Source organism: Paenibacillus koleovorans NBRC 103111 (assembly GCF_004000845.1).
GTDB lineage: Bacteria > Bacillota > Bacilli > Paenibacillales > NBRC-103111 > Paenibacillus_AA > Paenibacillus_AA koleovorans.
Genome location: NZ_BIMA01000003.1, coordinates 1 through 57671 on the forward strand (window position 1 = coordinate 1; position 57671 = coordinate 57671).

The 57671-nt window shown below is 58.4% G+C and carries 49 protein-coding genes, 2 pseudogenes and 1 riboswitch (1 of these 52 running past the window's edge); of the genes and pseudogenes, 15 read left to right on the forward strand and 36 right to left on the reverse strand.

Going from position 1 to position 57671, the window contains the following annotated elements; translation table 11 throughout:
* The 5 genes from PKO02S_RS01725 to PKO02S_RS01745 form a co-directional block, all read right to left on the reverse strand.
* The coding region (locus PKO02S_RS01725) for a response regulator (RefSeq protein WP_127579363.1) at positions 1–548 on the reverse strand (548 nt) is incomplete at its 3' end.
* A 7-nt stretch (positions 549–555) separates the two neighbouring features.
* Positions 556–1371 carry a CheR family methyltransferase gene (locus PKO02S_RS01730; RefSeq protein WP_127579364.1) on the reverse strand — a complete coding sequence of 272 codons (816 nt, stop codon included), beginning with the start codon at positions 1369–1371 and terminating at the stop codon, positions 556–558.
* A 74-nt stretch (positions 1372–1445) separates the two neighbouring features.
* Complete coding sequence (locus PKO02S_RS01735; protein ID WP_174819867.1) at positions 1446–3593, reverse strand: methyl-accepting chemotaxis protein; 2148 nt, start codon at positions 3591–3593, stop codon at positions 1446–1448.
* A gap of 18 nt (positions 3594–3611) precedes the next feature.
* Positions 3612–4151 carry a chemotaxis protein CheW gene (locus PKO02S_RS01740; protein ID WP_127579365.1) on the reverse strand — a complete coding sequence of 180 codons (540 nt, stop codon included), beginning with the start codon at positions 4149–4151 and terminating at the stop codon, positions 3612–3614.
* Positions 4152–4167: 16 nt separating this feature from the next.
* Entirely contained in the window at positions 4168–6369 is a 2202-nt protein-coding gene (locus PKO02S_RS01745) for a chemotaxis protein CheA (protein WP_164821241.1), read from the reverse strand.
* A gap of 432 nt (positions 6370–6801) precedes the next feature.
* Here PKO02S_RS01745 and PKO02S_RS01750 point away from each other — a divergent pair, with 432 nt between their 5' ends.
* From PKO02S_RS01750 to PKO02S_RS01760, 3 genes are all read left to right on the forward strand, one after another.
* The gene (locus tag PKO02S_RS01750; RefSeq protein WP_127579367.1) at positions 6802–7827 is read left to right on the forward strand and encodes a Gfo/Idh/MocA family protein; all 1026 of its coding nucleotides are present in this window, start codon (positions 6802–6804) and stop codon (positions 7825–7827) included.
* Positions 7827–8765, forward strand: a complete 939-nt coding sequence (locus PKO02S_RS01755) for a phosphotransferase family protein (protein ID WP_164821242.1) — start codon at positions 7827–7829, stop codon at positions 8763–8765. The genes PKO02S_RS01750 and PKO02S_RS01755 overlap by 1 nt, the downstream gene beginning before the upstream one ends.
* A 213-nt stretch (positions 8766–8978) precedes the next feature.
* Positions 8979–9491 carry a C40 family peptidase gene (locus PKO02S_RS01760; RefSeq protein ID WP_127579369.1) on the forward strand — a complete coding sequence of 171 codons (513 nt, stop codon included), beginning with the start codon at positions 8979–8981 and terminating at the stop codon, positions 9489–9491.
* A gap of 152 nt (positions 9492–9643) precedes the next feature.
* Here the strand turns inward: PKO02S_RS01760 and PKO02S_RS01765 are convergent, their stop codons facing one another.
* The gene (locus PKO02S_RS01765) at positions 9644–10189 is read right to left on the reverse strand and encodes a GDYXXLXY domain-containing protein (protein ID WP_246066788.1); all 546 of its coding nucleotides are present in this window, start codon (positions 10187–10189) and stop codon (positions 9644–9646) included.
* Positions 10190–10192: 3 nt separating this feature from the next.
* On the reverse strand, positions 10193–11410 hold the full coding sequence (locus tag PKO02S_RS01770; RefSeq protein WP_127579370.1) for a DUF2157 domain-containing protein: 1218 nt from the start codon (positions 11408–11410) through the stop codon (positions 10193–10195).
* 197 nt (positions 11411–11607) lie between these two features.
* Between PKO02S_RS01770 and PKO02S_RS01775 the strand changes: the two genes are divergently transcribed.
* The 4 genes from PKO02S_RS01775 (at position 11608) to rocF (ending at position 16404) form a co-directional block, all read left to right on the forward strand.
* Positions 11608–13092 carry a spore germination protein gene (locus tag PKO02S_RS01775; RefSeq protein ID WP_127579371.1) on the forward strand — a complete coding sequence of 495 codons (1485 nt, stop codon included), beginning with the start codon at positions 11608–11610 and terminating at the stop codon, positions 13090–13092.
* 19 nt (positions 13093–13111) lie between these two features.
* On the forward strand, positions 13112–14248 hold the full coding sequence (locus PKO02S_RS01780) for a GerAB/ArcD/ProY family transporter (protein WP_127579372.1): 1137 nt from the start codon (positions 13112–13114) through the stop codon (positions 14246–14248).
* Positions 14238–15407 carry a Ger(x)C family spore germination protein gene (locus PKO02S_RS01785; RefSeq protein WP_127579373.1) on the forward strand — a complete coding sequence of 390 codons (1170 nt, stop codon included), beginning with the start codon at positions 14238–14240 and terminating at the stop codon, positions 15405–15407. The genes PKO02S_RS01780 and PKO02S_RS01785 overlap by 11 nt, the downstream gene beginning before the upstream one ends.
* A 76-nt stretch (positions 15408–15483) precedes the next feature.
* The gene (rocF, locus tag PKO02S_RS01790; protein ID WP_127579374.1) at positions 15484–16404 is read left to right on the forward strand and encodes an arginase; all 921 of its coding nucleotides are present in this window, start codon (positions 15484–15486) and stop codon (positions 16402–16404) included.
* Position 16405: 1 nt separating this feature from the next.
* Here rocF and PKO02S_RS01795 read toward each other — a convergent pair whose 3' ends face one another.
* The 4 genes from PKO02S_RS01795 to PKO02S_RS01810 form a co-directional block, all read right to left on the reverse strand.
* Positions 16406–17320: a VOC family protein gene (locus tag PKO02S_RS01795; RefSeq protein ID WP_127579375.1), complete on the reverse strand. Its 915-nt coding sequence runs from the start codon at positions 17318–17320 to the stop codon at positions 16406–16408.
* Between the two features lie 44 nt (positions 17321–17364).
* A complete protein-coding gene (gene trxA, locus PKO02S_RS01800; protein WP_127579376.1) occupies positions 17365–17691 on the reverse strand; it encodes a thioredoxin in 327 nt (108 codons plus the stop codon).
* A 32-nt stretch (positions 17692–17723) separates the two neighbouring features.
* Positions 17724–18113 carry a hypothetical protein gene (locus PKO02S_RS01805; RefSeq protein WP_127579377.1) on the reverse strand — a complete coding sequence of 130 codons (390 nt, stop codon included), beginning with the start codon at positions 18111–18113 and terminating at the stop codon, positions 17724–17726.
* 79 nt (positions 18114–18192) lie between these two features.
* Positions 18193–18630 carry an RrF2 family transcriptional regulator gene (locus PKO02S_RS01810; protein WP_127579378.1) on the reverse strand — a complete coding sequence of 146 codons (438 nt, stop codon included), beginning with the start codon at positions 18628–18630 and terminating at the stop codon, positions 18193–18195.
* 137 nt (positions 18631–18767) lie between these two features.
* On the opposite strand from PKO02S_RS01810, the gene msrA reads away from it, so the two are divergent.
* The 3 genes from msrA (at position 18768) to PKO02S_RS01825 (ending at position 21341) form a co-directional block, all read left to right on the forward strand.
* Positions 18768–19739, forward strand: coding sequence for a peptide-methionine (S)-S-oxide reductase MsrA (gene msrA, locus PKO02S_RS01815; RefSeq protein WP_127579455.1), 972 nt, complete (start codon positions 18768–18770; stop codon positions 19737–19739).
* Between the two features lie 195 nt (positions 19740–19934).
* The gene (locus PKO02S_RS01820; protein WP_127579379.1) at positions 19935–20270 is read left to right on the forward strand and encodes a PadR family transcriptional regulator; all 336 of its coding nucleotides are present in this window, start codon (positions 19935–19937) and stop codon (positions 20268–20270) included.
* A 66-nt stretch (positions 20271–20336) separates the two neighbouring features.
* Positions 20337–21341, forward strand: a complete 1005-nt coding sequence (locus PKO02S_RS01825) for an HAAS signaling domain-containing protein (protein WP_127579380.1) — start codon at positions 20337–20339, stop codon at positions 21339–21341.
* A gap of 8 nt (positions 21342–21349) precedes the next feature.
* On the opposite strand, the gene PKO02S_RS01830 is transcribed toward PKO02S_RS01825, so the two are convergent.
* The 6 genes from PKO02S_RS01830 to PKO02S_RS01855 form a co-directional block, all read right to left on the reverse strand.
* On the reverse strand, positions 21350–22801 hold the full coding sequence (locus tag PKO02S_RS01830; protein ID WP_127579381.1) for a nicotinate phosphoribosyltransferase: 1452 nt from the start codon (positions 22799–22801) through the stop codon (positions 21350–21352).
* Between the two features lie 8 nt (positions 22802–22809).
* A complete protein-coding gene (locus PKO02S_RS01835; RefSeq protein WP_127579382.1) occupies positions 22810–23355 on the reverse strand; it encodes a cysteine hydrolase family protein in 546 nt (181 codons plus the stop codon).
* A 239-nt stretch (positions 23356–23594) separates the two neighbouring features.
* Complete coding sequence (locus PKO02S_RS01840) at positions 23595–25205, reverse strand: bifunctional diguanylate cyclase/phosphohydrolase (protein WP_127579383.1); 1611 nt, start codon at positions 25203–25205, stop codon at positions 23595–23597.
* Positions 25206–25240: 35 nt separating this feature from the next.
* On the reverse strand, positions 25241–27127 hold the full coding sequence (locus tag PKO02S_RS01845; RefSeq protein ID WP_127579384.1) for a SpoIIE family protein phosphatase: 1887 nt from the start codon (positions 27125–27127) through the stop codon (positions 25241–25243).
* A complete protein-coding gene (locus PKO02S_RS01850) occupies positions 27124–27516 on the reverse strand; it encodes a DUF1987 domain-containing protein (RefSeq protein ID WP_127579385.1) in 393 nt (130 codons plus the stop codon). The genes PKO02S_RS01845 and PKO02S_RS01850 overlap by 4 nt, the downstream gene beginning before the upstream one ends.
* Before the next feature lie 11 nt (positions 27517–27527).
* The gene (locus PKO02S_RS01855; RefSeq protein ID WP_127579386.1) at positions 27528–28073 is read right to left on the reverse strand and encodes a SiaB family protein kinase; all 546 of its coding nucleotides are present in this window, start codon (positions 28071–28073) and stop codon (positions 27528–27530) included.
* A gap of 306 nt (positions 28074–28379) precedes the next feature.
* Between PKO02S_RS01855 and PKO02S_RS01860 the strand changes: the two genes are divergently transcribed.
* From PKO02S_RS01860 to PKO02S_RS01870, 3 genes are read left to right on the forward strand one after another with little or no spacing between them, the layout of a single operon-like run.
* Positions 28380–28778: a hypothetical protein gene (locus tag PKO02S_RS01860; protein ID WP_127579387.1), complete on the forward strand. Its 399-nt coding sequence runs from the start codon at positions 28380–28382 to the stop codon at positions 28776–28778.
* Positions 28779–28831: 53 nt separating this feature from the next.
* Positions 28832–30349 carry a sensor histidine kinase gene (locus PKO02S_RS01865; RefSeq protein ID WP_164821243.1) on the forward strand — a complete coding sequence of 506 codons (1518 nt, stop codon included), beginning with the start codon at positions 28832–28834 and terminating at the stop codon, positions 30347–30349.
* 6 nt (positions 30350–30355) lie between these two features.
* Positions 30356–31918, forward strand: coding sequence for a DUF3369 domain-containing protein (locus PKO02S_RS01870; RefSeq protein ID WP_127579389.1), 1563 nt, complete (start codon positions 30356–30358; stop codon positions 31916–31918).
* 165 nt (positions 31919–32083) lie between these two features.
* On the opposite strand, the gene PKO02S_RS01875 is transcribed toward PKO02S_RS01870, so the two are convergent.
* The 6 genes from PKO02S_RS01875 to PKO02S_RS01900 all read right to left on the reverse strand — a co-directional run bounded on the left by PKO02S_RS01875 (position 32084) and on the right by PKO02S_RS01900 (position 41114).
* Positions 32084–33337 (reverse strand): VWA domain-containing protein, encoded by a 1254-nt coding sequence (locus tag PKO02S_RS01875; protein WP_127579390.1) that lies wholly within the window; start codon positions 33335–33337, stop codon positions 32084–32086.
* 2 nt (positions 33338–33339) lie between these two features.
* A complete protein-coding gene (locus tag PKO02S_RS01880; protein ID WP_246066789.1) occupies positions 33340–35754 on the reverse strand; it encodes a DUF5682 family protein in 2415 nt (804 codons plus the stop codon).
* Positions 35712–36809 (reverse strand): ATP-binding protein, encoded by a 1098-nt coding sequence (locus PKO02S_RS01885; protein ID WP_127579391.1) that lies wholly within the window; start codon positions 36807–36809, stop codon positions 35712–35714. Before PKO02S_RS01885 ends, PKO02S_RS01880 begins: the two co-directional genes overlap by 43 nt.
* Positions 36779–38620, reverse strand: a complete 1842-nt coding sequence (locus PKO02S_RS01890; protein ID WP_127579392.1) for a HEAT repeat domain-containing protein — start codon at positions 38618–38620, stop codon at positions 36779–36781. The genes PKO02S_RS01885 and PKO02S_RS01890 overlap by 31 nt, the downstream gene beginning before the upstream one ends.
* Positions 38621–38644: 24 nt before the next feature.
* A complete protein-coding gene (locus PKO02S_RS01895) occupies positions 38645–40102 on the reverse strand; it encodes an SWIM zinc finger family protein (protein WP_127579393.1) in 1458 nt (485 codons plus the stop codon).
* A 136-nt stretch (positions 40103–40238) separates the two neighbouring features.
* On the reverse strand, positions 40239–41114 hold the full coding sequence (locus PKO02S_RS01900; protein WP_127579394.1) for a radical SAM/SPASM domain-containing protein: 876 nt from the start codon (positions 41112–41114) through the stop codon (positions 40239–40241).
* Positions 41115–41319: 205 nt separating this feature from the next.
* Between PKO02S_RS01900 and PKO02S_RS01905 the strand changes: the two genes are divergently transcribed.
* Positions 41320–42306 carry a GNAT family N-acetyltransferase gene (locus PKO02S_RS01905; RefSeq protein WP_127579395.1) on the forward strand — a complete coding sequence of 329 codons (987 nt, stop codon included), beginning with the start codon at positions 41320–41322 and terminating at the stop codon, positions 42304–42306.
* Between the two features lie 396 nt (positions 42307–42702).
* Here the strand turns inward: PKO02S_RS01905 and PKO02S_RS01910 are convergent, their stop codons facing one another.
* From PKO02S_RS01910 to PKO02S_RS01970, 13 genes and pseudogenes are all read right to left on the reverse strand, one after another.
* The gene (locus tag PKO02S_RS01910; RefSeq protein WP_127579396.1) at positions 42703–43170 is read right to left on the reverse strand and encodes a RidA family protein; all 468 of its coding nucleotides are present in this window, start codon (positions 43168–43170) and stop codon (positions 42703–42705) included.
* A gap of 21 nt (positions 43171–43191) precedes the next feature.
* On the reverse strand, positions 43192–44820 hold the full coding sequence (locus PKO02S_RS01915; RefSeq protein ID WP_127579397.1) for an N-acyl-D-amino-acid deacylase family protein: 1629 nt from the start codon (positions 44818–44820) through the stop codon (positions 43192–43194).
* Between the two features lie 15 nt (positions 44821–44835).
* Positions 44836–45516 carry a helix-turn-helix transcriptional regulator gene (locus PKO02S_RS01920; protein WP_127579398.1) on the reverse strand — a complete coding sequence of 227 codons (681 nt, stop codon included), beginning with the start codon at positions 45514–45516 and terminating at the stop codon, positions 44836–44838.
* Between the two features lie 253 nt (positions 45517–45769).
* Positions 45770–46312, reverse strand: a complete 543-nt coding sequence (locus PKO02S_RS01925; RefSeq protein WP_127579399.1) for a VUT family protein — start codon at positions 46310–46312, stop codon at positions 45770–45772.
* Between the two features lie 29 nt (positions 46313–46341).
* Entirely contained in the window at positions 46342–46872 is a 531-nt protein-coding gene (queF, locus tag PKO02S_RS01930) for a preQ(1) synthase (protein ID WP_127579400.1), read from the reverse strand.
* Positions 46873–47022: 150 nt separating this feature from the next.
* A riboswitch (PreQ1 riboswitch) is annotated at positions 47023–47066 on the reverse strand.
* 466 nt (positions 47067–47532) lie between these two features.
* Complete coding sequence (gene htpG, locus PKO02S_RS01935) at positions 47533–49416, reverse strand: molecular chaperone HtpG (RefSeq protein ID WP_127579401.1); 1884 nt, start codon at positions 49414–49416, stop codon at positions 47533–47535.
* A gap of 166 nt (positions 49417–49582) precedes the next feature.
* The gene (locus PKO02S_RS01940; RefSeq protein WP_127579402.1) at positions 49583–50413 is read right to left on the reverse strand and encodes a metallophosphoesterase family protein; all 831 of its coding nucleotides are present in this window, start codon (positions 50411–50413) and stop codon (positions 49583–49585) included.
* A gap of 219 nt (positions 50414–50632) precedes the next feature.
* On the reverse strand, positions 50633–51079 hold the full coding sequence (locus PKO02S_RS01945; protein ID WP_127579403.1) for a YdeI/OmpD-associated family protein: 447 nt from the start codon (positions 51077–51079) through the stop codon (positions 50633–50635).
* 384 nt (positions 51080–51463) lie between these two features.
* Positions 51464–52921: an amidohydrolase gene (locus PKO02S_RS01950; protein ID WP_127579404.1), complete on the reverse strand. Its 1458-nt coding sequence runs from the start codon at positions 52919–52921 to the stop codon at positions 51464–51466.
* 5 nt (positions 52922–52926) lie between these two features.
* Complete coding sequence (locus tag PKO02S_RS01955) at positions 52927–53553, reverse strand: RraA family protein (RefSeq protein WP_127579405.1); 627 nt, start codon at positions 53551–53553, stop codon at positions 52927–52929.
* Positions 53554–53593: 40 nt separating this feature from the next.
* The gene (locus PKO02S_RS01960) at positions 53594–54214 is read right to left on the reverse strand and encodes an RraA family protein (RefSeq protein WP_127579406.1); all 621 of its coding nucleotides are present in this window, start codon (positions 54212–54214) and stop codon (positions 53594–53596) included.
* Between the two features lie 959 nt (positions 54215–55173).
* Positions 55174–56326, reverse strand: a pseudogene (locus PKO02S_RS01965) (DEAD/DEAH box helicase); the annotation flags it as partial.
* A 121-nt stretch (positions 56327–56447) separates the two neighbouring features.
* Positions 56448–57065 (reverse strand): annotated as a pseudogene (locus PKO02S_RS01970) (DUF7986 domain-containing protein); the annotation flags it as partial.
* A 143-nt stretch (positions 57066–57208) separates the two neighbouring features.
* On the opposite strand from PKO02S_RS01970, the gene PKO02S_RS01975 reads away from it, so the two are divergent.
* On the forward strand, positions 57209–57671 hold the beginning of the coding sequence (locus PKO02S_RS01975; protein WP_127579409.1) for an SWIM zinc finger family protein. Its footprint extends 1124 nt past the window's final position; the window shows 463 of its 1587 coding nt (coding positions 1–463); the start codon lies at positions 57209–57211; its stop codon lies off the right edge, out of view.

Sequence of the window (57671 nt, forward strand, 5' to 3'; positions counted from 1 at the left end):
GCTCCGGGTCCCTGCCTCGCTGACCCCGTCCCCTCCTGGGCGCCCGAAGTCCCCTGTGCACCCGATCTCCCCACCCCGCCTCCCGCGCCTTCCATGGCTCGGCCATCCACGACACCGCCGGCATCACCCCCCTGCCGTTCGAATCCGACTCGGGCGTGCACCGCCATTTTCACCTTGGCCGCCACCTCCGCCTGGAACTGCTCAAGCTGCCGCTGCCGCCCGGGAGCCGGCTTCACGACGTACTCCACCGCCCCCGCGTTCAGCGCATCCAGCACCGCCCGGTTCACCGCGCTCACGACGATGACCGGAATCGGATATTGCGGCAGCAGCCGGCGTATGAATTCGATCCCGTTCATGCGGGGCATCTCGATGTCACAGGTCATCACATCCGGCGCGAGCTCCAGCAGCTTGTCTCGGGCATCGAACGGATCCACCGCCGTCCCTACCACCTCAATCGCCGGGTCCGCTTCCAGCCCTCTCGCCAGAAACTCCCGGTACAGCGCCGAATCGTCCACGACCAGCACTCTGATTTTCCCCCGTCTTCCCATCGCTCCCTCACCCCTTCCTGTAGATGGCCGGCTGCACGTACTTGAACGGCGATTCTTCCCGGTGAATGGACTCCGAATGGCCGATGAATAGGTAGCCCCCCTCCTCCAGCGCATCATAAAACTTGAGAATCAACTCCCTTTTCGTAACCGAATCGAAGTAGATCATGACATTGCGGCAAAAAACAAGATGGAATTTGCGTTTGAACGGAAATACGGGATCCACCAGATTCAGCATGCGGAAAATGCAGTCCCGTCGAATTTTGTCCACGACCACCGAATGCTCCTCGTCCCACGACTGGAAGTAGCGCATTCGCCACGGCGTCGGCAGCGCCTTCAGGCTCTCGTTCGGGTACACTCCACGCTCCGCCGTCTCCAGCACCTTCCGCGAAATGTCCGTCGCCAGCACCTGCGAATCCCAGCCCCCTTTCTCCAGCGCAAAAAAATCGTGCAATATCATCGCGATCGTATACGGCTCCTCGCCTGTCGAACAGCCCGCGCTCCAGATGCGCAAATCGCGGTCCCGGATCTGCGACTTCCAGTAGGGCAGCGCCGTCTCCCGCATGAAATGAAAATGAGGCTGCTCCCGCATAAAAAACGTGTGATTGGTCGTGATTTTCTCAAGCAGCGTATAGGCGGGCTCTCCTGTCCGGTCCTGCTGGAGGTATTGCAAGTACGCCTTGAAGGAGGGCAGACCGAGCTCATGCAGCACAGGAGACAGCCGTCCGGCTACCAGCCCTTGTTTGTCTCCCTTCAGCAGAATGCCATAATGTTTGTGTATATGAGCCGCCAGTTGGGTAAATTCGCTGTCCGTAATCGGAATCAAAACCGCTGCTCCTTCCCGCCGTTTGCATGCGAAGAGGGACCCCACCTGATCGCAGACTCCCTCCGCATAACCGCTTAGTATTTGCCAAAATCACGCTCGCCGAGCGAAATGCGCTTCTTGTTGCCCAGCGTGCCCGACGGTCCTGCCGAGCCTGATCCCGATGAACCCGGGTACTTCGACTCCGCTCTCCCTGACGGTTCAGCAGCCCCAGGCCTGCCGAGCCCGCCCGGCGCGCCTGACATCCCCGACATCCCTGACATGCCATGCATGCCCGATATCACGGACCCGCCGCCGGTCGGAGCACCGCCCGTATGCTTGAGCCGGAAGCGGCCGACCATCTCCTTCAGCATCTCCGCCTGGCCGGACAGCTCCTCGCTCGCCGCCGCGCTCTCCTCCGACGTCGCCGAGTTCGTCTGCGTCACGTCGGAGATAATGCCGATGCCCTGGTTGATCTGCACGATGCCGGTCGCCTGCTCGCTGGACGCGGTGGCGATCTCGCCGACAAGGTCGGCGGCCTTCGCCACGTCCTCGACGATCTTGTTCAGCGCGCCGGCCGTCTCGTTGGCGATGCGCGTGCCGCCTTCGACTTTGCGGATCGAGCCTTCGATCAGCGCCGCCGTCTCCTTGGCCGCATTCGCCGACCGGGCGGCGAGATTGCGCACTTCTTCGGCCACGACGGCAAAGCCTTTGCCGTGCTGGCCGGCTCGAGCCGCTTCCACAGCCGCGTTCAGCGCAAGAATATTCGTCTGGAACGCGATTTCATCAATGACCTTAATAATCTTGGAAATATTGCCGGACGACTCGTTGATGTCGTCCATGGCCTTCAGCATTTGCTGCATCTGCTCGTTGCCCTGCACGGCGTTCATCTTCGCTTTTCCCGCCAGCCCGCTCGCTTCAACAGCGCTCTGTGCATTCTGCTTCGTCTGCGCGCCGATCTGCTCGAGCGAGGCGGTCAGCTGCTGGACCGAGCTTGCCTGCTCGGTCGCGCCCTGCGAGAGCAGCTGCGCCGAGCTCGACACTTGCATCGCGCCGGCAGCAACCTGATGCGCCGCATTGTTAATGTCGTTAAGCAGCTCGTTGAACGACTGGAGCACATGGCTGAGCGAGCTCTTGATCGGGGCAAAATCGCCCTGATAGCTGCTGCGGAGTTCGACGTCCATATTGCCGCGCGCCATTTCGCCCATAACCTCGGTTATCTCTTGCACATAAGTGGACAAGGTGCCGATCGTGTTGTTCAAAGCATGTTTGATTTTCGCATGATCGCCCTTGTAATCGCCCTTCACCGTCATCTGCAGGCTGCCGCTCGCCATTTCCTCCAGCACGCCGGCCGCTTCCTGGATCGGCTCGAGAATCGCGTCGACCAGGCCGTTCAGCCCGCCGATCAAACTCGCCCAATCGCCCGTAAACCGGTGCACATCGCCGCGCTCCTGCAGCCTGCCTTCCTGCGACGCTCGAATCAGCTTGTTGATCTCCAGGTTGATCTCCTTCAGGTTGGAGCGCAACTGCTCGACGTTGTCGTTAATGAATGCCTTCTTGCCCGGAAACTTTTCCAGCGGCGCCTCGAAGTTGCCCCGCGCGAATTCGGCTACAGCCGCCATCGCTTTCTTTTTCACCGCAATATGGCCCTTCACCATGTCGTTCACACCTTGCGCCACAACGCGGTAAGCCCCCTCGAACTTGTCGGTCCGGAGGAAGACGTCGATGTCGCCGGCATCATGCTCGTCGGACATCCGATTCATCTCGGCTAGCAGCTCGCGGATCGTATCGAGGATCTGCTTCAGCCCGAGCGCCAGCTCGTCTTTCTCCGACTTCACGGTCACTTGAACGGTCATGTCCCCCTTAGCGATGCGGGACGCCTCCGCCGCCTGCTGCCGCATGCTCCCCGCAATCTCCTCGATCGCAGCCGCCAGTTGGACCACTTCCCCGCCGCCCCGTCTGTCATGGCCATTGGCTCCCAGCCCCAGCTCGACGTCCAGGTTACCGGTCGCCAGCGCCCCAGCCAGCGCCTGAATGCGTCTAAGCGGCGTCGTTATCGTGCGGGTCACCCCCCAACCGAGCAAAACTGCCAGCACCAGCCCCCCGGCCAGCACCTCCGCCGCCCCCAGCAACCCTTCGCCCGACTTCCCGCTCCAGTACCCCATCGCAAACCCAAGCGCCACCAGGAGGAAAAATCCGCCCAGCAGCTTCACGCCCACTTTCATCCCATACAGCCGCTTCCACATCCCGCCAAACCTCCCGCCTTAATTAGTCGTCCAATCCTCCAGCTCGTTCTCGTTCACGATTTGCTCGCAGTCGAGCAGCAGCTTCACTTCCCCCGCCACCTTGCCTACGCCTTTGAAAAACTTGTTCTTCCCTTTGTTTACCGCCGGCGGAGGAACGATCTCGAGGTCCGAAATCGAGAGCACCTCCGAGACGCTGTCCACGATCAACCCGATGGACAAGTCGGACACGTCGATGACGATGATGCAGGTACGGTCGTTGTAGGCCTTGTACGCCTTGGCGAACCGCAGACGCACGTCCATCACGGGGATGATTTGGCCCCGCAAATTGATAATGCCTTTGATATAGTCCGGCAGCTCCGGCACTTCCGTAATCGGCTGCAAGCCTATAATTTCGGTGACGAAACGGATCTCGATACCGTACGCCTCCTTGCCCAGAGCGAATGTCAAATATTTGCCTTTCTGGGTATCCTCCTCTAGCTCTGCGACCAATCGATCCCGGTCTCGCTCGCGGTTGCGATCGCGATCGCGATCTCGCTCACGCTCGCTGCTGTTGCTCATTCGTCCGTCCCCTCCTTTAGCGTTCATCAGCCGCTGCACCGATGGCTTGAATTAACCCGGCCACATCGAGAATGAGGCTGATAGGACCGTCTCCGATCAGCGTGCAGCCCGCCAGTCCGCGGATTTTCCTGCGCCGTTTGATGTAGTCGGGCAGCGCCTTCACGACCACCTGACGCTCCCCAAGCAGCTCGTCGGCGAACAGGCACAGCAGCTGCTCCTTGTCCTCCACCATGACGACGATCCCTTCGTCCAGCGTCTTGGCGGCCTTCTTCCCTTGGAAATACGCGTCGAGCCTCAAGATCGGGCAGCACTGTCCGCGCACCATGACCATCTCGTTGCCGTCCGGGTCGTGGATCCGGTCCTTCTCCGACGGGCGAAAAGACTGCTTGATGACCGCTGTCGGGATCGTATACCACGCCTCCCCGACTCGGATGATCATTCCGTCGATGATCGCCAGCGTCAGCGGGATTCTGATCGTAACCGCCGTCCCTTCGCCTTCCCGGCTGTCCACAGCTACCGAGCCGCCGATCATCTCGATGTTCTTCGTGACGACGTCCATGCCGACGCCTCTTCCCGAAAATTCGGAGACGTTATCCTTCGTCGAGAACCCGGGGTGGAAAATCAAATGGTGAATTTCCCTCTCCGTCATTTCCTCCGCGGGTTTGCGAAGGATGCGGTTTTCCTCCGCCTTGCGGAGCAGCTTCGCCTTATTCAACCCCCGACCGTCGTCGCGGACGATAATCAGCACGTCGCTGCCGGCATGGTTGGCTTCCAGCGTGACGGTGCCTGCTGCGGGTTTGCCGGCGGCCAGTCGTTCGGCGGGCGGCTCGATGCCATGATCGATCGAGTTGCGCACGAGATGCATGATCGGATCGGAGATACGCTCCATGATCGTTTTGTCGACCTCGGTTGCTTCACCGAACATCTCGAGGCGGATGTCTTTGTCCAGCTTCTTGCCCATGTCCCGTACGATGCGCTGCATCTTGTGAAACGTCGCCGTAAGCGGCACCATCCGTACAGACATGACAATGTCCTGCACTTCCTTCGTAATTTTGCGCAGGTGGCGCGCCGCCTTGTGAAACTGTTCCAGCTCAAGCCCGTCCAGCTCGTTGTTCTGCGTCACCATCGCCTCTGCGATGACCATCTCGCCGACGAGGTCCATCAGCTTGTCGAGTTTGCCGACGTTTACGCTGATGATGCTGGGGGAGGCGGTTGCGGTTGGTTGTGTCGTTTGCTGTAGCGCCATGGGTTCGGGTGTAGATGGTGTAGGTGTGGATGGTGTAGGTGTAGAAGATGTAGGTGTAGATGCGTCGGGCGTAGGGGATGTTTGGCGAGTATTTGAAGCTTCCAGTGAATCGATTGGGTCTGTTGAGGTGTCATGGAGAACTGCGATTGCGGTGGTCTGCATAGCGGCGACGGGGCTTGGCTGCGACTGTTGCGGCTGCAACGGCTGCTCGGGAAGCTCCGTCAGCACCAGGCGGCTCAGGAACAGCGTCTCCATGAAATGCGTCTGTACTTCCTCATAGCTTTTGTCCGTCTGCAGCTCGACCTGGAACCCCTGCTCCTGAATCTCCATTGCGGCATTTTCATTTTCTAATATATCGTCCGGGGTATACGTAAAATCTTGCGTCAAGCTCTGCAGCCGATGCACGACGTTGTAGGCGCGGATGTTCTCCATCTGGCAATCCTCTTCGAAAAATACGACGGCTTTGTACTGCTTGTTCTTCTGTATCTGCATCGGTTGCTGCTTCTGCTGCTCAGGCTGGTGCTGGTGCCCGGTTCCCGGCGGATCGGCGGTCAAATCAACCTCATTTTTCAGCGCCGCCAGAAATTTCCTTAGCCTCTGCAGCGCCAGCGTCGTGTCGCCGTCCGCCTTCTGCCCGTCTCTGAGCTTATCCAGCTCCGCTTTCATATAGTCGACACAGTCCAGCACCAGATCCGATAGCTTCGAAGCATCGAGTCGTCCGGGCTGCTCCGCGCGCAAATAGCCGAAAATGTCCTCCATCGAATGCGCCAGCCCCGCGATCGCCGAGAAGCCCATCATCGCCGACGACCCTTTGATCGTATGCATGATGCGGAAAATCTCATGGACCGCTGCAGCCGTGAACCGCTTCGATTTCTCGCCGGCCATGACCAACTGCTCGAGCTGCTCGGTCAGCTGCCCCATCTCGAAAACGTACATCTCCATATACGAATCTTGCATCGATTGGCCCGACATGTCACTTTCACCTTCTCCCATTCTACGAACCTATCGTCCTAGCTGTTACTTCCTATCATATGAGAAAAGTCTCCCTTCACTTGTATCTTTTGCCTGCATCGTTCGCCTATTTCCGGCCCTCAGGCAATCTGCAGCGAAAATACCGCCCATCGTATAGCCGTACAATGGATCGACGAGCGCGGGGAGGTGCTATGGGTCAACCGGCTATCCGGCATGGCTCTGGTCGGCTTCCCCTGTATGGGGCTGGCGCACTTTGGTTTTGAGGGGGCGCTGCAGGATGGCGAATGGTAAGTTGGGCGAGCTAAAAATAAATGAAGTCCGTTTTACCGACTAACTCGACTCTTCCCCCTCGCGCCAAAGGCTATACGAGTTCTCTTCGCCCATGTAAAATGGAAACAGAACCCAATCCATCGGAGGAGTGTGGACAAACAGATGCACCGATTCCAGATTGTTATCGTAGGCTGCGGCCAAATGGCGAACGCTTGGGTGAACTATGCAATTGCGCGGCCTGATGCAGCCATTGTGGCGCTGGTCGATATACGCAGAGAGAGCGCGCAAGCGATGGCGGACAAACACGGCTTGAGTTGCGGGATCTATACCGACCTCGCCAGCGCCTTGCAAGAAACCACGGCGAACCTCGTCTTCGACATCACGATCCCCGCCGTTCATCGTGAGGTCGTGCTGACCGCGCTGTCGCATAGCTGCGATGTGCTCGGCGAGAAGCCAATGGCCCCCTCCATGGAAGAAGCGAAGCTCATGGTAGACGCGGCGGTCCGTTCGGGACGGATGTACGCGGTCATGCAAAACCGCCGATTCCTCCAGCCGATTCGCGCCTACAAGCATATTCTCGAATCGGGAACGATCGGGAAGCTCGGTTTTCTTACCGCGCAGTTCTTCGTCGGTCCCCGGTTTGGCGGATTCCGCGACGCTATGGACAGCCCGCTCCTGCTCGACATGGCGATCCACACCTTCGACCAAGCCCGCTTCCTGATCGGAGCGGATCCGGTGTCAGTCTACTGCCACGAGTTCAATCCGGCAGGCTCCTGGTATCAAGGCCGGGCAGCGGCCGCTTGCATTTTCGAGTTCGGCGACGGAATCGTATTCACGTTCAACGGAAGCTGGGCCGCGCAAGGTGTGCCCACTTCATGGGATGCCGAATGGCGGGCGATCGGAAGTCACGGCACCGCGATCTGGGATGGGAACCACGCGCCTTATGCCGAAGTCGTCGTCCCCGAGACCGATGCGGCGAAAAGCTTTATCGCTCCGACCAAACGTACCGAAGCGGAATTCCAGTGGGGCGACCGGCAAGAACGACATGACGGCTGTCTGGACGAGATGTTCGCCGCTCTAATCGAAGGCCGAGACGCGGAGACGGTATGCACCGACAACATCAAGAGCATGGCGATGGTCTATGGAGCACTGGAAAGCGCCCGCATCGGGCAAAAAGTGCAGCTCTGATGCATACGACAGCAGCCCTGATTTTGAACGAGCTGAAATCCCGAATCCCCTCCCTCTCCGACACCGATCATATCGAACAAGTAACCAAAGGCTTCTCGTTCGACGCGAAATATTTTCTCAGCAAACCCGGCTCCAGCATTCCAACCTATGTGCTAAGGACGGCCCCGATCGAGCAAGCGGAAAAGAAGCGACATGAATTCGAGCTCGTAGGCCGTGTCTACGAGCTCGGCGTCGCCACATCCAAGCCCGTCTCATGCGGTAAGATCGACACTCTGCAAATTTGCTATATGCTGCTCGGCTATGTGCAAGGAGAGGATGCTTCCGATGTACTGCCCGACCTCACAGAGGACGAGCAGTACCAAGTAGGCTGGCAAGCAGGGTGCGAGCTGAAGCGCATGCATGAATTGCCGGCACCTCCCAGGCTCGACAATTGGCACGACCGCAGGCTGGCCAAACATCGCCGCCAATTCGAAGCCTACCGCCAGTGCGGGGTCAAGCTGCCCGAGGAGGAGGCCATCGTCGCCTTCATTGAGGCCAACAGCGAGGCGATGCAAGGCCGACCGGACCGGTTCCAGCACGACGATTTCCATCCCGCCAACTTGCTCGTTCAACATCGAGCCTACTCGGGGGTGATTGATTTTAACCGCTATGATTGGGGCGATCCATATCACGATTTTCTTAAAATCGCTTATTTCAGCCGGGAAGCCAGTATTCCGTTCTGCATAGGCCAAATCCAAGGCTACTTTGACGGAGAACCGTCGGAGGAGTTTTGGCGGCTCTACACGCTATATTCCGCTCTCATCATGTTCGGCACCGTCACTTGGACCCTCCAGGTCATCCCTGACCACTTAGACTCCATGCTCGAACGGATCCGGACCGTACTGAGCGATCATCGCGGATTGGAATCCCTCATTCCTACATGGTACAAGCCTAGATAAACCTAAAGAAACCAGCCGTCTCCCGCGGGATTCGGTTGGTTTTTCGTTTGTCAAGCTGAAGCCGCTGGATAATTCTCATGATTTTCTCATAAAAGCAGCTCATCCCAAGCGGGCAAACGAATCCGGCGATCCCAGGTACATGCTGGAAATATTATTTGTGCTATGGTAGTTATGGGCACAGCGCCCACCATCATACACAACCGGGAGGACATCATGAATCTTACAACTACCAAGAAGAGCCGCCTCGGCAAAGTGCTAGTGGGACTGACACTCAGTCTATCCATCGCCTTTTCCGGAGCTACCTTGATTGCTCCGCGAGCCGCACAAGCCGAGACGATCTCCACTTCGTCGGTCGCAAGCAACGTCATTGCAACCGGCAAACGATATATGGGCGTCCGCTACCAATTCGGAGCCAAGTCCGGCATCACCAGTGCCTTCGACTGCTCCTCGTTTACGCAGTACGTATTCAAGCGCAACGGCATCAGCCTGCCCCGCTCCTCGCGCGACCAGGCCAAGGTGGGCCGTTATGTACCGAAGAGCCAGCTGCAGCCGGGCGACCTCGTTTTCTCCGACACGAACCGTGACGGCAAAATCAACCACGTGTCGATCTACATCGGCAACGGGAAGCTCCTGCACACGTATCGCAAAGGCATCGGCGTCACGATCTCCAACTTCAAAGGCAGCACATGGGACAAAACTTATGTTACCGCACGCCGCGTGATCTAATACGACAGCATAAACAACAGGCTGCCGGGACCCTTCGGTCCTGGCAGCCTGTTGTCGAATTACTTTACCGTTTTGATATTGCGGATGGTCGCCCAACCAACTCCCATCCCTTGCTATATCTCCATTATAGACGAAAAACGATACGATATCTATCACTCCAGCCCGACTATCCGCGATTGCCCCCAGGAAGCGACTTTCACCTGCACGATCAGATCGCCGGCGCGCTGTTCGAGCTCCTTGCCCGTGCCTTCCGGAATGTAGTACCGCTCCAGCCCGTACTTCACGACGATCGCCTCGTTCCAGCTGTAATCGACGCGGCCCTTCAGCACCGCTTCGCCTTCGCCGACACTCGGCTTATCTCCATAAATCCCTGCGGCGCTATGCACACCATTCCCGCCTGGCTTCACAACCACATAGACGACGTCGCCCTGCTCCGGCTGCTCGCCGCCGCCCTTCCACAGCTCCGGCTTCAACCGGCTGATCTCATACTGCAACGTCACGTAGTCGCCGTACAACAAATCCCGAGGGTCTACCGGCACGGTCTGCAGCCGAATTTCTTTGCCCCACCAGCCGACCGCATAGTAGGAGCCGGCCAGACCGAGCAGGAACAGCATCTGCGCAAGAACCAGCGCCAACAGCAATCCGGGCCGCCGATTCCGCTTCTTGCCGGTTGGAATTTCTTTGTCCGCCATCGCCATCGCTTATCCCTCCTCCGTTTCATCGAGAAAGCGCCGTCTCCGCCGGTTGAGCAGCCAACTGAGCATGAGCAGCAGCACCCCGCCGAGGATGAAAAAGAGCGATTTGTCCATAAACGCCCAAGTCAGCTTGCCGTAGGCAATCATCGTAGAGAACAGGAACAGCACCGTGCCGAAATTGATCTTGAACCGCCATTCTTCGGCATACCCGCGCCACAAGACATACAGCGAGAACAGGAACAGCAGCACCAGGGCGACGACATCCGCCCCGCTCGAGAAGTAGGCCACCGGCAAAAACAGCAGCCACTCCAAAGCGCTGATCTCCCGTCTATCCTTCCATTTGCCGTACACAGAGATGGCGAACAACACGAGCACTACCGGAATGTAGTACATCGCATTCGCGCGCACATGCTCCTCCAGATAGCTGCTTTCCCGCTCGTTCACGAAAAGCACCAGGAACACGCCGATCAAATAGGCAGCGACCAGCGCAGGCGTCTGCAGCGAGGCTAGCCGTTCCCGGCGCTGCAGCCAGTCGCCCGCGGCGTACAACGCCATGGCGGGGACGAGCACCCACATCAGAGCCCATTCCTTCAACGCGACCAGTAGAACCGTCTGGAACAAAATACTCAACCCGAGCAGCCCGGTCAGGAGCGAATCGGACCGCTTATACAAGTAAGCGCCGAGCCCGACCGTCATCAGCACCGCCCCCGTATAGCTGAACGCCTGGAAGTTCGAGACGCTGTATACCTGAGCGGTATGGAAAATAGCCAGCGTCAGCAGGAACAAGTATCGGCTCGGGTACAGGAACGTCAACAGCAACCCCGCTATCGCCCACACCAGGAAGGAAGCGGAATTGCCAGCTACAAAATGGAACGTTTGCCCGATCAGCACGATCCCTCCGCCGAAAGCGAGCAAGCCGATCCCCATCACGGCGATCCCCAGCTTGTCGTGACCGCGGCGCAGCAGCCGCTCCCCGGCCAAATACAACCCCGCCATGACCGCCAGGATGAGCAGCAGCCGCCATAACGGCGAAATCGTTTGCCAGTTCGCGGCGATAAAGCTGAGCAACCCGAGCCCGACAAGCACACTGCCTAAAACCGGCAGAACGCCGATCGCGTGCTGCTTGTCCGGATACAGACTCAATAGCTTCGTATACTGCTCCCGCGTGACGATATTTTGCTCCACCCAGCGCGAGCCTTCGCGCTCCAACCATTTTCTCGACATGGGGAACCCTCCCTCATGAATTCAAATTGCAATGCCTGCAGCCTCTTCACGGCAAATCATATCATTATAGACGCAGTTCCACAAAAGGATGTTGCGATCCGGTGTATGATTTGGGCGTGAAAAGCTCACATTTAGGATAAGCATGAACAGGTAAATTAACCAAAAACGCTCCAAACTTCACTCGGAGGACAACACCTATGTTCCAGCACCTGCTCCGGTTGATCACCGCCGTGGTCCATAAGCGTAAAGCCCCCTCCGATACGAAAGCCGTGCTCAATGGGCCGCCGACGCTGGATGTCGTTCAGCAGCAATTCCAGGACTGCGCCGATCTGTGCCATCGGGCCTTTCCCGAGCTGAAGGTGGATTTGCTGTTTTTCAACCATCTCATCTCCAAGGAAGATTTGACGCGGGATGTGATCGTTCCGCTCACGCATGTGGAGCCCCACGAGCTGCCGCAAATGTTCGCCCGGACTCAATACGTCCAGGTCGATACTTGCGAGGCGGCCGTCAAAAAAATATTGGAAGGCCAAGTGGCCCTCTTTCATAAGGGGACCGCCTACTTAGCCAACATCTACAACCCGGAAACCCGTTCGGTCCAACAGTCTGAAACCGAGACGGTCATCGTCGGCCCTCATGATGCCTTCGTAGAATCGGCGGAATCCAACCTTTCCTTAATCCGGAGAAAGCTCAGAAGCCCCCAACTGAAGGTTATCAAGCTGGAGGTCGGCGAAGTGGCGAAAACGGTCGTCTGCCTCTGTTACATAGAGGGGCTCGTCAATCAAGAAAATGTGACCGAGCTCGTGTCCCGCATCCAAAATATCGAAGTCGATTGCATCATCGACGGCAACATGCTCGTTCAGCATATCGATGACTCCCCCAATGCCATCTTTCCCCTGTTCGCTACGACCGAACGGGTCGATACGATCGTGTCCCGGCTAGTCGCAGGGCGCATCGCCGGCATCGTGGACGGCAGCCCGTCCGCGTTCGCGGCACCGTCCGCCTTTTTCGATTTTTTCACATCGCCGGACGATTACTACCAGCGTTGGCCGCTCGCGACCGCTACTCGACTGCTGCGATTCGTCGCGTTTGTCGTGACGCTCACGTTCACTTCCCTCTATGTAGCGGTCACGACGTTCCACTACGAGATGATCCCGGAGTCCTTGTTAATCACATTAACCGAATCCAGAAGCCGGGTTCCGTTTCCTCCTCTCTATGAAGCGTTGATGATGGAGACGACGATCGAGCTGCTGCGGGAAGCCGGGGCGCGCCTGCCGACCAAGATCGGCCAAACGATCGGCATCGTAGGCGGTATCGTAATCGGCCAAGCGGCCGTCCAAGCGGGGATCACCAGCAATATTCTGATCATTGCCGTAGCTTCGTCCGCCATCGCCTCCTTCGTGATTCCCAGCTACGTGATGAGCGCGTCCATCCGCTTGATCCGGTTCGGCATCATCATTCTGGCCGGCATCCTGGGCAATTTCGGTCTGATGCTTGGCGTCGCTTGGGTCATTATCCATCTGTCAGGGCTCACTAGCTTGAACACTTCGTATTTGACGCCCGTAGCGCCCGTCCGCTTCAATGACTGGAGGGATGTATTTATTCGCGGCCCGTTCTGGGCGTTCAAGAACCGCCCGCTTATTTCCCGGTCACCGAACCAGGTACGGAACAAAATGAAAAAATAGGGCAGAGAGGAGATCCGCTTTGAGAGAGCAGCTCAGACCTTTCCATACCGCCATACTCATCCATATGGTCCAGACCGGTGTCCTTATTATGAGCTTGCCGCATACGCTGGCGGTCAACTTCGGCTACAACGGCTGGATCGTCGTCCCGATCATCTCCGTTATCGTATGTGTCGATATCGCGTTGATCGCCGTCGTGTACCGGCTCGCCAAGGGACGGAGCGTCTTTGAGATTTTGGAGCAAAGCATCCCCAGACTGATCCTGATCCCCTTCTATGTGTTCCTGGCGTCATTGTGGGCGATGATAGGCTCGTTAGTGGCCAAGCAGTACGTGCTGATCATCCAGATGATCGCTTTCCCTTCGACCTCTCCCATGCAGCTGCTGTTCGCCGTGGAGGTGCTCTGCTTATTGCTGCTGGTGCATGGCGTATTCGCCATCTCGCGAGGAGCCACCGCCTTTTTCTGGCTGTTTTTTTCCATGCTGCTGTTACTGCCCCTGTTTTTCAAAGAGTTCAACTGGAGCCGTGCCACGACGTTCATCCTTCAAGGAGGGCATGATCCGCTCAAAGGCTCCTTCGAGGTTTTTTCCGCTTTTCTTGGCGTAGAGCTGGCGCTTTTGCTGTTTCCGTTCGTCAGTCCTCGCGGGTTTGGCAGAGCGGTCTTGGCCGGGCATCTGCTGACCACCGTTTCCTATACGAGCATTAGCCTTGTCTCCTTCGGCTTTTACAGCTTCGGCCAGCTGCAACTGATCGTCTATCCGATGATGGATCTGCTCGCTTTTATCAAGTTTCCTTTCATTGAGCGGCTTGAGACGCTGCTGTTCGGCATTTTCCTGTTCACCGTTATCATTACTGAAACCATGTACAGCTGGGCGGCGGTGGAAACCTTGAAGCGGCTAAGAAAGCCGGTGACGAATCCGATTCAACGCTCCGCGAAAGAGGTGTATAAGCCGAGCTTAGGCTCCAAGCTGCTGTCTGTCGGTGTGATTGCGGCTTCGTTCTGCGCTTCCTGGATTCCTACCGTCCTGATGGAAGTAGAGCAGTGGCTGTCGCTGCTCGGCCGGATTGAGCTGGGCGTTGCTTTCGGCCTGCCTCTGCTGCTGTTGCTGCTGCTGCCGTTCCAGAACAAGAAGAAGGAGGGGCAGCCCAATGCTTCGTAGCAAACGCCGATTGGTCGCTCTTCTGTGCCTCCTGCTTGTACTGACGACCGGCTGCAGCGACCGGCGCATTCTCGAAGAGATCGCCTTCACGCACACGATCAGTTACGATTTGAATCCGAACAGCGATTCGCCCGGGAAACGGCTGTTGATCGGGGCCGCTTTCCCCAAAGCCAACAATCAAGGGAAAATTCAAAGAGAGATGCTGACGACCGAAGCGCTTACGAGCAAGGAGGCGCGTATGAAGCTGTCGCGGTTAACGGAGCTGGGGCTGGTCAGCGGGCAGCTGCGGCTCGTCATGTTCGGTAAGGAGCTCGCCCGCGAAGGAATATGGGATACGTTAAGCTCGCTTGTGCGGGATCCTTCCACCTCCCCTCGCGTGAAGGTCGCCATCGTGGACGGATTGGCTCATGATTTGCTCGTGCAGGATTTCCCGCAGCATCCCCGAACCGGACAATACATCGACCGCATGCTGGAGAAGGAAGCGAATAAACAGACGATTCCCACGGTGACGCTTCATCATTTCACCCGCGAGCTGCTCGACGACCCCGCCGATCCCGTCGCCCCGATCGTCAGGCAGCGGGGGAACAACGTGGAGCTGAGCGGCATCGCCCTGTTCAGGAAGGATAGATACGTTGCTTCCGTTCAAGAGGAAGACGCGACCGTGTTCAGCATGATCCAGGGCAGCTTCCGCAAAGGGGAATTGAGCATGAGGCTGGACCGGCTCGCTTCCGGGGAAGTGCAAGGCAGACGGAAGGCAGACGGAGACGAGGAAGTCCCCAAACTGATCACGATCGACTCGATGGTGAATAAGCGGGATATGAAGGTGGAACGGCTGCAGGGCAACCGGTTCAAGGCGGCATTCAAGCTGGAGGTTACCGCCACGCTGCTGGAGTACAGCGGGGACGACATTGACTTCACCTCGCAGGAGGACCGCAGAAAAGTGGAAGGGCTCATGTCCAAGTATTTGAACAACCGGGCGACCTCCATCGGGACCCTTCTGAAAAAAACCGGAGCCGACTGCGTCGGCATCGGCGAACGAGTGCGCAATCTGATGAGCTACAAGGAGTGGGAATCGATCGATTGGGAATCCATGTATCCGCAGACGGAGCTGGACTTCGATATTCAAGTGCGGATCAGCAATTTCGGGAAATTCAGTTGACGGGGAAAAACAATCACTTCGCTGGGCAATGGGTAATACACTAGAATAAACCCGTTGCACGAAGGAGTGAGGCAGGATGGCCAAGTCGGCGACGATCCAGACGATTAGCGTGCCCTTCGATCTCGGCGCCGGGAGGCGCGGGGCAAGGTTGGGGCCGGAAGCGATACGCGAGGCGGGTTTGGAAAAGCTGCTCGGGCAGCTGGGCTTCATATGCGCGCCTGTTATCGAAGTGGCGCCGCCGGTTGCCGCGGCTGGCGGCTCGGTCGCTACTCCGGCGACGACGCAGCAGCTCCGCTACTTGCAAGAGGTTCTCGACGTAAACCGTCGGCTGGCTGATTCGGTAGCCGATACGGTGGCGGCGGATCGGTTCCCGCTCGTGCTTGGCGGCGATCATTCGCTCGCAATTGGCTCGATCGCTGGTTTGGGGAAGCGCTATAAACGGTTAGGCCTGCTCTGGATCGATGCGCACTCCGATCTGAATACGGAGCATACGACGCCCTCCGGCAACATACACGGCATGTCGCTCGCCGTCGGCCTTGGGCTCGGACACCCGGCGCTCACAGGCATCCGCGGCAGCCGTGCGAAGCTCAAGCCCGAGCATGTCGCGCTGATTGGCGCGCGTTCGCTCGATCCGGAGGAGCGTGCTTTCATCCGCGCTGAGGGCATCGCCTGCTACACGATGCACGACATCGACCGGCTCGGGATGGCGCGTGTGATGGAGGAAGCGATCGCCCGGGTCAGCCGCGGGACGGACGGCGTACACTTGAGCTTCGACGTCGACAGCCTCGACCCGCGAGAAGCGCCGGGCACCGGGACGCCCGTGAACGGCGGGCTCAGCTACCGCGAGGCGCATCTCGCGCTGGAGCTGCTGCACGAGGCGGGCCTCGTCACGTCCGCGGAGTTCGTCGAGGTGAATCCGACGCTCGATGCGCACGGCAAAACCGCCCAGCTGGCGGTCGAGCTGATCGGCTCGCTGCTGGGCGATCGGATATTGTAAGCTACGCGGCGATAAACCAGAGTTCGATGCCGGATGGATCGTGCACGATCAGCGGCGCTCCGCTGGTTGCCGCGTCGCGGGTTGGCTTGAAGCCTGCAGCCTCTAGGCGGCTCTGCAGCGTGCTTAGGGTGTCGGCGTCGGCGCCGGCGTTCGGCACGACGATCGTGTAGTAATCTAACCCCGGTGCGTAGGCCGGGGTTAGCGGTGCGCCTACGCCGGCCCATACGTTCAGGCCGATATGGTGGTGGTAGCCGCCGGCGGAGATGAACAGCGCCGAGCGCTGCATATGCGCGACGATCTCGAAGCCGAGCACGCCGTTGTAGAAGCGTTCCGTCGCCGCCAGGTCGGACACGTGCAGGTGAATGTGGCCGATCGTCGTACCGACGGGAAGGCCGTTCCCCGGCAGATCGCCGGCGTCGGCCAGCAAGCCGTCCCAATCGATCGGGTCGACCGCCATTACATACTCGCCGTTCGCATCGCGCCGCCACGTCTCGCGCGGGCGGTCGGCGTAGATCTCGATCCCGTTCTGATCGGGATCGGAGATGTACAGCGCCTCGCTGACGAGGTGATCGGCCTGGCCGATCGAGACGCCATGGCGGATCAGGTTGCGCAGCGCGAGGCCAAGCGAGCGGCGATCCGGCACGAGGATCGCGAAGTGGTACAAGCCGGCGCCGGGCCGGCGTCCGGGCGGCGTTGCGCTGGCGGCGTTGCCGGCTGCGTCGGTATGCAGCTCGCGCAGCCGCAGCAGCACTCTGTCGCTGCCGTCCTGGGCGGCCGCCAGCTCCGCCGCGCCGCCTTCCCGGCGGACCAGCCGGAGCCCGACCGCCTCTTCGTAGAAGCGGATGGAGCGGTCCAGCTGGCTGACCCTTAGCTGGACAACACCGATGGCAGTAGCCGGGGGAATCACGTAAGTCATGTGGGAGATCTCCTTTCAACCCAACTGAGCACCGTAAATTAGGATTAGGCGGTAGTCGTCAAATGTTCCTTCACGGCAGCCTCCAGGTGCGCCAGCGGACGCAAGCCGACCAGTGTCTCTACCGGTTCGCCGTCCTTGAACAGCATCAAGGTCGGGATGCTCATGATACCGAATTTGCCGGCAGTATACGGATTGTCGTCCACATTGACCTTGGCAATCGTGACCGCTCCTTCGAGCTTCTCATCGAGCTGCTCCAGAATAGGCGCGATCATTTTGCAAGGTCCGCACCAAGGAGCCCAGAAATCGACCAGCACGACTCCATCTTGTATGGCCGCGTTGAAGCCTTCGTCATTCGTATTTAGGATTGCCATTGCGATCCACTCCTTATTTATGTGTAATGAGGTTAATCTGCGATTCGGTGAAGCCGGTTGCGTGGTTTACCGCTTAGGTTCGGACTTGACGGTTGACGACCGTTCGCGCTCGTTTGCTCCGTTGCTGTCAGCAGACGTTCGCTCAGCTCTTCGAACCAAGCTCGGTCATGCGTCATCAAGGCAAGCTCGATCAAGCCTTGCAGCTCATCGGCGGCGCTAAGCGTATGATCCTCCAGCTTGCGCACCTTGCTGCGGCTGATCTCGATCGTCGCCCCGACGATCTGTTCCCGATCGCTTTGCGTTACCCGCACCTTGACCGGTCCTCCGATCGGAGCCGATTCCACATAGCCGATCACGCGTTCATCCTCTTGTGTCGTGCCGCTTACCCAATCGCTTTCCACTAAATGAATGGTGCGAGTCATAGTCGTTCCCTCCTTGAATTGGTTTCTAACTGTCGTTAATTTCATAACAGATTAGCTGAGAAAAACCATCATTTCGTCGCTACCGGGAGTGCTGTTCGATTCCCGATTCCCTCACGCGCTGCAGCACATCGGCGATCGTGGTCTGCTCCAGATAGAGTACCAATTGCCGTTCCGCGTCGGAGAAAATTCGGTCCATAACCTTGGCCATATTGCAAGCTACAATACAGGCTGGGTCGGTGCTGCCCGAGCTCCACGACGGGATGATCGAACCCACGGAGGTCGCTTCGTATAGTTCCGCCAACGTCACGCGTTCCGGCTGAAAATTAAGCAAATACCCGCCGCCGATCCCTTCCTTTGTCGCCAAATACCCCGATTTCTTCAAACAGCTCAGTACTTTGCGCACCCGGGAAGGATGCGTGTTCACATTGTGAGCGATCATGTCGCTATTCGCCATACGATCCGGTATATAGGCTAAGTAGACGAGGCTGTGCACCGCAATCGTAAATTCGCTATTCAATGCGCAACCTCCTCTCTCTTCGGTATACTGTTATTATATTTGTTACAGTTGAGTTTGTCAACGGCTGTTCCTCGCACTTGTGCAATTGGGCAACAATATGGTTATTATGGAGGTAGGAGATGATAACAATGACGATGATGAACGAGCAAGCGCAGACGCAGGAGCTCGCTACATTTGCCGGCGGCTGCTTCTGGTGTATGGTGAAGCCCTTCGACGAGCTGCCTGGCATTCTGCAGGTCGTGTCCGGTTATACCGGCGGCCATGTGGAGAACCCGACCTACGAGCAAGTGTGCTCGGACACTACCGGCCACTTCGAGGCGGTGCAAATTACGTTCGATCCGCAGCAGTTCCCGTACGAGCGCCTGCTGGAGCTGTTCTGGCGGTCGATCGATCCTACCGACCCGGGGGGCCAGTTCGCCGACCGCGGCCAATCTTACCAGACGGCCATCTTCTACCACAGCGAAGCGCAGCGAGAGCTGGCCGAGCGCTCCAAGCAGGAGCTTGCCGCTAGCGGCATGTTCGAGAAGCCGATCGTCACTCCGATATTGGCGGCCCGTCCCTTCTACCCGGCCGAGTCCTATCATCAGGATTACTACAAGACAAATCCGGTCCGCTACAAAGCTTACTACGTCGGCTCGGGACGGGAGAAGTTTCTCAAGGATCGCTGGCGCGACCGTGAGAAGGAGGCGGAGCTGCGCAAACGGCTGACGCCGATGCAGTTCGAGGTGACGCAGAACAGCGGGACGGAGCCGGCTTTCCGCAACGAGTTCTGGGATCAGAAGATACCCGGCCTGTACGTCGACATCGTATCCGGCGATCCGCTGTTCAGCTCCCTCGACAAGTTCGACTCGGGCTGCGGTTGGCCGTCGTTCACGAAGCCGATCGAGGAGAGCCGCGTCTCGAACCATATCGATGTGAGCCATAACATGCTCCGCACGGAAGTTCGCAGCTCCGAAGCCGACTCCCACCTGGGGCATGTGTTCCACGACGGTCCCGGCCCGGACGGGCTGCGATACTGCATCAACTCCGCCTCCCTTCGCTTCATCCCGGCCGAGCGGCTGGAGGAGGAAGGCTACGGGCAATACCGGAGCCTGTTCCCGAAAGGTTAAAGGGTTGTGAGCGTTAGGTGCCCCCGTGCAGCCTGCTATTTGGCTGGCGGGGGTTATTTTGTTGCGGTCGCGAACCTATGTATCCAAAGGAAGCTAGCTTCACGATTTGTTGAAAAATAATTTAAAATCAATATTATTATAATTATTGTATTATTGTGTGTCACACAGTATAATAAGCATCAAGGCGGTGATGAAATGGGCAACGAACCGGACATTCTGAACAACATGCTGCAAGAGCTGCGGCGCGGGACGCTAGTCTTAAGCGTGCTCAGCCAGCTGGCGAAGGCGCAATACGGCTATTCCCTCATCCAATCGTTGGAGGAGAAGGGCATCTCAATCGAAGCCAACACGTTGTATCCGCTGCTGAGGCGCCTGGAAGCCCAGGGTCTGCTGGAGAGCAAGTGGGACACGGAAGAAACGCGGCCGCGCAAATATTATTTGCTCAGTCCGCTGGGCGAGGACATTTACCGGAGGCTGTGCGCGGAATGGAAGTCGATGGCGCAGAGCGTGGATCGGCTGATCGAGGGCTGACAACAAGGGACGGAAAACAAGGGACGGAAACAACTCCGTCACCGAACCAATGAGGAGTGTTGAATCGTGGAACTGGTGAACCGCTATGTATACGCCGTCACGAAACGGCTGCCGGTGAAGCAAAGGAGCGATATCGCCGCCGAGCTGAACGGGTTGATCGAGGATATGCTGCTGGAGCGTACGGGCGGCAGCGAGCCGTCGAAGAAGCAAGTCGAAGAAGTGCTGCTCGAGCTGGGCGAGCCGTCGGAGCTGGCCGACAAGTACCGCAGCACGAAGTCTTACCTGATCGGACCGGCGCTGTTCGGCCACTATGTGGACCTGCTGAAGCTGCTGCTCTCGATCGTCCTGCCGGTGATCGCCGTCATCAAGCTGATCGGCTTTCTCGGCAACCCGCCGGCCGGACAGATCATGACAGGCATAATCGACGTAATCGGCGGTGTAGTCTCGGTAGGGATCCACATGACGTTCTGGCTCACGCTGGCGTTCGTCTTCATGGACCGGTACGGCTTGCGCCGCGAGGACCTGTCCGGAGGAGCCGCCTGGACGCCGGCGAGCTTGCAGCCCGTGCCGAAGCAAAGACTGATTCCGCTCGCCGATACGATCGTCTATGTCCTGTTCTACTTGTTCTTGATCGGGTTTTTCGGTTTGGCACGCCGCTTTCTTGGGGCTTGGGTAGACAACGGAGCCACGGATGGCGAGAAGACGCTAATTCCCTTTTTCAACCAAGAAGTGCTGTCTGACCTGTTCCCTTATCTGGTGATCCTCTGTGTGCTGGGCATCGCGCTAGAAGCGGTCAAATGGGCGGCAGGCCGCTGGACGAAAGCGCTCGTCGCCGGCAACATCGTCATGAATGTCCTGACGTTCGGCTTCATCCTCTTCCTGGTGACCCGTACCGGCCTCATCAACCCTGCGTTCATCGACGAGACCGTCAGCCGGGGCTGGCGAACGACCGAGCAATTCGAGACTATCCGCATCGCCGGAGCGATCGGCATTCTGCTGGTGATGGCCTACTACTGCGTCAAGGATATGATCGTCAGCATCCGCGGGCTGGGCTCGCGCCTTTCACCCTGAACGATTCCTTACTGCTCCGGCTCCCGATGCTTCGCAATCAAATCCATCTTGAGCTGCCATGCCTCCTGACTCAGATTGACCCGATACGTCTCCGGATGCAGCTTGCGCAAGTATTGCGGCCAGAACTGCTGCAGCTGCTCCGCATGATAAGCCCGAATGCGCTCCAGAGTCGGCAGCTCATACACCGCAACTCCATCCACGATAATCGGCTTCAATAACGGTATCGCGTCATACTCCTCCACATGCTTGTGGATGTACGGATGAACCGGATCGAACAGCTTGAGCCGCTCGCCCCGGCGAATATCGTCCTCATGGCGCAGCGCCATGTAGTCCGCTTCGGCTTTGCCGGTCGCCCGGCTGACGATCCGGTACACGTCCTTGATCCCCGGATTCGTCACCTTCTCCGGATTGCCCGACACCTTGATGACCGGCTCATACCGGCCGTCCTTCTCCCGGGCGACGAGCTTGTAGACGCCGCCGAGCGCCGGCTGGTCCGCCGCCGTGATCAACTGCGTCCCGACGCCCCATACATCGATCCGGGCGCCTTGCGCCTTCAAGTTCATGATAATGTTCTCGTCCAGGTCGTTGGAAGCGACGATGCGCACATCCGGCAAACCCGCCTCGTCGAGCATCTCGCGGGCGCGCTGCGACAAGTACGCCAAGTCGCCGCTATCGAGCCGGATCGCCTGCAGCCGCTTGCCCATCGACTCGAGCAGACGTGCGGTCTTGATCGCGTTCGGCACGCCGCTCCGCAGCGTATCGTACGTGTCCACGAGGAGCGTCACATGGTCGGGCAGCGCCTCGGCGAACCGACGGAACGCCTCCTCCTCCGTGTCATGCCCCTGCACCCACGAGTGGGCGTGCGTGCCCTTCGCCGGAATGCCGAACAGCATGCCCGCCCGCATGTTCGACGTCGCGTGGAACCCGGCGATATAGGCCGCCCTCGCGCCCCAGATGGCGGCATCCGCCTCCTGCGCGCGGCGCGTGCCGAACTCGAGCAGCACGTCGGTCCCCGCGACTTGCTTGATCCGCGCCGCCTTGGTGGCGATCAGCGTCTGGTAATTCATAAAATTCAACAAAGCCGTCTCGATCAGCTGCGCTTCGAACACGCTCGCCTCGACGCGCACAAGCGGCACGCCCGCGAATACCGGGGTACCCTCCTCCACCGCATGCAAGCTGCCACTGAACCTAAACGCCCGCAGCTCCTCCAGAAACGCCGGCTCATAGCGCTCCTCCTGCTCCGCGAGATAAGCAAGCTCCGCCTCCCCGAAGCGCAAGCTCTCCATATAGCGGACGATCCGCTCCAGCCCGGCGAAGACGGCGAACCCGTTGCCGAACGGCAGCTTGCGGAAATACGCCTCGAACACCGCCTTGTCGCGCATCGTTCCTTGTTTCCAATGGGCATACATCATGTTGATCTGATATTTGTCGGTGTGCAGCGTCAGCGACTGGCCATCCATGCTCCCCTTCACCCCTTCACCACGGACGCCCCGAGCGAACCCGTGAAATGCGTTAGCGCCCAGCTATGGCCGGCCGAATTGAAGCTCGCGACCGCATCCTCGTGCACTACTAGCGCAAACCCTTTGTTGTACGCGTCTACGGCCGTATGCAGTACGCAAATATCGGTGCATACCCCAATCAAGTGCAGCTCCGTCACGCCCCGCTCCCTCAGGCGCAGCTCCAGCTCCGTCCCGCAGAAGGCGCTGTAGCGCGTCTTGTCCATCCAATGGATGCGGCCGGCTTTCGCCTCGTACACTTCCTTGAGCCGCCCATACAGCTCGCGGCCGGACGTCCCCCGAATGTTATGCGGCGGGAACAAGCGGCTCTCCGGATGGTTCACATCCGCCTCCTCATGCAGATCGACCGCCATCACCACGTAGTCGCCGTCTTCCACAAACCGATGCGTCAGCGCCGCCACCCGCTCCTCGATCGCGATCGCCGGATCGCCTACAGGCAGCCGACCCACAACGAAATCATACGTATAATCGATTACTATCAACGCTTTTCCACTCATGCGAATCCTCCTCCTGCTTCCATCCTATCCAACGCCTTATCCAACATCTTATACAACATCTTAACCAACATCATTCCCGAATACGACAACAGCGGGAATTGGAAGAAGAGCAAGGTGAGGATGACGTACAGCAGTACATGGCGTATAATCGCATTTGCCGCGAAACGATCCCGGTAGACCGACTGGCAGAAAATAAAACCGCAAAGAAGGGGCGCGCCTCCTGCGCAGCCCCTGTCGACTTACTGCTTCCATGCGATGAACGCCGCGACCAGCCCCGGGTCGAATTGCTTCCCGGCTTGCTGCTCCAGCTCTTGCAACGCTTCGTACGGGGTTCGGGCCTTTTTGTACACCTGCTCGTGCACCATAATGTCATAGGCGTCGACGATGGCGAACAGCCGGGACAAATAAGGAATTTGTTCCCCTGCGAGGCCATACAGATAACCCTTGCCGTCCCACCGCTCATGGATGCCGAGAATCGCCTCCGCCAGCTCCCATTCTCCGATCGACTGGGCCATCCGGTAGCCGATGTCGCTATGGCTCTTCACGATTTCCCATTCGACCTCGTCCAAGTCGCCGGTCTTGCTCAGAATATGCCCCGGCAGCGTCAAGTTGCCGGCGTCATGCAGCTTGATCAGGTCGCGCAGCAGCTGCATGCGATGCGAGTCCTGCGGTATGCCGATACAGACGGCGAAGGCAATCGTCTCGTTCGTCAGACGCTCGCTGTGCGACTCGTCCTCCAGCCCTCGCTCGAACAGCGCCTCCGAGATGCCGTTCAGCATCGCCTTGCGCACCTGCTTGCTCTCGAGCAGCTTATGCTTATACATCATCTTCTCAGCGCGGATGTATACGCTGTCGAACGGCTCGTTCCTGGTCAGCAGCGTAGCGCCGCCGATCGCCATGCTGAGCCGGATCGGATCGGCCTCCGACTCGCGGCACAGCTTCTTAAGCAGCTGCTCCAGCTCTTCGCGGACGAGCTCGCCGGCGTGAGGCAGCAGCACGACGAATTCGTCGCCGCCCCAGCGCGCGATCAGCGCCGGCGCGCGGAACACTTGGCGCAGCAGCGCCGCCGTACGGACGAGCAGCCGGTCGCCGGCGAGATGGCCGAACATGTCGTTGGCCAGCTTCATGCCGTTCATGTCGATCACGACGAGGCTGTACTCCAGTTGGCCGGCCTGCTCGAGCATGAACCGCTCCATGTAAGCCCGGTTATACAGCGAAGTGAGCGAGTCGTGCGAGCTCAGATGCCGCAGCTTCTCCTCGGACTCCAGTTGATGCGTCACATCCGTCAGGATGACCATGACGAGCCGCTCCTGATCGATGCTGAAGCCGTCCGACTGGTCCATCAGCTTGTATTCGGCGGCGATGCGCTTGCTCTTCAGACGGATGAGTGAAGGGAGCTCGCCCAGCAGCCGCTCTGGCTCCACTTGCGCGGGATCCAGCGCCAGCTGAAGCTGCGCCTTCACCCAGCGGCCGGTCTCCGGCTCCTGCTCCCACAGCAGCTCCGTGAAATCGGCGCCGCCGATGCGTTTGCCGAAGATGCGGATGCATTCCTTGCTGTAGCCTTTGTTGACGACCGAATCTTGCCCGACCGACAGAAACCCTTGATTCGCGTGATCGAGCAGGCTCTGGATGTCGTTCTCCCGCTGCTTGAGCATCTTGCCCTGCGCGTCGCTGATCGTATAGATTTTCTTGGCCGTCCGGGACAGCCGCTCATAGTCGAGCAATAGCGATCGGTACGCCTGCAGCAGCTCGCACTCCGAATGCAAATGGTTGCTCAGCATCAGCCGATTGCGCGTGATAACGCTCATTTCCCGTTCGAAGCGCTCGTGGTATTCGGGGTTGCGGCTCATGGTGATCTCCCTCCCTTCCTCTTGTCGAAGTAAACTCACGGCTGTGTCCGGAAGGCCAAAACCGTAATATCGTCCCGCTGCCGTTCCCCGCCCATATAGGCTTCCAGCTCTCGGAGAAACGCCGCCTTCTGTTCGCCAAGCGCAAGCTCGCCGTACCGCGTCAGCATCTCGGCGAACCGCTTCTTGCCGAACGAGAAGTCGCGCTCCCCGCCGTTCTGATCCGCAAAGCCGTCTGTTGTCATATAATACGTCGGGGCCGCGCCGTTTGCGCCGGTTGTCTGCTGCGGGTCGAACAAAAGATGGTTCGTGTACGCATAATCCGCCGGCGTGCGCCGATAGCCGATACTGAGGCGGTCGCCCTTCCACGTCTCCAGCTCGACGCCGTGCAGCCGGTAGATCGAGCAGCCCGCTCCCGCATAGGTCAAGCGGCCGCCCTCCATCGCGCACAACCCGATGTCGAGCCCGTCGTCCGTCGTGCCGCTCGTGGCGGGGTCGTCCTGATGCAGCGTGCTCTTCAGCAGCCGATTCAGCTCACCAAGCATGGCGGCGGGGTCGCCCGACCGACCGCTGTCGGCAATCCGGTTCAGCGCGGACACGACTAGCGACGTCATGAAGGCGCCCGGTACGCCGTGCCCGGTGCAATCGCCGACAGCGACCAGCGTTGTGCCGCCGATCCGCTTCGTCCAGTAGAAGTCGCCGCCTACAACATCTCGCGGCCGCCAGATGATGAAGTGCTCGGCGAGCAGCGATTCCAGCTGCTTCGGCTTCGGCAGAACCGACTCCTGCAGCACCTTGGCGTAGCTGATGCTGTCCAGCATCTCCTGGTTGCGCTCCGACAGCTGCCGGGTGCGCGCCGCCACCTGCTCCTCTAGCTGCTGGTTGATCGCCAGCGTCCGCTTGTACGGGTTCGCCAGGTTGCGGGAGATGTAGTAGAACAGGAAGACGATCGCGACGATAGAGATCGCTACGGCGAGCACCGTGTTCCACTTGATCGTCTGCAAGTAGGCGACCGCCTCCCGGCGTTCGAACGCGACGAGCAGTTGAAGATCGGTAGAACGGAGCGGGTAGCTGATCATGTCCATCCGCTCGCCGGAGTCGTTCTCATAGTCGATTACCCGCGATTCCTCGACGCTCCCTTGCGAAGCCAGAATCGCCTTTTGCGCTTCTACCGGGACGAACTCGCGTATATTCGAGCCGTTGCGCTCATACAGATCGGACAAGTAGACGACGCCTTCTCCGTCTATAAGCCACAAGGAGATGCCCGCGCTGTCCTTATATGTCGCGAAGTCCCGCGACAGCTCCTGGAGGTTCATCCCGACGCCGACGATGCCGACCGGCGAGCCCGTCGGCCCGGCCAGCGTATTGACGAAGGCGAACGTGTCCTTCAGCTCCTTGTTGTAGTCGAAGTTGACGGACACTTCCTTGCCGGTCTTCAGCGCGGCGAAGAACCAATCGTCGTCCGGGTCGCTCTCGGTGACCGTATCGATCATCTTCCCCGCGTCCGACCAATAGTGGCGCGTCAAGGTGCTGACGATGAAGGTCGTGCTGTAATCGAGCTGCCCGTGCAAATAGGCGGTCTTGCGATGCACCATTTCCCCGAGCCGAGTGTCCCGCTCTTCGCCAGCCAACCACTCGAGCATGGCCGGGTCGTGCGCCAGCTGCAGCGACGTCTCGATCGCCTTGTCGATGCGCGCGTCGACCTTGGCCGAGATCGATTCCGCAAGCGTCACCAGATCGCGGGTCTTGAGCTTCTTAAGCGCTTCCCGTTCGGTGAAGAAGTAGCCGAAGGCGCCGATCAGCACGATCGAGAAGACGATGAGGGCGCTGGCGAGCACCATGACCTTCGTGACGCCGGTGTCGAAGACCACTCGGTCGGGGATCGTCGGTCGGCTCTTGCCGCCCGGCTCGGTTACCGCTTTCATTCGACCTCTTCTCTCGGGATCAGCTCAAACGGCAGACTCAAATCTTCGCGGAACTGCTCCGCGCATTCAAGCTCGCTCTCGTTGTCGGCGTCATAGTACCACAGCAATTGGATGCCGCGCCCCGTCCTGTACGACTCGTCCAGCTTTTCCAGCAAAATCATAAAGCACTTGGTGCTGCTCGTATTCATATAGGGAAGATGGAGCTGAATGGACATTTGCACATGCTGTTCAGCCTGATCCAGGAATTCATCCAACCAACTCAGCAGCGGCTCGAAAAACTGGTACGCATTTTCCGGGTAGCATTGCCCCTTGATCAACAGCAATCCCGTCCCCGGGTCGAAATGGACATGCGGTGTACTCTTCGTAGCGGCAACCTGCAACTCTTTCATTATGAACACCCCTATACGATAGCCTTAAGTGTGAAGAAGGAGAGTGTGTCGTCCTGTTTGACAATCGAATATTCCAGCGCCTGCTTGGACTTGCGGGCCATATCGATCAAGCCGAGTCCCGCCCCGCTCGATTCGGTGATAACCCCTTCTTTCAGCTTTGTTTTGTACAGCGCCTTCAGATCCGATTTGTCCATCCCGCAAAGGGGTTCTATATAAGCCCGCAGCTTCTCCGCGTCCCTATTGTCGATCAGGTTGCCGGAGCAAACGTAGCTACCCTCGTCCATTTTACCGATAATGACAATGCTTGAATGCGCAATCGATTCAATGTGCGAATGCTCTTGATTCGCCGCGCAGTAATTGTTGATGTTCTGCGTCTGCTCGATGAACAAGGAGAAAATGTTGAACACTTCGTTCTGCGGCCGATTTTCCGTCTCCAGATACGATTTGACCGCTTCCCCATATTCGACGATCAGCCGTTGATTCAGCCTGCCTGAGAAACTGATTAAGATTCCTCTCGACTGGAGCATCTGCTGCAGCTCTAACAAACCCGTGGCCATCACGATCGTTTCACCCCCGCTTTCCGTAACGAATACTCGTCAGTCTGGCCTCAAAAAGCATGCACGCCGCATTGCTGCCCGGTGCACGATTCGTTATTTCATTAAAATAATCTTTTCGACAAATAGCGGGGATTTTCCTGCCAGCCTATGCGCAACGGGCAAAAATGGGACTTTCTCCTTTGTTGAAACTACGCTTGGCAGTGGATAGAATCCGTTTTATACTTTAACTATATACTTTCTGCTAGGACCCTAGAAGGGGTTCCATGGTCCTACCCCCGAGTTTCGTGTTCAGGATGGAGTGATCTTATGAGAAAACGTTGGCTTCTCCCTCTTGCCTTCGGCCTTATTTGGGCCGTCGCGGCATGCGGCAATGTGGAGACGGGCAGTACAAGCACCATGACGGAGCACAGGCATATGCCCCAGATCGATGTGCAAGTGCAAGTGAACGGCACTTCGGCCACGGTGAAGGTGTCTACAGACATGCACATTTCACCAGAGCAGTACGGTAAAGCGAGAAAGGAAGGCGAAGGCCATATCCATATGTACTTGGACAATGGCGAGAAAATCGGCGTCACCCAGGAAGCCAAGGTGTTCGAGAACTTGACGCCCGGCGTCCACACGATTCGAGTTTCCTTACATAACAACGATCATACGCCTTACGATGTTACAAAATCGGTAGAATTCACGATTGCGCCGCCGAAGTAAGGGCCGGTCGCGATCGGCCGTTTTTTACTATGCCATTCTTTAGGAGAATCGCCGTGCCGCGTACACTTAGCCTGAAGCGACGGATGCTCATTCTGGTCACCGCCGTCACCGTCCTCATGATGTCGGTCATCGTCGCCTTCGATTCCTACAGCCTGCAGCAATCCGTCGAGGAGACGTATGTCAGCCAGCTGAACGGCATGACGATCGCCATCAACGGGCGTTACGAGGAGTCCCGCTCGATTGAGGACGTGCAGCAAATTTTCGATTATATCCAATACAAAAGCCCGAATGTGCTGCAGCTCACGCTTTACGGGAAGGCGTCTGTGCAAGCTTCAACCGACCGTTCGCGCATCAGCGAGCCGACGCCTCCGGGTTTGATCCAGGAGATGACCGCGAGCGAAACGCAGGTCATGCATCTGGCGAAGGACCGCGAAGGACGACAAACCGGCAAGCTGGTCGCTCCGCTCAAGGAAGACGGCGCCACGATCGGCGCGATCGAGCTTGTGCTCGATACGTCCTCCCACGCCGCGCTCATCAAACAACGCATCCAGTTTATCGTCATGGTGGCGCTGATCAGCACTTGCGTCCTCTTGACCGCCTTGTCGCTCATTATCCGCAAGCTGCTCCTCGGGCCGCTGCTCCGCATCCGCGAAGCGGCCCTCTCCGTTCGCCAAGGGTCGATGTACAAGGAGGTCGAGATCGCGGCGAGCCAGGAAATCCAGGAGGTGGCCGACGCGTTCAACGACATGGTCCATGATCTCGAGGGCCGCTACAGCGAGCTGCAGCAAGCGATGCAGACGATTCAGCTGGCGCAGAAGCAGCTCGTGGAGTCGGAGAAGATGGTCGCACTCGGCAATCTCGTCGCCGGCGTCTCGCATGAGATCAACACGCCGATCGGCATCGGGGTTACCGCCGCCTCCTATCTCGACGAGAAGTCGAAGGAGTTCCTGGCGGTGTATGAAGCCGGCAAGATGAAGCGTTCGGAGCTCGAGGAGTATTTGAATACCGTGAAGGATACGACCGGCATGATCCAGACGAATCTGATGCGCGCCTCCGAGCTGGTGAAGAGCTTCAAGCAGGTCGCCGTCGACCGCTCCGTGGAGACGAAGCGTTCCTTCGCCGTGAAGGAATACATCCAGGACGTGCTCGTCAGCCTTCAGCCTAATCTCAAGAAGACGAAGCTCCGCGTTCTCGTGGAAGGCCCGGACAACGTGCAGCTGTTCAGCAATCCGGGGGCGGTTTCCCAGATCATTACGAACTTGATTATGAATTCGATTATTCACGCCTATAGTCCGCAGGAGGAGGGGCAGATTACGCTGTCTCTCTCGAGGTCCAATAATCATTCCGAGCTGGTGTTGCTCTACCGGGACAATGGGAAAGGCATGTCTCCTGAAGTCGCCGAACAGATCTTCAACCCCTTCTTCACGACGAATCGGAGCGGCGGCGGCACCGGTCTCGGCATGCACATCGTCTATAATCTAGTCACGCAATCGCTAGGCGGCACGATCCAGTGCGAGAGCACCTTAGAGGTCGGCACCACGTTCCGGATTACGATACCAATGAGGGGGTAGACAACTATGGCCACCGGTCAGCAAGACGAACTGCTGCTATTCGCCGACGAGGACGTACGGATGGAACACGAGGTCCATGGACTGCCCGAGGAGAAATGGAAGCTCATCATTGTCGACGACTCCCAAGAAGTGCATCAACTGACTCGTCTCGTGCTGAGCGACTTCGAATTCGACGGCAAACGCCTGGAATTTATTAGCGCCTGTACGGAGCCGGAGGCGCGTGACGTTATCCGGAATCATCCCGATGCGGCGATGATTCTGCTCGACGTCGTCATGGATCAGGACGATTCCGGCTTGCGGCTTGTGAAATACATCCGCGACGAGCTCAAGATGCAGGCGGTCCGCATCGTGCTGCGCACCGGTCAGCCCGGACAAGCGCCGGAGCGCATCGTGATCGCGGAATACGATATCAACGATTACAAGGAGAAGACCGAGCTCACGACCCAGAAGCTGTTCACGACCGTAATGGCCGCGCTCCGCTCCTACCGGGACATCATGGTCATCGAGAACAACAAGGTCGGGCTGGAGAAGATCATCAAGTCGTCCGCCGCGCTGTTCGAGCCGCAATCGCTGCGTACGCTGGCGTCCGGCATTTTGACGCAGCTCACCGCGATCCTGAACCTGCATAAGAACGCGCTGCACTGCAACAGCTTCGCCGTCACCAAGGGGCCGGAGCACATGATTCACGTGCTGGCGGCGACGGGCGACTACATCGTCGAGGACTCGGAGGAGCTGCAGGACATCGTGCCCGCCCACGTGCTGATGTGCATCCAGGAGACGTTCCGGCTCAAGCGCAGCGAGTTCTACGACAACCACTTCTGCTGCTACTTCGTCAGCAAAACCGGCATCGAGAACGTCATCTACTTCGAGGGCGGCCGGAAGCTGAACGATTGGAACCGCTACTTGATCGAGATTTATTGCTCGAACGTGTCCGTAGCCTTCGAGAACATTTACTTGAGCGACGAGGTCGAGCATACGCAGAAGGAAATCATCTTCACGCTAGGCGAGATCGCCGAGACGCGGTCCAAGGAGACCGGCCACCACGTCAAGCGCGTCGCCGAATACAGCAAGCTGATCGCGCGCGGCTGCGGTCTGCCGGAAGAGGAGGCGGAGCTGATCCGGCTCGCCTCGACGATGCACGACGTCGGCAAGGTCGCCGTCCCCGACGCGATTCTGAACAAGCCGGGCCGGCTGACACCCGAGGAGTTCGACCTCATCAAGCTGCATACGGATTACGGCTATGCGATGCTGAACCACTCGAACCGCCAGATCATCAAGGCGGCCGCCATCATCGCGCACCAGCATCACGAGAAGTACGACGGGACCGGGTACCCGTCCGGGCTGGCGGGCGACGCTATCCACCTGTACGGCCGCATCACGGCGATCGCCGACGTCTTCGACGCCCTCGGCAGCGATCGCGTGTACAAGAAGGCTTGGTCGCTCGAGGACATCCTGCACTTCTTCCGCGAGGCGCGCGGCCAGCACTTTGATCCGCAGCTGCTGGACGTATTCTTCGACAGCCTGCCGGAGATCCTGAAGATTCGCGAGCAGTATTCGGATCCTAGCTAGTTGGGTTGGGTTAGACCCGCTGGGCCGGGCTCGGCTGAGTTGGTGCAAAAATGGACTAACTCTCGCACCAACAGCCGCACTCGAGCCGAGTTGGTGCCTCCCCTAAACAGAGAGAGCCCCGCTCTACCGAAGTGAATTCTCACTTTCGGCAGAGCAGGGCTTTTTTCATAAATTATTAGCAGCCGTTATCCGGTTCGCCAATTGAACGAGATCCTGGCCCTTCAGCGCTCCTTCTATCAGCTCCGGCAGCCGGTCCGGGGAGCAGCCGAAGCACGGAATGCCGAAGCTCGCCAGCTTCTTGGCCACATTCTCGTCGTACGAAGGCTTCCCGTCGTCCGACAGGGCCAACAAACAGAGCACCTTAACTCCAGCCTGATGCATCGCTTCCAGTCGGAGCAGCATCTCGGAGCGATTGCCCCCCTCGAACAGATCGGAGACGAGAATGAACAACGTTTTCTTAGGCTCGGAGATGAACGGCTCGCAATAAGCGATCGATTTGTTAATGTCGGTGCCCCCGCCCAACTGAATGCCGAAGAGCATATCGACCGGGTCGGTCGCGCATTGCTCGCTTAAGTCCACGACCTCGGTGTCGAAGGCGACGACCCGGGTGTCCAGCGCCGGCATGCTGGCGAAGATGGAGCCGATGATCGAGGCATAGATGACGGAGTTGGCCATCGACCCACTCTGATCAATGTCGAGGATAACCGTCCATTCCTTGCTGCGCCTCGCACGGTCGAAGAAATATACTTTTTCGGGCAGCAGCAGCTTTCGCTCTTGATCGTAATGCTTCAGGTTTCTCCGAATCGTACGATCCCAATCAAGCCCCGATATCGACGGCAGCGGCGAATGCCTCCGCCGATTCAAGGCGCCGGTAACCGCCCGCTGCAGCTCTTGCGAGAGGCGTTTCGTGATTTCCTCCACGACCGCCTGCACCAGCTGCCGGGCCGTCTCCTTCGTCTGCTCCGGCACCATACCCTTCAGCGCCATCAAAGTGGCGACCATCTGGATATCCGGCTTCACCTGCGACAGCAGCTCCGGCTCCAGCAGCAGCTGCTTCAGCCCCCGGCGCTCGATCGCATCCGTCTGGATCACGGAGACGATATCCGTGGGGAAGAAGGTGCGGATATCGCCGAGCCACTTGGCCAGCTTCGGGGCGGATGGCCCCAGACCGGCTTTCCTCGAGCCCACGCCCACGCCGCCTGTCCCAGCCCCGCCAGCCTGTCGACTGCCTGGGCCTCCCGGGCTCCCTGGGCTGCCTGCGGTTCCGTCATAGATGGCTGCCAGCGCCTCGTCCATGATCCTCGACTCTTCGTCGAGCGTAGCGCCGGCCCCGAGCGGCTGCAGCTTCTCCTCCGCCGCTTCGCCTAGAATGAGCCGCCAGCGTTTCACTTTTTCTTGATCCAACGTGTGGTCCGTCATCGTCAGATGTCGCCGAAATCGAACTCGTTGAGCTCGTCCAGCTTCTCCTTTTCTTCATCGCTAAGCGGCTGCTGCAGGGCGGCTCCGGTCAGCGTGCTGCCCGCGCCCCACAGCTCCCCCATCATCTCCGCCACGGCCGCTTTCTCCTGCGGCTCGAAGCTGCCGAAGGCGCGTCGCAGGAACACGAGCGAGCGCTTGAACGCTTCCGGCTCCAGCGTCTGGATGTACGCATCCAGCTCCTTCCAGAGCTGCGTACGCGACAGCAGCGCATACCGGTTGCGCATCGACATCCCTTCGAACCAGCCCGCTCCGATATCCGCCGGAATGCCGGACGACAGCCGCCGAGACACCTCCTGCGTAACGATCTCTTCGGATAAGCGATTGCTCTCCAGCAGGATGGCGAAGGCAAACCCGGACAGCAACGCATTGCGATCATCCCGGGAAGCAAGCTCTTGCAGGGCGAGCAGCCAGCCTCGTTCCTCCAGCACCTCGTAATGGTCCTGAGCGACGGCGTGGAACGACCGGATCGCCGCCACCATCTCGCGCGCCGCGTCGTCGTTGCAGGCGGCAGCCCCGACCAGCAGCATCGTTCCTCGCAGGAACAGCTGCTGCAGCAGGGGGACAAGCTCGTCGGTGTTCAACCGGCGGAGCGAGCCATAGCGTATGAGCACGCCGAGCTCATAAGCGGCGGCCGCCACCTGCTCGAAGCTGCCGGCGTCCACGGCCAGCTGCTGCAGCTTCCCTAGCGCCTGCGCCATCATCGTCTCCAAGGCGCAGTCGCAAGCTTGCCGGATAATCCGCGACGCCTCCGCGATGTCCTCGCATCGCTCGAGCCGCTCATACAGCACGAAAGCGGAAGCGAGCTCGACCGTCTCGCCCTTGAGCACGGATTCCACCGTCTCGATCTCCGCTTCCGGCGTCCACCGCAGCACCCAATTCTCCGCCCATGACGCGGAATCCTGATGCAGCCGCTGCTTGCGCACGAAGCTGATGCCGAGCAGCTCCAGGCGATGAAACAGCGTCGAACGGCTTAGATCCAGAAACGCGGCCTCCTCCGACTTCACGCTGCGGTTTTCTCTCAAATCGAGCTCCAACACAGTCGCAACGGTGGTCCGATATTTCTCCAGCTTCAGCCGCTTGAGCTCCCGGTTGAGATCGTCCTGAATCGGCGTTTGGCTGACTCCTTCGGGCAGGCTGCCGATCGCCGTCCCGATATCGGTACGGGCCAGCGCTTCCGCAACAACGGTGAGCTCTCCGTTACCAAGGCAGACCGTAGCAGCATCCCTCAGATCGCGCCACGTCGGCTGGCTGCCGTCATGAAGAGCGGCCAGCGCATCCGCCAAGCGGACCGCCTCGATGACCGAAGCCGTCGAACGGTGGCTCCCCTGCTCGCGAAGCCGGGCCGCCACGGAGGACATGTACAGATGCGGCAATCTGGCGAGATCGCCCCGCTTCAAGCATTGCCAGAACAGCTCGAAGTAAGCGGGCGCTTGATTGCCGGCGCCATAGCCGGACTGCGTAGTGAGCTTGTAGTAGGAGTAAGGCATCAATGTCAGCTTCGTTGCTACACGGGGCAGCGCAGCCAGCTGCTCGTCGGTCATCGCCGGCAACCGCAGGTCGATCGCCGATGCATGATGAGCCCCGGTCACGACAACGATCCGCTGCTGCTCATGGCCGGCTCGAATGGCGTCCACCACGCTTCTTCGCATATAAGCTTCCCGGACTTCGTTGAATGCCGCCTCGTGAGGAGCCTGGGACCATTCCGCCTGCTCCGTGAGCGATCTGAATTGCGAGGAGTACTCGCGGATCGCCCGATTGTACGTGCCAGACCCGGTATTATGTTCAAAGTGCCGTTCCCAGTAAGACTCGTAGTCGGCTTCGCCCGCCAGCTCCACGAGGCGCTCCATCTGCTCCGCCTGCATCAGGTAAAAAGCTTTCCTCTGCTCTATCCGGTCTATCCGCTCCTGCTGCTCTGCCTGCAATGCTGCCTCCGAAGTCTCCTCGGAACCGACCGCAGGGGCGCTAGAGGAACCTTTCCTACGCTCCGCCGCCGCCAGCGACACGCCGGAAGGCAAGTCGATGAACGCGGCATAAGCCCCATTTTGCGCCGCCCATACAAATGCTTGGTACTCCGGGGAGTATTCAGCGAACGGGTATAGCAGCGTCCTCACCGGCAGCTGCTCCGTATAAGCCATCAAGGCCACCGGAGGAACGACTCCTCGCATCGTCAAAGAAACGATGAAGGAGGTTGCGTCGCTTGGACCTTCTACCAGAACGGCGGTCGGCTGCACTTGCTCGAGAAGCTGCAGCAGATGAAACGAGCCCGTGGGCGACAAGTGGCGGATGCCGAACACATGGAACCCGTCTCCCCCTTCTAGGCGTTCATTTCGGAGCATGCTTGGTACAGATTTCGCCATGCCGATCCCCGCTTTTTCATCACATTTTCGAGATATTCCTTCCAAGCGATCCGGTCCTTCTCTTCATCCTTCACGATCGCGCCTTGCAAGCCTGCGGCCAAATCCTCTTCCCGGATCTCGCCGTCGCCGAAGCTGGCGGCCAGCGCCATACTGCCGGTCAGCAGAGAGATCGCTTCTGCGGTAGAGATCACCCCGCTCGGCGCCTTGACCTTCTCCTTGCCGTCCAATGTCGCGCCGCTGCGAAGCTCCCGGAAAATCGTCACCACCTGGCGCACGAACTCTTCCTCCGGAGGCGCCGCCTTAAGCTCGTAGCTGGCTGCGATTTCGCCCACCCGCTTGCGGACGATCTCCACCTCCGTCTCGACATTCGAGGGCGAAGGCAGCACGATCATGTTGAAGCGCCGCTTGAGCGCCGCCGACATCTCATTCACGCCCCGGTCCCGCGTATTCGCCGTGGCGATGATGGAGAAACCTCGCACGGCCGACAGCTCGCGGCCCAGCTCCGGGATGGAGATCGTTTTCTCCGACAAGATGGAGATCAAGGCGTCCTGGACTTCCGAGGCACAGCGGGAAATTTCTTCGAAACGCGCCAAGCCTCCTGTTTCCATAGCCCGATAAATGGGACTTTTGATGATCGCTTGGTCGGAGGGGCCTTGCGCCAGCAGCATCGCATAGTTCCAGGAATAGCGGATATGCTCCTCGCTCGTGCCGGCCGTCCCCTGGATGACCTTGGAGGAGTCTCCGTGTATCGCCGCCGTCAGGTTTTCCGACAGCCAAGACTTCGCCGTACCCGGCTCTCCGATCAACATCAGCGCCCGGTCCGTCAATAACGTCGCAATCGCCATCTCCACCAGACGCTTATTGCCGATATATTTGGGGGTAATAGCCACGCCTCCCGCCTTGCCTCCGGTAAGAAACGTCAACACCGCCTTCGGCGACAACCGCCACCCCGCCGGACGCGAGTCCCGGTCGGCCGCGCCAAGCGCTTCCAATTCACGCGCATACAATTGCTCCGCCGGCAATCTTAAGACAGCTTGCTTCTGATCCACGCCCATATTCCCAATCCTTTCTCTTCATCCCTATAATCGTTTTCCTCTTCCGGCTTAGCCGCTATTTGCTCGGCCAGCTCCGTGAGCTGCCGCTTCATGTGATTATGCGCCATCGCATCCGCCGCCTTCTGCAGCCGCTCCGCATACCGCCTAGGCAGGAGGGCGAGCAGATCCCGCTGCTCCCCGCTCATATAATAAATCTGCTTTGTGTCCGTCTGCTCCACAATGTCCATCAGCAGCTCCGGCGCATCCGGATGCCTTAGGCGGAATAGCGCAAGCAAGGAGTGGACCGTGCCGGCCGTCTTGAGATCCGGAGCGGCTTTGCATTTGTTAAGCAGATAAGCCTCTATCTCGCGATCCGGACTTTGCACGAGCCGCCAAACCAGCTCTTCCTGATCCAGCTTTACGAACAAGCGAACCCATCTCGGGTCCCATTCTACCTGCAGAGGCTGCCCATCGTCCGACACGACAAAATCAAGCTGCTCATACCGTCCGCGCCGCAAGTAGTTCGTCTCTTCCCGGAACGCCCGCAGCAACTCCACTTCGCGATACTTGCCGCCCACCTTAGGCCCGGAGCTGAAATGATCGAATACCTCGGCAGGAGAAAGACGTCGAAGCGCGGCGTGGAAGCTGTGTCCAAAAAATTTCCCTTTGTACGCATCCCTCAGCTCCATGACGAACCGATCCGCTTCCGGACTGTTCATCGCGAGCAGGGTCTCGATCGCTCTCTCCTGGGCGGCTTCCGTCTCCGCTCGGATGAAGGCCGGCTCGGCTAGCAGCTCCTCCAACAGCCGTCTGACTTCCTCCTGAGGCTTGTTTGCCTCCAGGCACCGGATCGCCGCAAGCAGCTCCAGGCCTACGGTCTCCGGTTTCGCATCCTGCCCAGCCTGCTCAACGAGGGAGCGCACAAATGCCATCACTTCGCGTGCCAAAGCGACGGAGCTGCACAGTACAATCGGCTCTATCGCCAGATCGCGGTCCTTGGCGCTCTTGAGCGCGCGGAACAATCGTTCCACGGACAGAGGCGTGTCCAGCTTGGCTAAAGCGAACAACGCCGCTTGCCGGACCTCCTTCCGTTTGTCGTCGGCCAATTCCAGCAAATAAGGTTCTTGATTCGGATATTGCCCGAGCAGCTCAACCGCGGCGGCCCGCACTTCAGTCGAACCCTCTCGGACCGCGTTCAGCAGCAGCTCCAGCCCTTCCTCCGTCTGTCTCCACTGCTCATGCAGCAGCTCCAGCCGCCTCGCATCCCCCTTGCCGCCATCCAGCCGCAGCCGCCGCTTCAACGCCGGAACGGCATCCGAACCGTAGCCCGGCAGCACCTTCCGTTGCAGCAGCTCCACGATTTCCGCATACGACTCGTCAAGCGCTTCGACAGCCGCGTCCAGCAGTCGGAAATCCGCGAACACGCCGTTGTCGTACGCGCTCCGCAGCACCTCGAGCCTGCCTTGTCCCTTCGAGGCAAGCGCTTCCTTGACCGGCTGCAGCTTCCGGTAAGAATACGCAGTTGTCAGGCCGATGGAGGTCCCTTGCAGCGGCACACGTTCGCCTGCCGTCTCCGTCTTGCCCTGCGTATACAGCACCGACTCTAGCAGCGTCCCGAGCTCCAGCAGCTTGGCCGCGGAATTGTTCACGTCCGCCTCCAGCAGCTCGCCGACCGCCTGGGCCATGCGCTTGAAGATCGGAGCGCTTTCCCCTAGCTTCTGCAGCTGCGGAAGCACCCGCTGCAGCCTTACGTCGCCGACGGCCATCCCGCTTCCGGCAATGAACAAACGCCTGACTTCGCTTCGCAGGCCGAATAACACGTCTATGCTCATCGATTCGTCTCCTCTCTCTCCGGGTCAATACAGCAGGCGCAGCAGGCCGTTCGCCGTCACGATGCTGAGCGGCTGCGCGACCAACCGGTTCTCCTCGATCCGATGCTCGAATAGGACCAGCATCGCCTGCCGCTTCATGTAGGCATCGTGAAGCAAGGGAAGCAGCTCGGTTGTGGATTGGCCCAGCGGAGAACTATCAGCCAGCTGCAGCTGCTTGCCTTGCTCGTCCACGAGAATGATCGTTTCTCCCACCCGCTCGATCGCTTCATAGCGGAGCAACACGACCGGATGTTTGTCGGACAGCGGATTTTTGATTTGATTTTTCACCTGCTTGATAACATCCGGGTACGAGCGTTCCGCGAAGGCCAACACCGCCTCATAATCCGTCTGCTCCGTCGGCCTAGTGGTCGATTCCTCCCAACGCACACGCGTATTGCGTTCGCCGGGATACCGGAACAGCTCTTTCGCCGCCACGATCTCGAAGCAGGAGTCATCCTCGCGAATATACTTGGCTGCGCGAAACGGGCGATACGTGCGCGTGTGGTGCATCTCTCCCGTTTGCAAATTCGCCCAGACGCCTTCGTCTATGTATTCCCCTCGAGGCTGATCGGTGTAGGAATGGAACGCCAGCTGCATCAGCTCCGTGCGACCGCTGGCGCGGCCATGCTCGCGAAGCTCGGCGATTTGCCACGCATGCCCGATCCATTCCTCCATCGCCGTCTCCGTCTCCATCGGCCTTTCCGGTTGCAGCGCTCTAGCCTGCAAATAGTCCTTCGCTTTCTTCAAACCCGTGTGCAGCCGCTGCAAGCTCTCCATATTGCTCGTGTAGACGGCCTCGGCGTCGAGATTCGCGTAATGCGCCATCAGCACTTCCCGGAGGGCATACTGGATGCCGGGAATGTAATAATTGCCGACCTCCTTCGTCTGGTCCTCCATCGTCTTCAGCATTTTCTTGTCGATGCTGCCGAGTCCGGCTTGTACGAGCTGAAGCACCAGCTTTTCCGCCAATCCAATGCCATCCAGCTGCACGGCGATTTTCTTGACCAACGCGGAAGTATTCGTTTTCCGTCTGACAGGCGCCTCGGTGCCTTCCGCTTCGGCCGTTTCGGCTGCGGCTGCCACTTCGCGCTTCCGCTCCTCCCGTTTCTCCACCTTCTCCCGCTTGTCGGTAATATCTTGGGGAATCGGCGCCTCGACGAATGATTTCCCTCCCGTGTAGGCGTACAGCAGTCCCAGGTTGTGCTTGCAAGGGAACTGACGGCTTGGACACGTGCATCGGAATACCGGCTGGCTTTCGTTGCTGAAATCGACCGAGCACTGGTACGGGTCTTTCCCGCTCCCTTTGCACGCTCCGAAAAGCAACGTTTTGTCGCCGGATATGTGGAGTGCCGGGAAGCTGTTTTTCTTCACCAAATCACGGCCATTTTTCATCGCGGCGGCATTGAGCGCAAGTCCGTCTACGAAATTTTCGGTTATGTTCATCTCGGCATTTCCTCTCCCCATAAATGGTTGTCCATTCTATTTCCACAAGAGCGTAATTTTTCCTTTTTTGACGGATAACAAAAAACCTCTGAAGCATCTGCTTCAAAGGTCCTCATTTCCATATTCCGATTAGCTCCTACGCCCCGAACCGCTGACGGTACCCGCACTTGCGGCACAGCTCCTCCACCGCCTCCCGCCGGGAAAAGCCGTACACGAGATGGTTGGCCCGCTCCCCTTCCACGATCTGCGAGAACGGGGTCTGATGCACATTGCCCAGGTTGATGACGCCTTCGCCGTCGAGGCAGCACGGCACGACGGTGCCGTCCACCAGAATGGCCGCATGGCTGCGCAGCGCATGGCAGAACCCTTTGCCGTCGTCTTCCGGCGCTTGCAGGCTCGGCCACTGGAACTCGTGGTCCTGGTTCAAGTAGACGTTCGAGGCAATTTTCACCCCGCTGCCAGGCATGACCTTTTCCTCGATGCGATAATCCAGGTTGAACGCTTCCTCCAAAATCGCGAGGGTTTCACGGTTGCGCTGCCGCTCCAGATTCGTCGCATTGTCGCGGGTCAAGTTCCACAGCCGGAACGAGAACAGCACATGTGCGAACGCCTCGTCCTGCACGAACGAGAGGATGTCCGCCAGATAGCCCTCGCGATTTTCCGAACCGATGTGGCCGTCGAAGCTGTGCAGTGAGAAATTCATTTGCCGGATGGCCGACTTGCCGAGCAGCTTGTCCCGATTTTTGCGGATCAGCGTGCCGTTCGTCGTGATGTTGACCTTGAAGCCTTTCTCATGGCTCGCGTCCAGCAGCTCGTCGATCCTCGGATGCAGCAGCGGCTCGCCTTTCACATGGAGGTAAATATGCTTCGTATGCGGACGAATCTCGTCCAGAATATGGTTGAACGTGTCCAGCTTGATAAAGTTGGACTTGCGCTCCGTCGGCGGACAGAACGTGCAAGCCAAGTTGCAGACGCTCGTAATTTCGACATACACCTTTTTGAACGTTTTCAATGCGGAGTCTCCATCCATTCCTTGATTCCTGGTCCTAGTTTGCTGACTAACTCGAATGTTTCCAGTATATCATACTCGCTGGTCCTCAAGCGTTTGGTAAAAAGCAGGCGCTTTTGGCTATAACCAGACTTTCCCATGCCGGCCGCCGATTCGCGTGAGATAATGAGCTTGGCAGAACGATTTGTCAAGAAAGGATGGGTTTGCTATGAAATTCCAGATTAGAACGCTGCGTGCCCCTGATGATTACGAAGCCGTCGCTTCGCTGCTCAATACGATACATTCCGAGCCTACAACGGGAAAACAGCTGGAGGAGGACGAGGCCAAAATTCCTCCAGGCAAGCTTCATTACGATGAGGAAGGCCGGTTGAAGGGCTGGGATCGGCCGAAGTGGGTCGCCGAGGACGATGGGGGCAAGGTGATCGGCTATGCGATTATTTGGCGGGCGCCGTGGACGGAGGCCGGACAGCTGTTCCACACCGTTGTGGTGGATTCGGATTCCCGCAGGCAAGGCGTAGGCACCGCATTGTACGATACGCTGGTTCGCTGGGCGGCGGAGGTGCGAGCTTCCAAGCTGCGGCAGGCGGTACAGGAAACCGATGCGAACTCGCTGGCCTTCGCCGAGCGGCGCGGCTACCGGATGGAGCGGCATACGTTCGAGTCTGTGCTTGATGTGGCGGCTTTCGACCGGCATGAGCTGTTCGATTCGATCGTCTCGGTCGAGCAGTCCGGCATCCGGTTCGTCACGTACGCGGACGAGTCGGGCGAGGAGAATGAGCTCAAGCTGTACGAGCTGTACAAAAGCACCGAACTGGACATTCCCGGACGTTCGGGCGGGTATCCGCCGATTGACGAGTGGAGGAAATGGGAAATCGGCATTCTCGGCTCCCGTCCGCAGTGGTGTCATATCGCCAAGGACGGCGACCGCTATGTTGGCGTCGTCAATCTGATCCAGAACGAGCAGACGAAGGCGATGTACCACGAATTCACTGGCGTTCTGCGGGAGTATCGCAACCGCCGGATCGCGCTCGCTCTGAAGCTGCTAGGCTTACGCACGGCGATGGAGGTTGGCGCGCCTTATCTGCGCACGCACAACGATTCGCTGAACGGGCCGATGCTTCGCATCAACCGCGAGTTGCTCGGGTTCACGGCGGAGCCGGGGCAGTACAAGATGGTGCGGCTGCTAGGGGAGTAAGACAGAAGGATCGGGAATTTTCCGAATAGCTCATCTGGCGAAGGTGTTCAATTGAAGGGTGGGAGGGCAGGTCCACATGTGTCATCATACAAGATTTGTAAGATAGCATCCCTAGGGCGACTGTTCTACCTCGCTATCATACAAATCTTGTTGGATGGCACACTTGGAGTGACGATTCAGCCTCGCTATCGTACAAACCTTGTTGGATAGCACATATGGAGTGACGATTCAGCCTGGCTATCACACAAACCTTGTTGGATAGCGCCCATGGAGCGATTGTTCTACCTCGATATCATACAAATCTTGTTGGATAATCTGCCGCCCTACCTTTAAAAGGGCTGTCACTCGGGTTCAGCGAATGCGGATAACCCCTGTGACAGCCCCTTTTGTGTTCGCTTAGTCGCGGATCTCGACGATGATCTCGATCTCGACCGGCGTATGGAACGGCAGCTCGCTCGTGCCGATCGCGGAGCGGGCATGTTTGCCGTTCTCGCCGAATACTTCGACGAGCAAGTTCGAGCCGCCGTTCAGCACGTACGGCTGGTCGGCGAAGCCGGGGGCGCTGTTGACGAAGCCGAGCACCTTGACGATACGCACGACGCGGTCGAGGTCGCCCAGGTAACCCTTCATGACCGAGATGCAGTTGATCATCGTCTGGCGCGCCGCCTCTTGCCCTTGCTCGATCGTCACTTCGCTGCCGAGCTTGCCTTCATAGATCAGCTTTCCGTTCTCGTCCCGGCAATCTTGGCCGGATAAGTAGATCAGGTTGCCGGTACGGTTGCAAGGAACGTACGTGAAGCGGGGTTGTGGGGATGGCGGCAGTACGATGCCGAGCTCTTCTAGTCTTTTTTCAATTTGTGCCATGTGGTTGGGCACCTCCGTATATTAGTTTGAATGCGAATGCGAGTGACAGCTGCAGCTGCTGTGCTGCGCGCGGATCAGCATGCCTTCCCGCGCCTGCGTGTGCCGCTTCTCGGTCAGCGTCAGCTTGCCGTTCACGAGCACATGCGAGATGCCCTCCGGGTATTGCCGCGGCTCCTCGAACGTAGCGAGATCCTGAATCGTGTGCGGATCGAACACCGTGATATCGGCGATGTATCCCGGGACGAGCAGGCCGCGTTTGCCTAGCTTGAACCGCTGCACCGGGAACGACGTCACCTTGCGTACCGCCTGCTCGAGCGACAGCACCTTCAGCTCGCGCACGTACTTCGCGAACACGCGCGGGAACGTGCCGTACAGGCGCGGATGCGGCTTGCCTGTGTCGCAGGTGAGGCTGTCGGAGGCGATGAGCGCCTTCTCGTAGCCGATCACCTGCTTCACGTCGTCGTCCGCCATATGGAAGAAGACGATCGAGATGCGCCCGTTCTCCTCGAGCAGCAGATCGAGCATGCAGTCGACCGGATGCTGCCCGCGAAGCTCGCTGATCTCGGCCAGGTGCATGCCTTCCAACCCGCGATTCGCTTCGGTCTGCACCGCTGAGATGATGACGCTCTCCCAGCCGGTCGAGCAGACGAGATTGTCCCAGCTCATCTGCTCCTGCCCGAGCTCCTCACGGATTCGCTCGCGCGCGGCCGTGTCGCGGAACAGCTCCAGCGCGCCGTCGATGCCGCCCTCCAGCGCCCACGGCGGGAGCACGGTGGTGAGCGTCGTCGAGCCGGCGTTGTACGGGTACACGTCGCAGGTGATGTCCATGCCCCGCGCACGGCCGTCCTCGATCAGCTCGATCGCGTCGAGCACTTGGCCCCAGTTGCGCTTGCCCGCCGCCTTCAGATGGCTAACGTGGAGCGACACGCCGGCTCGCTCGGCGATCCAGATCACTTCGCGGACGGACGGCAGCAGGTTGTTGCCCTCGCCGCGGATATGCGTGGACAGCAAGCCGCCGTACTTCGGCAGCACCGAGCATAGCTCGGCCAGCTCCTCGCGCGTCGTGTAGCTGCCCGGCGCATACAGCAGGCCGATCGAGAGGCCGATCGCTCCGGCGCGCAGCCCTTCCTCCAGCAGCTCCTTCATACGGGCGACCTCAGCCGTTGTAGCCGGCCGGTTGGCAAAGCCCATCACAGAGATGCGCAGCGCCCCATGCGCCACATAGGTGGCGATGTTCTCGGACGGGCTTGAGCGGGCGACGGTGTCCATGTACTGCTCCACCGACTCCCACGGCCATTCCCACTTTGTCTGGCCGATGACCGGTTGCACATAACTCTGCAGCAGCTCGCGCGTCATTCGCGTGTACGGTGCCGGCGCCAATCCGCAGTTGCCGACCACCTCGGTCGTCACGCCTTGTTGCATCTTGATCTCGCTCAGCGGGTGGTCGAGGATCATCAGGTCGGAGTGGCAATGCCCGTCGATGAATCCCGGCGCGATCACTTGCCCGCTCACGTCGAGCACCTGCTGCGCTTCTCCTTCCACCCGGCCCACCGCCGCGATTCGACCGTCCTTGACCGCCACGTCGCCGAACAGCCAAGGATTGCCCGTCCCATCTACAATTCTGCCGTTCCTCAGCAGCAGATCGAACATCGTTTGTTCGCCTCCTTAATCTTTAAGGCCGTCAACTTTGTCGAGTGTATCCCGCTGTCCCGCACTCTTGATCTCTTCCAAGTAGCTGTACAGCGTATACTTCGAAATGTTCAAATATTGGCAAATGCGCTCGCCGCCCTTCTTCACGAGCAGCGCCCCCTTGCGGTCGAGCAGCTCGACCATCCGCATCTTGTCTTCCTTGTGCATCACGGCTACCGGCTTGCCGACTTGCCCTTGCGCTTCCTGGATCAGAGCGTCCAGCAGATCGCTGACATTGCTCACGAACGTCTCTTTTACCTCCGGCGCCGGTCCCGCCATCGTCATAGAGCGGAGAGTCTGCTCAGCCACGAGCAGGTCGGTGATGTCGGAGTTGATGCAGAGCGAACCGATCGTCCGACCGCTGCGGTCCTTCATGAAGATCGAGCTGGAGCGCAGCATCCGCCCTTCCTTCGTCTGCGTGATGTAGCCGTACCGGTTGCCGTTGTCCGCATTGCCGCGCAAAATCTCCAGCCCCAGGTTCGTCCCGGGACCCCCCACCTTGCGGCCGGTAATATGCCCGTTCTCGATCGCTACGATCGTGCTGTCATATGGGCGAGTCAGGTCGTGCAGCACGACCTCGCAGCTACTGCCGAACTGGATGGCCAAGCCTTTGACCAGATCCTGCAGAAACGGGAGCTCCTCGCTTATCGTTTCCATGCTGCTAATCCCTGCCTTCCTCCTGTATGATTGCGCCTATTCCTATGAGCAGTCTACCACTGGTTGCCCCAGGGTTGTCAAACTTTTTGTTTGCTTACCAGAAAAAAAGTTTGCTATCTATATGTGTCTGTTTCCAAAAAATAATGGCTACCCCAACTCCATCAATCGGTTAGGGATAGCCATCCTTCGTTTATCTTCTTCTGAGCAACTTCTCCCCGTTTTGCGGGAAGCCAATTCGGTCTAGCTCCTTATACTACGCCTGCACCGTTTTCTTGTTTCTCGACGCAACCTGGATCACGACCGAGCCGAGCAGCTGCATCAGCGTCTTCACGATAATTTGACCGGCGATCGCATAGCCTACCATCTCCCACGGTAAGAAACCCGCTCCGATCGGGGATAAGCCGATGATGACGAACACGACACTGTCGAGCGCGCCACCTACCAGTCCGCTATATAGCACCTTCAGGGACATCGGCAGCTTGAGTCTCGTGTAAATCTCGGTATCCGTCGTCTCGGACAACAGGAAGGTCAGCGCGGAAGCGGCCGTAATCCACAGCGTGTCTCCCAGCAAGTAGGAAGTGATCCCCGAGATCAGCATAGCGGCGCCGATGGCCATGTACGTGTTGCGGCGTCCGATGACGTTTTGCACCAAGTCGCGCAGGATGAAGGTTGCCCCGATCAGGAACGAGCCGGCCGGTACGATAAATTTGCCCCACATGAGGGGAGCGGTGTTCGCGGTGATCACATTGGCCAGGACGATGCCCAGCAAGTAAAGTACGATAATGGTTTGTTTCATATTCTAACGTCCTCCTCGAGTAAAAAAGATTACCGGTTGTCGACTTTCTCCGGGTACAGGTCGTGATTCATCAGCCGGTGCTCGGCCATCTGCTCGTATTTCGTGCCGGGACGGCCCCAGTTGCAATAGGGATCGATCGAGATGCCTCCGCGCGGCGTGAACTTGCCCCACACCTCGATATAACGCGGCTCCATGAGCCCGATCAGGTCGTTCATGATAATGTTCATGCAATCCTCATGGAAATCGCCGTGATTGCGGAAGCTAAACAAGTACAGCTTGAGCGACTTGCTCTCCACCATCCGGACATCCGGAATGTAAGAGATGTAGATCGTGGCGAAATCGGGCTGCCCGGTCATCGGACAAAGGCTGGTAAACTCCGGACAGTTGAACTTGACGAAATAGTCGCGCCCCGGATGTTTGTTGTCGAACGCCTCGAGCACCTCCGGCGCATAGTGAAACGGGTACTTCGTCCCCTGATTGCCTAGCAGCGTAATGTCTTTCAGCTCGTCCGAGCTGCGGCCGGCTTTTGCTTGTGGGGATTCTGCGTTGTGCGTGGACATCAAAAAATCTCCTCCTTATTTCTGCGTCAACCTGACCTCGCGGCGGCTGCATGCGCAAAAAGAAGAACGAGATTCTGGAACTGCTCTACCTAAAAACTTAGCGGACATGCGAAAAAAGGGCATCTGTTCAGCCGAATGGCTGGACCGTGCTTGTCGTTAGTTTTTTATAGAGGGAGTTTCCGAACCTCTCCCGGAGCGGACTCCGGATTTTCTTCTTCAATTGTGTCTCCGCCAGCATAGCACACCTCGGCCGATGTGACAATGAAAATGAATTCCATATTGTGTCGGCTACTCCAGTCTTTTTATTGCTAAAGAGCTTGATAGAACCGTCAACCGACCTCGACACTAACTACAGCATTGCCCGGCACCGAACCAATTTCGCCATTCTCACCGGCACCCGGCGCCTCGAGAGAATTAACGTTATGAAATCACCTTATTTCCCCGAAACCAACATTCCACGCCAAAATAACGCTACGCCATCATCTTATTTCGCTCCCACGAAGACAAAAGCAGCCGTTTCAAACTAGATAACGATGTGCCATCACTTTATTTTCGTCCAACATCGTGTTCGGAGCCAAATAGCGCTGTGAAGTCACCTTATTTCTCACCGACGGCCAAAGGGCCTCCCAATGGGAAGCCCTGAAGTAGCGCGCAGCCAAACTAAACCATTACTTTGCAAATATCGTTCGTGAATTCAACCGGATCCTGGATCGGCAAACCCTCGATCAGCAAAGCCTGGTGGTACAGCAAGCTCGTGTACAGCTTCACCTTCTCGTGATCGCTCGCGAAAGCGTCCTTCAGCGACTGGAACACGGCGTGGTTCACGTTGATCTCGAGCACCTTGTCCGCCTGAACGTTGCCTGCGTTCGGCATCGCGCGGAGAATTTTCTCCATCTCAATGGACAGCTCGCCCTCGGCGGTGAGGCACACCGGATGCGACTTCAGCCGCTTCGAAGCTTTGACGCTTTTGACTTTGCCTTCCAGTTGCGACTTCATGAACTCGAACAGGTCGTTGTTGCTGGAAGCATCGGCATTCTCCGCCTCTTTTTCCTTCTCGTCCGCCTCGATGCCCAAGTCGCCGCTCGACACGTTCTTGAACTCTTTGTCCTTGTAAGACATCAGCATCCGAATGGCAAACTCGTCGATCTCATCGGTGAAGTACAGCAGCTCATAGCCTTTGTCGGTTACGAGCTCGGTTTGCGGCAGCTTGTCGATCCGCTCGATCGAACCGCCGGTCGCGTAGTAGATGTACTTTTGCTCCTCCGGCATTCTCGATACATACTCGTCCAGCGTGACCAGCGCTTTCTCCTTGGAGGAGTTGAACATGAGCAGGTCTTGCAGGTCGTCCTTGTGGCTGCCGTACTCGCTATACACACCGAACTTCAGCTGGCGCCCGAAAGCCTTGTAGAACGTCTCGTAGTTCTCCCGCTCGTCCTTCAGCATGCTGAGCAGCGCGCCTTTGATCTTGTTCTTGATGTTCTTCGCGATCAGGTTCAGTTGGCGGTCATGCTGCAGCATCTCGCGCGAGATGTTGAGCGACAGGTTCTCGGAGTCGACCATCCCTTTGACGAAGCTGAAATAGTCGGGCAGCAGGCTGGCGCATTTGTTCATGATCAGCACGCCGTTGGAGTACAGCTCGAGCCCTTTCTCATACTCCTGGGTGTAGTAATCGAAAGGCGTTTTCTCCGGAATAAACAGGATCGCCTGGTACACGACCGCTCCGTCGGCGCTCACATGAAGATGCTTGAGCGGCTTGTCGAAGCCATAGTGCTTCTCCGCGTAGAACTGCTCGTACGATTCGGGCGTCAGCTCACTCTTGTTCTTGCGCCAGATCGGCACCATGCTGTTGACGGTCTGCTCTTCCTGCACGCTCTCGAATTCGTTCTCGGTCCCTTCCTTCGGCCGGCTGGTCGAGACCATCATCTTGATGGGATAGCGGATAAAGTCCGAATATTTCTTCACAATCGCCTTCAACCGGTACTCGTCGAGGAATTCGTCGTAGTTGTCGTCTTCTGTGTTCGGCTTGATGGTCAAATAGATGTCCGTGCCTACTTCGGCTTTCTCGGCGGTATCGATCGTATACCCTTCGGCTCCCGTAGACTCCCACTTGTAGGCTTCGTCGCTGCCCAACGCTCGGCTGACCACCGTAATCTGATCCGCCACCATAAACGCCGAGTAGAACCCGACGCCGAATTGGCCGATAATGTTGTGCCCTTCTTGCGCTTCGTTCTCCTTCTTGAAGGCGAGCGAGCCGCTTTTGGCGATAACCCCCAGGTTGTTCTCCAGCTCCTCCTTCGTCATTCCGATGCCGGTATCCGACAAGGTCAATATGCGCGAACCTTTGTCAGCCGTAATCTTGACGAAGTAGCTGTCCTTATCGAAAGTCAGGTTCTTGTCGGTCAGAGCCCGATAATAAATTTTGTCGATGGCGTCGCTGGCGTTGGAGATGAGCTCCCGCAGAAAAATTTCCCGCTGGGTGTAGATGGAGTTGATCATCATTTCCAATAGACGCTTGGATTCCGCTTTGAACTGTTTCTTAGCCACGAATGCAAACTCCTTTCCGAATGGGGATAAGCGCGGCCGTGTGCGCGTTAGCACTCTCTCCAGCCGACTGCTAATCTACCAAATTTATATCACTCCTCCCTGTCCATGTCAAGTGATGTCCTTGGGCGAATAGCGCCTGTCCACAAGAAAAAGGTAACGGGGATGGCTAGCAGATTAGGGTAACGATTTTGCCAGGTGTGCGGCTGTTCTCAGCGGGGTACCCGAGTGAGTTGTTGATGAACCGGCAGCCGTGCCTCACGTAGGAATGGCGTTGGTGTACATGACCGGAGCACCAGAGCTTCCCATGGGTAGCAGCGAAAAAATCGGAGCCGTCGAAATAAAAGCAGCCGCTCAGCGGATCGCGGGCGAACATCGCGGAAACGGAGGACCAGTCCGGGCTTACATGCGTGACGAGCACATCCGAGCTCGCAATGACGCGCTGCAGCCTGGCTTTCTCCTCGCGGAACATCTCAAGCGTGCGCAAGGGCAGTCCAGTCAGGTATGTGCGGTCATTCATGCGGGTCGACCACGCTTCCAGCACCGACGCCCAGCTCAGACCTAGCACTTGTAGGCTGTATTCGAAGTCATACCACATGCCGGTGCCGCCAAAACGGATCCCGTCGAGGCTGATTGTGCGGCCTTCGAGGATGTGGACGCCAGACAGAGCGGTCGCCAGCGTCTTCATCTGCGTCCATCGGTCGATGGAGGCGGTTTGCGGAGCGCGCTGCATGGCTGCGGCGTCGAGGACGTAGTAGTCGTGGTTGCCCGCCACCACGAGAATATTCGTATAATAGCGCTTGAACGCTTGCAGCACCTCGTAATTTAATTCATTGTAGTGGCCCAAGTCTCCGGCGATCACAAGCGTGTTCGAGACATCGCCCGGGAGCAGGCTTCTGACGAAGGCTTCGGCATCGTGCTGCTGTTCTCTGGCGAATCGGCCGGCCGGCTTCAGCCAAAATTCAATATGCAAATCGGAGATCAAATCGAACCGCTTCATCGTGCATCACCGGGCTTCCCTTCTGTGTTATACAGTGCACTAGGATCAGGTTAGGAGTATGTATTGCTTGCCTAGCCATGTTTTTAAACTAGTATACAACAGAGCGGTCATCGTGTGCAGAAATTTCCAGATTGAAACAAAACCAACTTCCGCCTGAATGAAGTAAAGCTGCGCACGGCGGGAAGTTGGTTTTTGTTTGGGTGCGGTGTTCCGCTAAGTTTAGGCCTTGCCCGCCTTCAGCTGCTCGATGAACTTCGCGATTCGTTTCAAACGCGTCTCGGCTGTTTTGGCATCGTCGAGCTGCAAGACGAGCCTCCGCTTGTTGCTGTAGGACAGGCCCTCGAAGAACTTCAGCGCCTCCGGCTCCGCCGACAAGGCGGTCGCGAAGTCGTCCGGCGCGACGATCTCGCGCGGCTCGTTGTCGAGCTCGATGCCGACCTCGAGCTCGTCCCCCGCGGCCACGCCCGCCGCCGTCCGGTTCGCCGCGCTCAGCGGCACCCAGTACTGCCCGCCCATGGGCGCCACGGTCGTCCGGTAGCTGTAGCTCCCGATCGTGACCGTCACGGCCGGCCGTTTGCCCGAGTCGAGCGCCGCCACGACCTCGTCCGGCACCTGAATGCCGGTTGCGGTCTTGCCTTCCAACGTTACAACGCTGCGAAATTTCATACGCCTGCGCCTCCTTTCTTTATAGCTCTATGCTATCTGTTCTGGCGGGAGTTGTACAGTAGGGGGTCGGGGAGGGGAAGCTGTAGAGGAGCTGACCGTGTTCATGGACCGCTACGTGATGGTGGCCGCGGAGATGATGCGTACGAAGCGTCGCTGGTGCCGCTTTGGCCCGCAGAGTGATCGTTCGCGGCGAACGACCCTTTCGCGGGCTGGCGATCGTGCGCTAACAAACCTTTTTCCGCTATTCCCGTACCTTTTCCGCTAAGATTCCGGACTTATTTGAGCGGAGAAGCTCGGAGAAGCGGCGGTTGGGTGGAGTTAGTACGGATTCCGGACTAAGAAGACCCGCCACAGATGACGGGTCTTCGGTCTTGCGCAAGTAATTTAGCCGGCTGGTACGGTGACTGGCACGGAGGCGGGAGGCTGCACATCGGCAGGCAGCGCGCACACGTATGTCTTCCCGTTGCGCAGCCGGGTGAATTCGTCCTTCGCATTTTCTATAATGCCGTCTTGGTTGTGCAGCAGGTCGTAGCCGGAGAGCGCCATGATTTTGGCGGCGTGCAGCATGCCCTTCATGCCGAGCGGTGAGCCGTAGGAGGCCGTGGCCTGCCAGGTATGGTTCGCCACGCCGACCGGGGCGCAGGCGATGCCGACTTGGCCGACCGGCACGATCCAGGAAATGTCGGCGAGGTCGGTGGAGCCGCCGTTGCGGTTGCCGAACGGGCCGCGGAAAAACCCTTCCGCCAGCACGTCGTCCGGGTTCGCCCCGAGGTCGGCAAGCCGCCGCCGCGCGCCATTCCGGCTGCCGGCGTCGAGCGTAGCGACCAGCTCCTGCGCGAGGTGATAATCCTCCTCGCTGTACAGTAGCGGCCCCGCCACCTCCGCTTGCGCGAGCATGAGATCGCCCATCGCCGCGTTCGGCAGCGTGTCGTAGCACCCGGCCCGCAGCTGCCACGAGACCTGCGTCTCGGTCATCAGTGCCGCGCCTTGTGCGATCTTGAGCAGCCACGCATACAAGCCGTCCACATGATCGCGGTCAAAGCCGCGCAAGAAATACCAGACGCTCGCTTCATCCGGCACGATGTTCGGCGCCATGCCACCGTTCGTGATCACGTACTGGATGCGCGAGCCGTCCACCACATGCTCCCGCATGTAGTTGGCGCCGACGTTCATCAGCTCCACTGCGTCGAGCGCGCTGCGCCCTAGATGAGGCGAACCGCCGGCATGCGCCGTTTTGCCGCGAAAGTGGAACTCGACCGAAGTCAGCGCCGCGTTGCGATCGTTGATCGTCGAGTTCATGTAGCCGGGATGCCAGGACACGGCGCAGTCCAAGTCGTGGAACACGCCTTCGCGCGCCATAAACGTTTTGCCGGCCAGCACTTCCTCGGCGGGACAGCCGTAGTAGCGGATCGTGCCCGGCAGCCCTTCGGCGGCCATCCGCTCCTTGAGCGCCATCACCGCCGCCACCCCGGCGGTGCCGAGCAGGTTGTGCCCGCAGCCGTGGCCCGGTCCGCCCGGCACAACGGCGCAACGTTCGGCGTTGCCCGCCTGCTGCGAAAGGCCGGGCAGCGCGTCGAACTCGCCTAACACGCCGATTTTCGGTCCGCCGCCACTACCGCCGCTACCTCCATCGCCGACCGAGTACTCCGCGACGAAAGCAGTCGCCACGCCGCCAACCTGCGGCCGCACAGCGAAGCCCGCCTCCTGCAGCACCTTCATCTGTAGGGAAGCAGCAAAGCTCTCCGTATAGGCGAGCTCGGGCCGCTCCCAGATTTGACGGGCTACACCGTAGAAAAGAGGCGCCTGCTCATCCAACCATTGCACGATAGCCGATTTGCTCATCCCGCTCAGCTCCCCGCCTGAACGGCGGAATTCCAGTAGTCGCTGCGCAGTATCACCTCGGCCGCTTCCTTCTCCAGGAGCGTGGGCAGCAGCTCGTGCGCCTCCTCGGGATTCAGGAAGACGATACCGTTGTCGTCCGCCACAACAAGATCGCCCGGATACACGATGACGCCGCCGATCTCGACCGGGACGCGCACGGCGCCGCTGTTCCCTTCCTTGCGGCCGATCTTGGCCGAGATGTGGCGCGCAAAGCAAGGGAACCCGATCGCCTCCATCTCGATGACATCCGTCACCGCGCCGTCGACGATCAGCCCCGCCAGGCCCATCCGCATCGACGTGAACGTGCTGATCTCACCCGCGCAAGCGTATGCCGGGCCGTCGCCGCCGTTCACGACGAGCACATCGCCCGGCTGGGCGAGCTCGTACGCCTTGCTGATCGCGGCCAAATCCCGGCCGGCGATCTGTACGGTGAAGGCGGAGCCGACAAGCTTCAGCTTGCGGTACACCGGCCGAATCGCCGTATCGGCGAAGCCGTCCTCGCGGACGTGGCCGACCGTCGCCGGATTCGTCTTCCGGTACCCTGCTATAAGATCGGGATCCACCCGTTTGAAGTCCGGTCCAACATGAATCATATCCAATTCCTCCTCGCCGAAGCCGGCCGAATGTGTTAGCTTACTTCTTCTGAGCCGCGGAAGCCGCAGCGATCATCGGGCCGAACCCGATCAGATCGGCGATATGGGCGCCATCCTTCACTTTGCGTGCAATGTCCGCCTCCAGCTCCTCAATATGCGCCGCAGCTTGCAGCATCTCCTCGATTTGCTCCTTCGGCACCACGACAACCCCGTCATCGTCGCCAATGATCAAGTCGCCTGTATGAACAACCACGCCGCCGCAAACGACAGCCTCGCCAGTGGTGCCGATTGTTTTGTTCGTCCCGACTCTCGGGGTAACATGCCGCGTGAATGCCGGGAAATCGAAGCTGCGGATCAACGCCACATCGCGGACCGCGCCGTCGACCACGATTCCTTTCACCCCGCGCTCCATCGCCTCCATGCTAGTCAGCTCGCCGAACAGCGCTCCTTCCGGGCTGCCGCCGCCGTCAATCACGAGCACCGAACCGCTCGGCACCTCGCCTAATGCTTTATGGCATGTAATGATCGAGCCCGGGTAGCATTTGACCGTATAGGCGATCCCGATCATCTTATAGCCTTCCTTGAGCGGCTTAATCCCCGCATCCATCGTAAACATCTTGTTCATGGCGTCGCTTAGCGCAGCGCTTGGGTAAAAATTCATCAGCTCATACAGCTCCTTTTGGGCAAATTGGAAAAGAATTGCTAGTGTGGATTGTATAGATTGCGCCTCTGTTTGCCTACTGTCTGTTTTCCAGCTTTGTCTCACATCTTCGTATTTCCCGTAGAACAGACACAAAAAAGGCTATTCCGTCCGATCTGTGGGGGACCTCGGAATAGCCTAGCCTGACAGATTTAGTTGTCGGTGAAAATAGCGCTATGAAATCACCTTATCTAGTCGAAAGTGCCGATTTGCAGAAAAATAACGATACGGCATCACCTTATTCCCGTCAATTGTGGGAAAAGTCGAGCCTGATGGGGCAAATAACGTTATGCCATCATCTTATCCTGGAGAAAAACTCGGTTGGCGGGCAAATAGCGGTACGCCATCATCTTATTTCGGCGAGAACCAGCGGCGCCTGCGATTGGACTTCGAAGCCGTCGCATCGGCGGCGCTGGAAGTGCTGGTGACGGCGGTTGCCGGCTGCTTGATCTGCGGCCGCGATTGTGGCTGCGACTGAGGCCTCGGCTGCCGCTCGGCTTGCACTTGCGGCTTCGGCTGCTGCAGCTTGGCTGCATGCGATTGCCTGGATGGCTGAGGCTGTCGTTGCTCTTGCTCACGGCCCTGCCCCTGCTCTCGCCCTTGCAGTTGCACACGCCCTTGCTCCTGCCCTTGCCCTTGTGCCTGCTCTCGCCCTTGCCGCTGTTCCTGCCCCTGCTCTCGCCCTTGCCGTTGCCCTTGCACACGCCCCTGCTCTTGCTCTCGTCCTTGCCCTCGCCCTTGTGCCTGCACACGCCCCGGCTCCTGCATGCGTCCTTGCTCCAGCCCGCGCCCTTGCCCTTGCACGCGTCCCTGCCCCCGCTGCTGTCGTTGTACCTGCGTTTGCTGTTGCCCTTGCTGCTGTCGCTGTCCTTGCCGCTGCCCCTGCCCTTGCGCATTCCCTGTCTGGCTCGCCTGCTCGTGCAGCATAGGGAACGGATGATCCTTCACCTCGGGAATCGACTTCTTGATCAGCTTCTCGATGTCCTTCAAGTACGGCAACTCCTCGGCTTCGCAGAACGAGATGGCCGTCCCGCTCATCCCCGCGCGTCCCGTCCGGCCGATCCGATGCACGTACGTTTCCGGAATGTTCGGCAGGTTATAATTAATGACGTAAGGCAATTCTTCGATGTCGATGCCTCGCGCCGCAATATCGGTAGCCACGAGTACGCGGGTGGCGCCGTTCTTGAAATTGTTCAGCGCCGCCTGCCGGGCGTTCTGCGACTTGTCGCCGTGGATCGCCTGAGCGGAGATGTTCGCCCGGGTCAACGCCTTCGCGACCCGATCGGCGCCATGTTTGGTCCGGGTAAACACCAGCGTCGACGTGATCGATCGGTCTTGCAGCAAGTGGTTAAGCAGTCCGAGCTTGTTATCTTTATCGACCTTGTACACCGACTGCTCGATCCGATCCACCGTGGACGATACCGGAGTGATCTCCACTTTCACGGGATTCACTAGAATGGATTGCACCAGGCTCGCGATCTCAGGCGGCATCGTAGCTGAGAAAAACAGCGTTTGACGCTTAGCCGGCATTTTGGCGATAATTTTCTTCACGTCGTTAATAAAGCCCATATCGAGCATACGGTCGGCTTCGTCCAGCACTAAAATCTGAATATGCTGCAGATCGACCAGCCTCTGATTCATCAAATCCATCAGCCGGCCCGGCGTCGCGATCAGGATGTCCGTGCCCTGCTCCAGCTCCCGCTCCTGCGATCTCTGCGACACGCCGCCCACGACGACGGCACAGCGGATCGACGTGAACCGGCTGTACGCGGTGATATTATCGGCGATCTGGATGGCCAGCTCCCGAGTAGGCGTGAGGATGAGGGTCCGAATCCAGCGGTGCCGCTGCTGCTGTTGGGACGGCCTGCCCGCCATATCGCCGCTCAGCAGTTGAATGATAGGCAATGCAAAAGCGGCCGTCTTGCCCGTCCCCGTCTGGGCGCAGCCAAGCAAATCCCGCCCGGCCAGCACGGCTGGAATCGACTGCTCCTGGATCGGCGTCGGCTCCTCGTAGTTTTCTTGTCTGAGCGCCTTCAGAATCGGCGGAATCAGCTTCAATTGTTCGAATGTCATAGGTTCTCCTTTTGTATAACGCAGAGAGGAGCCTGAAATCGACAGGCCCCTCCGAGTAGTACAAGTCTAATTTGATACTAACTAGTATAACACAATTTGGGATCAGACCAAACTAACGGAATTAGCGAACATGATCAAAACTGGATGGAAGCCCTTCCTTACGATTCAAATGAAAAAACACGCGAAGTCTTTTGATGGCGGGATCCTCGATTTGCAGCTTTTTGATCATTTTCCGTGAGCGGCTTAACAAGTAGTCCTTATGGTTCGGAGAAAAAATAAAGCCTAAACCAGTAGTCATATTAAATGGTTCAAGACGGATAATCCGTGTGAATACCAAGGGTCGGTTTGGTGCTTTAAGGGATTGGCTTAAACCCAAATCCACAATCTCGAAAGGTTCGGTATCGGCCAATAGATCGAATAGCCGGAGGGTGCTATTTTCCGCGTTGATTTCCTGGACTTCGAATAACGAGCTTTGCGCCTGCAGCATACCCGCAAGCAGCTCCTTTTCAACGGGATTGTCGGTCTCAAAAGTTTCCGAGAACCTATCTACCAAGCTCTTATCTCCGATCATCTTCTCGTAAACTGTAAAATCAGCAAGCGTATCGACATCCGAGTCGTTTTCAATGACGATTTGTCCCCGATGATTCAAAATGTCCAGCCCACGTGCAGCAAGCTCGAATCCTACCTTCTCTTGCCCGGAGGCTCGGATTATTTTGTCGTGGAGCTGTACAAGGGATTGTCGATATGTTTGTACTGTTCAATTGGGTTCATAAGTCGGCTCCTTCTAGGATATTCTCTCCAACATTGTAGCAGATTGCAAAGCGCTCTATAATGAAAAGACTACTACCGCTACAAGCTTTTTTCAAGGAGATGCAACGCCGTATGAATTCGAATCCCGTCCTGAACGATGAGCAATGGGGACAGCTGCTGTCGCAGATCCCCCGTCTATACAACGATGTGACGCTCAGCCGAGGGTTTCAATATTACAAGCAGCAGGTCGTCACCAGCCTCGTGCAAAAAGAAGATCGTATCATTCAAGCCAAAGTCGCAGGCTCGGAAACGTACCATGTGACGCTACGGCTAGACAGGCTGCACGCCAGCACTTGCTCTTGTCCCGTACATGTGCACTGCAAACATCTCGCGGCGGTCATGATGGAGCTGGCGGATCGGATCGGGTATCCGGCGGCGCAAATTCTGAACGCCAACAGCGCGATCAAGCTGGACGAAGTCCGGAAACAGAAGCAGCAGATGCCTGCGGTTTCCCAGGAAGAGCTAAACGCGCTCCCCGGTACGGATGTGTTCGGGTGGCATGCTTTTCTCACGAAACGGGAAGCTCACATTAAGC

Coding starts and splice junctions, on each gene's coding strand:
- PKO02S_RS01735 (WP_174819867.1), bottom strand. CDS start 3,593: ATGTGGAAGCGGCTGTATGGGATGAAAGTGGGCGTGAAGCTGCTGGGC.
- PKO02S_RS01740 (WP_127579365.1), bottom strand. CDS start 4,151: ATGAGCAACAGCAGCGAGCGTGAGCGAGATCGCGATCGCGATCGCAAC.
- PKO02S_RS01745 (WP_164821241.1), bottom strand. CDS start 6,369: ATGTCGGGCCAATCGATGCAAGATTCGTATATGGAGATGTACGTTTTC.
- PKO02S_RS01750 (WP_127579367.1), top strand. CDS start 6,802: ATGCACCGATTCCAGATTGTTATCGTAGGCTGCGGCCAAATGGCGAAC.
- PKO02S_RS01755 (WP_164821242.1), top strand. CDS start 7,827: ATGCATACGACAGCAGCCCTGATTTTGAACGAGCTGAAATCCCGAATC.
- PKO02S_RS01760 (WP_127579369.1), top strand. CDS start 8,979: ATGAATCTTACAACTACCAAGAAGAGCCGCCTCGGCAAAGTGCTAGTG.
- PKO02S_RS01765 (WP_246066788.1), bottom strand. CDS start 10,189: ATGGCGATGGCGGACAAAGAAATTCCAACCGGCAAGAAGCGGAATCGG.
- PKO02S_RS01770 (WP_127579370.1), bottom strand. CDS start 11,410: ATGTCGAGAAAATGGTTGGAGCGCGAAGGCTCGCGCTGGGTGGAGCAA.
- PKO02S_RS01775 (WP_127579371.1), top strand. CDS start 11,608: ATGTTCCAGCACCTGCTCCGGTTGATCACCGCCGTGGTCCATAAGCGT.
- PKO02S_RS01785 (WP_127579373.1), top strand. CDS start 14,238: ATGCTTCGTAGCAAACGCCGATTGGTCGCTCTTCTGTGCCTCCTGCTT.
- rocF (WP_127579374.1), top strand. CDS start 15,484: ATGGCCAAGTCGGCGACGATCCAGACGATTAGCGTGCCCTTCGATCTC.
- PKO02S_RS01795 (WP_127579375.1), bottom strand. CDS start 17,320: ATGACTTACGTGATTCCCCCGGCTACTGCCATCGGTGTTGTCCAGCTA.
- trxA (WP_127579376.1), bottom strand. CDS start 17,691: ATGGCAATCCTAAATACGAATGACGAAGGCTTCAACGCGGCCATACAA.
- PKO02S_RS01805 (WP_127579377.1), bottom strand. CDS start 18,113: ATGACTCGCACCATTCATTTAGTGGAAAGCGATTGGGTAAGCGGCACG.
- msrA (WP_127579455.1), top strand. CDS start 18,768: ATGAACGAGCAAGCGCAGACGCAGGAGCTCGCTACATTTGCCGGCGGC.
- PKO02S_RS01820 (WP_127579379.1), top strand. CDS start 19,935: ATGGGCAACGAACCGGACATTCTGAACAACATGCTGCAAGAGCTGCGG.
- PKO02S_RS01830 (WP_127579381.1), bottom strand. CDS start 22,801: ATGGATGGCCAGTCGCTGACGCTGCACACCGACAAATATCAGATCAAC.
- PKO02S_RS01835 (WP_127579382.1), bottom strand. CDS start 23,355: ATGAGTGGAAAAGCGTTGATAGTAATCGATTATACGTATGATTTCGTT.
- PKO02S_RS01840 (WP_127579383.1), bottom strand. CDS start 25,205: ATGAGCCGCAACCCCGAATACCACGAGCGCTTCGAACGGGAAATGAGC.
- PKO02S_RS01845 (WP_127579384.1), bottom strand. CDS start 27,127: ATGAAAGCGGTAACCGAGCCGGGCGGCAAGAGCCGACCGACGATCCCC.
- PKO02S_RS01850 (WP_127579385.1), bottom strand. CDS start 27,516: ATGAAAGAGTTGCAGGTTGCCGCTACGAAGAGTACACCGCATGTCCAT.
- PKO02S_RS01855 (WP_127579386.1), bottom strand. CDS start 28,073: ATGGCCACGGGTTTGTTAGAGCTGCAGCAGATGCTCCAGTCGAGAGGA.
- PKO02S_RS01860 (WP_127579387.1), top strand. CDS start 28,380: ATGAGAAAACGTTGGCTTCTCCCTCTTGCCTTCGGCCTTATTTGGGCC.
- PKO02S_RS01870 (WP_127579389.1), top strand. CDS start 30,356: ATGGCCACCGGTCAGCAAGACGAACTGCTGCTATTCGCCGACGAGGAC.
- PKO02S_RS01875 (WP_127579390.1), bottom strand. CDS start 33,337: ATGACGGACCACACGTTGGATCAAGAAAAAGTGAAACGCTGGCGGCTC.
- PKO02S_RS01880 (WP_246066789.1), bottom strand. CDS start 35,754: ATGGCGAAATCTGTACCAAGCATGCTCCGAAATGAACGCCTAGAAGGG.
- PKO02S_RS01885 (WP_127579391.1), bottom strand. CDS start 36,809: ATGGGCGTGGATCAGAAGCAAGCTGTCTTAAGATTGCCGGCGGAGCAA.
- PKO02S_RS01890 (WP_127579392.1), bottom strand. CDS start 38,620: ATGAGCATAGACGTGTTATTCGGCCTGCGAAGCGAAGTCAGGCGTTTG.
- PKO02S_RS01895 (WP_127579393.1), bottom strand. CDS start 40,102: ATGAACATAACCGAAAATTTCGTAGACGGACTTGCGCTCAATGCCGCC.
- PKO02S_RS01905 (WP_127579395.1), top strand. CDS start 41,320: ATGAAATTCCAGATTAGAACGCTGCGTGCCCCTGATGATTACGAAGCC.
- PKO02S_RS01910 (WP_127579396.1), bottom strand. CDS start 43,170: ATGGCACAAATTGAAAAAAGACTAGAAGAGCTCGGCATCGTACTGCCG.
- PKO02S_RS01915 (WP_127579397.1), bottom strand. CDS start 44,820: ATGTTCGATCTGCTGCTGAGGAACGGCAGAATTGTAGATGGGACGGGC.
- PKO02S_RS01920 (WP_127579398.1), bottom strand. CDS start 45,516: ATGGAAACGATAAGCGAGGAGCTCCCGTTTCTGCAGGATCTGGTCAAA.
- PKO02S_RS01925 (WP_127579399.1), bottom strand. CDS start 46,312: ATGAAACAAACCATTATCGTACTTTACTTGCTGGGCATCGTCCTGGCC.
- queF (WP_127579400.1), bottom strand. CDS start 46,872: ATGTCCACGCACAACGCAGAATCCCCACAAGCAAAAGCCGGCCGCAGC.
- PKO02S_RS01940 (WP_127579402.1), bottom strand. CDS start 50,413: ATGAAGCGGTTCGATTTGATCTCCGATTTGCATATTGAATTTTGGCTG.
- PKO02S_RS01945 (WP_127579403.1), bottom strand. CDS start 51,079: ATGAAATTTCGCAGCGTTGTAACGTTGGAAGGCAAGACCGCAACCGGC.
- PKO02S_RS01950 (WP_127579404.1), bottom strand. CDS start 52,921: ATGAGCAAATCGGCTATCGTGCAATGGTTGGATGAGCAGGCGCCTCTT.
- PKO02S_RS01955 (WP_127579405.1), bottom strand. CDS start 53,553: ATGATTCATGTTGGACCGGACTTCAAACGGGTGGATCCCGATCTTATA.
- PKO02S_RS01960 (WP_127579406.1), bottom strand. CDS start 54,214: ATGAATTTTTACCCAAGCGCTGCGCTAAGCGACGCCATGAACAAGATG.